Raw genomic sequence first — 57,671 nt, 5'->3', positions numbered from 1 at the left:
CGGTCGAGCAGAGCTCGAAGAGAACGAATTCATTGTCATCGACACCGGCGGTATTGATGGTTCCGAGGAAGGTGTCGAGACCAAAATGGCGGAGCAATCGCTAACCGCCATCGAAGAAGCAGATGTTGTACTGTTTCTGGTTGATGGCCGTGCTGGCCTTACCGCATCGGATGAAGCCATTGCCAAGCACCTTCGCAGCCGTCAGAAACCGACATTCTTAGTTGTGAATAAAATTGACGGTATTGATGCCGACAGCGCCTGTGCGGATTTCTGGCAGCTGGGCGTGGATGATATGTATCAGATCGCCGCAGCCCAGAACCGTGGTGTGACCGCGCTGATGGAGCGTGCACTGGCACCTTTCGTTGAAGAATGGAAAGCACGCCAGGCCGAGGAAGATGACGGCTTTGTCGATATCGAAAGCCTGGATTCCGCCAATGCCATCGAAAAGGCTAACCTGACAGAAGAAGATGCAGAAGCTGCCTATAAGCGACTGCAGGAACAACCTATCAAACTGGCGATTATCGGTCGCCCGAATGTGGGTAAATCGACCCTGACTAACCGGATTCTCGGTGAAGAGCGTGTTGTTGTTTACGACATGCCCGGCACCACGCGTGACTCCATTTACATTCCGATGGAGCGGGACGGTCAGGAGTACGTGCTGATTGATACCGCAGGTGTGCGTCGCCGCAAGAATATGAATGAAGCGGTAGAGAAATTCTCGGTTATCCAGACACTGAAAGCGGTTGAAGATGCCAACGTAGTGCTGCTGATCATCGATGCCCGTGAAAATATTTCGGATCAGGATTTGAGCCTGCTTGGTTTTGCGCTCAATTCCGGCCGTTCGCTGGTTATCGCAGTGAACAAGTGGGATGGATTGGATAACGAAGTCAAAGAGCGGGTGAAATCAGAGCTTGATCGCCGGCTTGGCTTTGTCGATTTTGCTCGCATCCACTTTATCTCTGCCCTGCACGGCACGGGTGTGGGCCATTTGTACGAATCTGTGAAGGAAGCGTACCAGTCGGCGACTAAGCGTATCAGTACCTCCCTGCTGACCCGTATTATGCAAATGGCACAGGATGACCACCAGCCGCCTATGATCCGCGGCCGCCGGGTGAAACTGAAATATGCCCACGCAGGGGGTTATAATCCGCCCATCGTTGTGGTGCATGGGAACCAGGTGAACGACCTGCCGGGTTCTTATAAGCGTTATCTGATGAACTACTTCCGTAAGACACTGGACATGATGGGAACACCGATCCGGATTCACTTCCATAACAGTGATAACCCATTTGGTAATGAGAAACGTCAGAAGCTGACTGTGTCTCAGGAGCGGCAGCGTAAACGCCTGACCAATGCCCTGAAGAACAGGGACCGCAACCAGTAAACACCCAGACCCGGCTGATTGAGCCGGGTTTTTTTTGATCAGAGCAAACCGCCAGAGGATCATGTTACCGGGGGAAAGGGATCGATGAGCGAAGATTATCCTGTTAGCAGACTTGTTTTTGATCGTATCACTATGACGCTAAGCCCCTGTAAATACAGCACTGACAGGCGAGCAAGCGAACTGATTTCGAATTTCCATATATGCTGGATCTTATCGAAATAGAATACCTGGCTAGACTTTTATGCTGTTTAAAATTCATATACAGAACATGTAACTTATGCTTTCGGGAACTGTATTGATAAATGTTCTTTTTGGAGGTGATCGCTGATCAGCCGGGACTTTGTCGTTGATCAAGCCACTGTTGCCGATCTCTGCTATTGATACACTTAAGCTGATAACACTGATCTGCATACTCAGGAGCGTGCGATATGTCTCAGCCACTTTGTCCGGAATGCCGGCTCAATCTTGTCTGGCAGCATCAAGGCTATTTTTGTCTTCACTGCGAACGCAGGGCGATAAAACATGCCACTTGTCACGATTGCGGACACCCGTTAGAAAGCCTCAATGCTTGTGGTGCCACCAGTTATTTCTGTGCGCACTGCAATGAACTCAAGTCAAAGTCACAAGCCTTGATCACTTATACTCTGGCAGATAAAACCACGGAGTGACCTGTTACTACCAGTGCGAAAGCCGATCTGTGACGGGTTTTCTCACTTTTTACCGCATGAACCATACTCATTGATAGCCAATTCCACTCCTTTGATTTATTCTCATTTGCTAATAATTATCATTTATTAAGATCAGGAAAAGGATTCCGGTATGGATAAGCAGTGTCCGCTGCTGACGGTAGACAAGCTGTCAGTATCATTCACCATGGAGACAGGCATCGTTGATGCGGTAAAGCAAATCAGCTTTAGTGTGGACAAAGGCCAGACCCTGGCACTGGTGGGGGAGTCGGGTTCAGGTAAATCCGTCACCTCTGGCGCTGTCATGGGGCTGCTGCCGAAAAATGCCTGGGTCGATCCCGACAGCCAGATTCATTTTCAGGGAACCGATTTATTATCGCTGCCGGAAAACGTGTTGCGGGGCTACCGAGGTGGCAAGATAGCAATGATCTTTCAGGAGCCTATGACTTCGCTCAATCCCTATATGCCAATTGGGGAGCAAGTGGCTGAAGCGATTCGCTGCCACCGCGATGTCACGCGAAAAGAGGCGATGGAAGAAACGCTGGTGCTCTTTGAGCGGGTACAGCTTCCTGAGCCGCGCAAGCGACTTCGTCACTATCCTCATGAGTTCTCCGGCGGGCAGCTACAGCGGATCATGATTGCCATGGCGTTGGCGAATAAGCCTGACCTGCTGATTGCGGATGAGCCGACCACAGCGCTGGATGTCACAGTGCAGGCAGAAGTGCTGTCGTTACTTAAAGAGATCCAGGCTGAGATGGGGATGGCAATTCTGTTTATTACCCATGACCTTGGTGTGGTGCGCCATTTTGCCGATGATGTGGTGGTGATGTGTAAAGGCGAAGTGGTTGAGGCCGGTCATGTTGACAAGGTCTTTCATGCGCCAGAGCACCCGTACACCAAAATGCTGCTTGACGCTGAGCCTAAGCCGGGCGAGGTGAGCGATAAGCATCACGCCCCCGTTATCCTGGACGCCCAGGATATCAAAGTCAGCTATGTGCTGAAGTCAAACTGGCTGGGCCAGCCGATCGAACACCTGGATGCGGTGAAGGGCATCAGTCTGACATTACGGCAGGGAGAAACGCTGGGAATTGTTGGTGAATCCGGTTCGGGAAAATCCACTCTCGGCCGCGCTCTGATGCAATTGCTGCCGTTTAGTGGTGCTGTCAGCTTTGATGGCAGGAAACTGGGCGAGATGACGGCCAGAGAGCGTTTTGAACTCAAACGTCACATGCAGATGGTCTTTCAGGACCCCTATGGTTCACTGTCACCCCGGATGACCATCGGTGAGATCATCACTGAACCTCTGACTGTTTTTACCCAAATGACAAAAAGTGAGCGCATCCAGAAGGCGCGAAAAGCACTGGACGAGGTGCGCATGGATCCCGCCAGTATCAACCGCTATCCGCATGAGTTTTCCGGCGGTCAGCGTCAGCGGATTGCGATTGCCCGCGCCTTGGTCTCTGAGCCTAAGTTTATTCTGCTGGATGAACCGACATCGGCGTTAGACCGCTCGGTACAGCTCACTGTGCTGGAGCTGCTCAAAGACATTCAGCGTCGCCATAACATCGGCTATGTGTTTATCAGCCATGATCTGGCTGTCGTACGTGCCATTTCAGATCATGTGATGGTGATGCAGCGTGGTGAGGTGGTCGAGCAGGGTACGCCTGAGCAGATTTTTGACCATCCGCAGCAGGCGTATACCCAACGTCTGATCAGCGCCTGTATGTTGGTCGAAGACGCTGCCTGACAGGATGAGCGATGACGCTAGTCGCTGACTATAGAGCGTATATTGCCATCGGCCAGCGTGGTTTGCAGTGTATCACCGGTGTTAACCTGGCTGGCACTGCGGATCACCTGGCCGTTCTCGTCGCGGGTAATCGAATAACCCCGGGCCAGTGTTGCCAGCGGGCTGACGGCATCGAGTTTTTCAGTCGCCAGAGCCAGCTGGTGGCTGGCTTTAACGAGCCGGCGGTCCATGGCATCGAGTAAACGACGCTGGTTGGTAGCAAGCTGAGTACCTAACCGTTCCAGCTGATGGGCCGGTGAATGCAGCGCCAGTTTATAGTCACTGCGATGCAGGTGTTGCTGACGGTCTGACACCTGCTTGCGCATCGCCCGTTCCAGACGGCTTCTCAGCTCATCCAGGCGCTGGCTTTGCTGGTTAAGTTGTACTTGCGGATGCTGGCGATCCAGCCTGTGTTGCCAGCGAACGAGCTGGCTTTGCCTGACGGACAGATAGTGCCGCATTGCATGCCGCAGTTGTTGCTGGTGCTGATGGATTTTCTGCATCTGTGCGCTGAGATCGCGGCTGACCAGTTCGGCGGCGGCGGAAGGTGTGGGTGCCCGCATGTCGGCGACAAAGTCTGCGATCGTCACATCCACTTCATGACCGACCGCACTGATAATGGGGATCTGGCTGGCAGCTATAGTGCGGGCCACAATTTCCTCGTTAAAGGCCCATAAATCTTCCAGTGAGCCGCCGCCACGTCCCACAATCAGCACATCACATTCCTGACGAGTGTTGGCTCGGCCTATGGCCTGCGCAATCGAGATAGCGGCGCCTTCACCCTGCACCATAGTGGGGTAGATAACGACAGGTAAACTGGGATCCCGGCGCTTGAGCACCTGGAGAATATCGTGCAGGGCAGCCCCGGTTTTTGAGGTGATAATGCCCACCCGTTTAGGTTGCTCAGGCAGCGTTTTTTTCAGTGTCTGGGCAAACAATCCTTCTGCTGCCAGCTGCATTTTCAGTTTTTCGAACTGCTGCTGCAGACGGCCATCCCCTTCGGGCTGCATGCTGTCGATAATCAGCTGATAATCGCCCCGTGGCTCGTAGAGCGACAGCCGCGCTTTCACTAACACCTGGTTGCCGTTCGCCGGGCGAAAGGTGACACGCTGGTTGTTGCCCCGGAACATGGCGCATTTAACCTGTGCCCGGGCGTCTTTCAGGGTGAAATACCAGTGACCGGACACCGGCGCTGAAAAGTTAGACAATTCACCGACCAGCCAGACAACCCCCATTTCATTCTCAAGCAAAAGGCGAACCTGAGCATTCAGACTGGACACTGTATAGATACGCGAATTCTGGGATGAGGCAGTACTGTAAAGACTCACGACAAGGAAACCTGTGGTTGCAGGACATTAGTTCTGAAGAGGATGGTGCACGATTTTGATAGCAGTATCAAATGAATGTAGCCGCAAGGAAGGCTGAAAAGCGTACAGGCGCAGAGAGGCCCTGAACTACGGCCCGCAGCTTGGTCACTTAAACCGGAATATATTACGTATCAACGGAAAAGTGTCAATAAAAAAGATTTAATTTTTTCTAGCCAAACGTTTGCTTCGTACGTATAATTTGTTCGCAATATTTTATCCCTTCTTTAAAACCTTACATGGTGTGAGATATTGCGATGTTACGTATCAAACAAGAAGCTTTGACCTTTGATGATGTCCTGCTAGTTCCGGCACATTCGACTGTTCTTCCTAACACTGCCGATCTGCGCACCCGTCTGACCAAGACCATTACTCTGAATATCCCTATGGTATCTGCCTCTATGGATACAGTAACGGAAGGCCGACTGGCAATTGCGTTGGCCCAGGAAGGGGGAATTGGCTTTATTCACAAGAATATGTCAATTGAGCAACAGGCACGTGAAGTGCGCATGGTGAAGAAATTTGAAGCCGGTGTCGTGCAAGAGCCGGTGACGGTGAAGCCTTACCAAACCATTTCTGATGTGAAACGTCTGACGGAAGAAAACGGCTTTGCCGGTTTCCCTGTTGTAGATGACAACCACGCGCTGGTGGGTATCATTACCGGCCGTGATATCCGTTTCGTGACCGACCTGACACAGAAAGTAGAAAGCGTGATGACCTCGAAAGAGCGTCTCGCTTCTGTGACGGAAGGTGCTTCCCGTGAAGAAGTAGAAGCCGTGATGCAAGCGCATCGCGTCGAGAAAGTACTGGTGGTGAATGACCAGTTCCAGCTTAAAGGCATGATCACTGCCAAAGACTTCCAGAAAGCCGAGCGTAAGCCGAATGCCTGCAAAGATGAGCAGGGTCGTCTGCGTGTGGGTGCTGCCGTTGGCGCAGGTGCCGGTAACGAAGAGCGCGTGAAAGCGCTGGTAGAAGCTGGTGTCGATGTGCTGCTGATTGACTCGTCTCACGGTCACTCTGAAGGCGTACTGCAGCGTATCCGCGAAACCCGTGCGGCTTTCCCTGAGCTGCCGATTGTCGGCGGTAACGTGGCGACGGCAGAAGGTGCGCGTGCCTTGATCGAAGCCGGTGTCAGTGCAGTGAAAGTGGGTATTGGCCCGGGTTCAATCTGTACAACCCGTATCGTGACCGGCGTGGGTGTACCTCAAATTACGGCGATTGCTGATGCAGCGGCTGTCGCTAATGAATATGATATCCCTGTGATTGCCGACGGCGGTATCCGTTTCTCCGGTGACATGTGTAAAGCCATTGCGGCGGGCGCATCCTGCGTTATGGTCGGCTCTATGTTTGCCGGTACCGATGAAGCGCCGGGTGAAGTCGAGTTGTATCAGGGTCGTGCCTATAAGTCATACCGTGGTATGGGCTCTCTGGGTGCGATGTCTAAAGGGTCTTCTGACCGTTACTTCCAGACGGACAATGCGGCTGACAAACTGGTACCTGAAGGTATTGAAGGGCGTGTCGCTTATAAAGGCCACCTGAAAGAAATCGTACACCAGCAAATGGGCGGCCTGCGCTCAAGCATGGGCCTGACCGGCTCACCAACGATTGAAGACCTGCGCACCAAAGCGGAATTTGTCCGCATCTCCGGTGCGGGTATGCAAGAGTCGCACGTTCACGATGTGACTATCACCAAAGAAGCGCCTAACTACCGTATGGGCTCATAACACACGGACTGGACCGGTTGCTGAGGCAGCCGGTCTGCGTTAATCCGACGATTTTTCCTGGGGTGGTGAGCCGCCCCTTTTGATTGCAATTGATATTTGAGACTGCCCGAATGACCACAAATATTCATGATCAACGTATTCTTATCCTGGACTTTGGTTCCCAATACACACAGCTGATCGCACGTCGTATCCGTGAAATCGGCGTGTACTGCGAACTGTGGAGCTGGGATGTGGAAGAGGCGGATATCCGCGATTTCAATCCTAACGGTATTATCCTGTCTGGTGGTCCGGAGAGTGTCGCGGCAGAGAATTCACCTCGCGCCCCTCAGTATGTTTTTGAAGCTGGTGTGCCTGTTCTGGGTGTGTGTTACGGCATGCAGACCATGGCTGAGCAACTGGGCGGAAAAGTGGCCGGTTCCCACGTGCGTGAGTTTGGTTATGCGCAGGTTGAGGTGATTGAGCCAACGGCGCTGCTGAAAAATATTGAAGACGCTGTGGCAGAAGACGGTAACGCCCTGCTGGACGTCTGGATGAGCCACGGTGACAAAGTAGTCGAAATCCCTGCTGATTTCGTGAAAGTCGCCGCCACTGAGACCTGCCCGTACGCTGCGATGGCGAACGAAGAGAAACACTTCTACGGTGTGCAGTTCCATCCGGAAGTGACTCATACCCGTCAGGGGCTGCGTCTGCTGGAAAACTTTGTTCTCAACATCTGTGGCTGTGAGAAGCTGTGGACGCCATCTACCATCATTGAGGATGCCATTGCTCGCATCAAAGATCAGGTAGGTGACGATGAAGTGATTCTGGGCCTGTCCGGCGGTGTTGATTCATCGGTTGTGGCTATGTTGATCCACCGTGCTATCGGCGACAAGCTGACCTGTGTGTTTGTTGATAACGGTTTGCTGCGCCTGAACGAAGGTGAGCAGGTGATGGAAATGTTCGGCGATCATTTTGGTCTGAACATTGTGCATGTCAAAGCAGAACAGCGTTTCCTGTCGGCTCTGGCCGGTGAAGCGGATCCGGAAGCCAAGCGTAAGATCATCGGTCACGTGTTCGTTGATGTGTTCGATGAAGAATCGAAGAAACTGCAAAACGCCAAGTGGCTGGCTCAGGGCACTATCTACCCTGATGTGATCGAATCTGCGGCGTCGAAAACCGGCAAAGCACATGTCATCAAGTCGCACCACAACGTAGGTGGCCTGCCGGAAGATATGGCTATGGGTCTGGTTGAGCCGCTCAAAGAGCTGTTCAAAGACGAAGTGCGTAAGATTGGTCTGGAACTGGGTCTGCCGTACAACATGCTGTATCGCCACCCGTTCCCTGGACCAGGTCTGGGTGTGCGTGTGCTGGGCGAAGTGAAGAAAGAGTATTGTGATCTGCTGCGCCGTGCGGATGCTATCTTCATTGAAGAGCTGCACAAAGCGGATCTGTACAACAAAGTCTCTCAGGCCTTTACTGTTTTCCTGCCGGTACGTTCTGTCGGTGTAATGGGCGATGGCCGTAAGTACGACTGGGTGGTATCGCTGCGCGCAGTAGAAACCATCGACTTCATGACAGCCCACTGGGCACACCTGCCATACGATTTCCTGGGTAAGGTATCCAACCGCATCATCAACGAAGTGGACGGTATCTCCCGCGTGGTTTATGACATCTCAGGTAAACCACCAGCGACGATTGAGTGGGAATAATTTCCTTATTCAAATACAGTCATAATTATTGAAGAAAGGCGCCTGCAAGGCGCCTTTTTCTTTTTCATGTCACCAGGAATACCTTAAGACTTATTGCGGTTTAACAAACTTTAAATAAATCACCGTTTGGTTATTTATTCTAATTATTTGATTTTTTGTCTTATTTTTATGCTTCTATATTAATCATTAATGGTTTTACTGACTTGCATTGATGGGGTAGTCTTTAGCGATTTTTATACTCATTCGATTTAATAAGGAAGTACGACTATGAGTGAAGCCTTGAGTCCTGGCCAAAAATCGCGGGGCATTATCGCGTTCATTGAACGCGCCGGGCAGAAAATCCCCGATCCTGTGGTGATTTTCATGTTCTTGTTCGCCGTTGTGCTGGTGCTGACCAGCCTGATTGGCGGTATGCAGTTTGACGTGATGGGGGCTGACGGCGGTGCTGTCACACACAGTATTAAGAATATGCTGGATACTGAGCATGTCCGTTGGCTGTTCGATAATGCATTGCTGCAGAACTGGCTGGCGTTTGGGCGCGGTGTGCTGGGCGTGATTCTGATTGTGATGCTGGCGGTGGGCATTGCAGAACATTCCGGATTACTGGCCGCGCTGATCAAGAAAGTCGGCCTGCACATCAGTGATCGCTGGTTGCCTTATATGGTCGTGTTCCTGGGCATCATGTCATCCGTTGCCAGCGATGCCGGTTATCTGGTGCTGATCCCGCTGGCTGGCCTTTTGTATGCCGGGTTGGGCAAGAACCCTTTGATTGGCATGGCTGCAGCATTTGCCGGTGTGTCGGCGGGTTTTAGTGCGAACTTGATCCCCGCAACACCTTCTGATGTCATCCTGGGTGTCAATGCCCGTATTTTTGCCGAATCGCAGGGTGTGCCATTTACCACGGCCAGCGGTGAGCCACTTAACCCTGCCACCATGCATTATTACTTTATCGTTGTCTCGACGATTATACTGACCCTGGTTGGCGCCTGGGTGACCAAACGTTTTGTGGCCCCGCGCTTGTCTGCCATGAGCTATGAGCTGCCGGATGATCTCAAACTGGATGATTTCAAACTGACGGCGCAAGAGCAAAAAGGGTTGCGGATGGCGGGATTGGGGCTGCTTGCGGCTCTGCTGGGTATTTATCAGCTGGCGACAGGCCCGCTGGCTCCCTATACCAATGCTGCTGGCCAGCAAGTTACGCCATACCTGGACAATGTCATTCTGCTGATTTCGTTTGTGTTTGTTGTGGTGGGCCTTTGTTATGGGGTGACTACCCGCAAGTTCACATCGCTGCAGGATGTGGTCAAAGCCATGGTCAAGCAGATGAATACCATGGGCTATATTCTGGTGCTGACTTTCTTCTGCTATAACTTTTTGGCTATGCTCAGTTACTCCGGCCTTGGCACTTACGTGACCTATCTGGGCGCGACCTTCTTAGGCTCGCTGGGACTGCAGTCATTCCCGATTGCGCTGATTATCGGTTTTATCCTGACCACGGCTTTCATCAACCTGTTTGTGGGCGGCATGACGTCGAAATGGATGCTGTTGGGGCCGATCTTTGTGCCCATGCTGTATCAGGTGAACCCGAATATGACCCCTGATTTGGTGACCGCCGCTTACCGTGTTGCCGATTCTTCAACCAATATTATTACCCCTATGATGACCTATGCCGGTGTTGTGCTGGCCTTTATGCGCAAATATAAACCTGAACTGAAATTTGGGGATGTGATTAGCATGATGGTGCCTTACTCGGCGGCTTTCCTGCTGATGTGGACAGTTGTGCTGGTGATCTTCTTTGCCTTCGGTCTGCCCCTGGGTTTCTGATCAGGCACAAGTGCCCGTCAGATACTACAGCGCCCGGTACCTGCCGGGCGCTGTGCGATAAAACATTTGTTGTCACTGACATTGTCCAGCTTCATGCGATGGTCCCGGTTCAGTAGTGAATCACAGAACGTATACTCTTACCCTGATGCATCAGTTCAAAGGCCTGGTTGATATCATCCAGCGGCATGGTATGTGTGATGAAATCGTGCAGCTGAAATTCACCCTGAAGGTAACGCTCCACGATATCGGGCAATTGGGTACGGCCTTTAACGCCGCCAAAAGCGGTGCCGCGCCAGACCCGTCCGGTGACCAGCTGAAATGGCCGGGTGGAGATTTCCTGACCCGCACCGGCAACGCCTATGATAACCGACTCTCCCCAGCCCTTGTGGCAGCACTCCAGTGCTGAGCGCATGACGTTGACATTGCCGATACACTCAAAAGAAAAATCGACGCCGCCATCTGTCATGTCAATGATGACCTCCTGGATAGGCTTGTCGTGATCCTTGGGATTCACACAGTCGGTGGCGCCCAGCTTTTTAGCCAGAGCGAACTTATGGTCATTGATATCAATACCAATAATGCGGGATGCCCCGGCCATGGTGGCGCCTATGATGGCGGACAGGCCAATGCCACCTAAGCCGAAAATGGCGACTGTATTGCCTTTATGCACTTTCGCTGTATTGAGCACGGCCCCCATTCCGGTTGTGACCCCGCAGCCGAGCAGGCAGATTTCTTCCAGCGGGGCGGCCGGATTCACTTTCGCCACTGAAATTTCAGGCAGCACAGTGTATTCAGAGAAGGTTGAGCAGCCCATGTAGTGATAAATCGGCTCGCCATTGAGGGAGAAACGTGTGGTGCCGTCTGGCATCAGCCCTCTGCCCTGAGTGTCGCGAATTTTCTGACACAGATTGGTTTTGCCCGACAGACAGAATTTACATTCTCCGCATTCCGGGGTGTAGAGAGGAATAACATGGTCGCCCACTTGTACTGTGGTGACCCCGGCACCGATTTTCTCAACAATGCCGCCCCCTTCGTGGCCGAGAATGGCGGGGAAGATCCCTTCCGGATCCTCTCCCGACAGGGTAAATGCATCGGTATGGCAGACGCCTGAGGCGACGATACGCACCAGTACCTCACCGGCTTTGGGGAGCTGGACATCGACGTCTTCTATGGTCAGGGGCTGATTCGGTCCCCAGGCAATGGCGGCCCGGGATTTAATAGTGTCCATGATGGTGGTCTCTCAGCAGCGGTAACTATTCATATAAAGTAGGAGAGATTTAGCCATTGTGCCCACTGCGGGGCGGGTCGCTGTCATCATGACGCTTAGGCACTGGAGAGGAGGCGGCGCTTGGCTTATAATCCTCCGCCCAAACCTTGTGAGATCAGAGACCCCGTGGTGAGTGACATCAACCGTCAGGATGAATTTTTTATGCGGCGTGCCATTGAACTGGCAAGCCTGGCTGAAGCCGAAGGTGAAGTTCCTGTCGGCGCCGTTGCTGTACTCAATGGCCGGGTGATCGGTGAAGGCTGGAACCGTTCCATCGGTCAGCATGATGCCACGGCACACGCAGAAATCATGGCGTTGCGTCAGGCCGGAAAAGTATGCAGCAATTACCGCCTGCTGGATGTGGTGCTGTATGTCACCCTGGAACCTTGCCCTATGTGCGCAGCGGCCATGGTGCACAGCCGCATCGGCCGGGTCGTTTTCGGCGCGTCGGATCCGAAAACCGGGGCCGCGGGCAGTGTGATGAACCTGCTCAGTTATTCAGGGGTGAATCACCATGTGGCGTTTCAGGGCGGGGTGCTGGATGCTGAGTGTCGCCAGCAGCTGCAGGCCTTTTTTAAACGCCGCCGTGCCGAGAAAAAAGCCCTGAGGCAGCAGGCCGATCAGGCCCCTGCAACTCAGGACAGCCACAAAAAAGACCAATAAAAAACGGGTGACAATGGCTGCCACCCGTTTACTTCGTTCTGTCACTCCCTGTTACGGCAGTGACGCGCCTTTCCCCGAAACGATCAGCCGCTGAAAGGATCAGCGGCTCACGCTTTTGTTAGCTTTGGTTTTATCCAGCACCTCATCCAGCGTCTGTTCGGCGGTGTCGCTAACTGTATTATTTGCGTTGCCTTCCTGCTCGGCCGGGGTAATTGTCTGCCAGTCATCAACCAGACGGATCCCCTCGCTGTTCACCGGCTGACTGTGCGCCTGTTCGTAGCCTATGATGCTCTGATAGTAGCGACGGATGTTTTCCACATACAGCAGCGCTTCATCGCCACGGGCATATCCATAGCGGGTTTGCCGGTAGTATTTACGTTGCCGTAGCAGCGGCAGCCGCTGTTTGACATCACTCCAGGCATCCGGGTTGCCGCCTTGCTTTTTGGTCAGGCGGCGGGCATCCATCATATGGCCGAAGCCGACATTATAAGAGGCCAGGGCAAACCACACCTTTTCATGCTCTTCAATGCTGTCGGGCACGCGGGCGACCATCTTTCTCAGGTAATCCGTACCGCCGCGGATACTCTGCTCCGGATCCAACCGGTTCTGGACCCCGACGGATTTGGCCGTTGGCAGTGTCAGCATCATCATGCCGCGCACCCCTGTGGGCGAAACGGCTCTGGGGTTCCAGTGCGATTCCTGATAAGACAGGGCTGCCAGCAATCGCCAGTCAAATTCGCTGGCGTACTTCTTAAATGTGCCTTCCCAGCGAGGGAGCTTGGTTTCCAGCGCCCTTAAAAAGGCGCGCGTATCGACATAATCGAACTGATCAACATGGCCGAAATACTTTTCTTCCAGCTTGGCGAGTTCACCGCTTTGTTTCAGTTCACCGAAAAACTCAATCAGCAGCGCATAAAGGCTATCGTCATTGCTCTGTTCCATGAACCAGCCGATGGGCTCGTCATCTGTCAGCTCAAGGGCCACAGCAATATCGGGGTGGATACGCTGGCTGAGGGCGACATCAACCGAGTCTGCGACGGTATAGTCCAGCTCACCGGCGGCGACCTGGCGCAGCAGCTCCTCGCTGTCAATTTCATCAATGGTCTGCCACACCAGGGTCGGGTGGTCTTTCTTGACAACATCCAGCGTTTTCTCATGACTGGAGTCGCGGACTATGGTCAGAGACCCCTTGTTCTGAGACAGATCGGCAAGATCACGCGGCCGCCATTGACCCTTCTTGTACACCAGGATCTGGCTGGCATAGTAATAGGCCGGCGCAGCCCGGAACATGCGTACACGCTCCGGCGTCATGGTCAGGCCGGCAGCAAGCAGATCGACATCACCCCGTTTCAATGCCGGAAACAGGCCGGATAAGGAGAACAAAGGCTGCATTTCCAGCTTTACCCCCAGTTTGTCTGCGAAGCGCTGCGCAAGGTCATAATCCAGCCCGGTAGGGCCGTCCGGACCTATATAGTAGGAAATCTGGTTATTCAGCGTGCCAATGCGCAAAACGCCACTGTCGCGTATCCGTTCCAGCTCAGTGCGGGTGTCGCTTTCCCACTGACAGCCAGATAATGTCAATGCTGTCAGTAGTATGGCGACAAAGGCGCGGAGATTAGTGGAAAAAACTACTCGTCTCAATAATGCATGCTCATTTATTTATTCAGTCGTTCTTTATACCAAAGGTCGCATTCAGGACAAAGCCGACCCCCTTTGATCTTATCCGGCGGTCTGGATTTAGGTGAAAAAATGTCCGATTTTGGGCTGGTAGTCAAAGATCGCTGTGGATATCAGCCGGATTGAAAAAAAATAGCGCAAACGGTTGCGTCAGGTGTTACGTCACACTGTGTTTTCCCTTATACTATCGCCCATCGTAATTTTTCCTCCCGGACAAGTGAGAAAAAAGGGCGCTGAACAAGGTGACATTGACGTGATTCCCGGCTGGGGAGCAGGCCAATATCACCTTCATTCAACTGCTAATCGAGAGTCGTACGCACATGGAAATTTTGCGTGGTTCACCCGCACTGTCTGAGTTTCGTGTCAACAAGCTGCTAGCGCGTTGCCAAGAGTCCGGTCTGCCTGTCACCGGCATCTACGCCGAATACATGCACTTTGCTGAGCTGGCATCGCCGCTTAACAGCGAAGCGCTGGGTACGCTGACCAGCCTGCTCACCTATGGCCCTACGATTGCCGAACATGAACCTACGGGTAGCTTGTTCCTGGTCACTCCGCGTCCCGGCACCATTTCTCCCTGGTCTTCCAAAGCAACAGATATCGCCCATAACTGCGGTCTGGAGCAAATCAAACGCCTTGAGCGCGGTACGGCATATTATGTCGAAACTGACTCAGCGCTGAGCCAAGACCAGCTGTCTGTGCTTAAAGGGCTGCTGCATGATCGTATGATGGAAGTCGTCTTTGACGATGTTGCTCAGGCTGAAGCCCTGTTCCGTCATGCCGAACCGGCACCGCTGCAGAGCGTGGATATCCTGGCCGGCGGTCGCCGCGCGCTGGAAGACGCCAATATCGCACTGGGCCTGGCACTGGCCGAGGACGAAATTGATTATCTGGTTGAGAACTTTACCAAGCTGGGTCGAAACCCGAACGACATTGAGCTGATGATGTTTGCCCAGGCAAACTCTGAGCACTGCCGTCATAAAATCTTCAATGCTGACTGGACTATCGACGGTGTCGATCAGGAAAAGTCACTGTTCAAGATGATCAAAAATACCTATGAGCAGAACAGCGAGTATGTGCTGTCGGCCTATAAAGATAACGCCGCTGTGATGACCGGCTCTGAGGTAGGGCGTTTCTTCCCGGATGCGGAAAACCGCCAGTACAACTACCATCAGGAAGCGGCGCACATCCTGATGAAAGTAGAAACCCACAACCACCCGACGGCGATTTCACCCTGGCCGGGTGCATCGACCGGTTCTGGCGGTGAAATTCGTGATGAAGGCGCAACAGGGATCGGCGGCAAACCCAAAGCCGGTCTGGTGGGCTTTACTGTCTCTAACCTGCGTGTGCCGGGTTTTGAGCAGCCGTGGGAAACGGATTTTGGTAAGCCTGGCCGTATCGTGACTGCGCTGGATATCATGCTGGAAGGCCCGCTCGGTGGCGCGGCATTCAACAATGAGTTCGGCCGTCCTAACCTGCTGGGTTACTTCCGGACTTATGAAGAAAAAGTCACTTCCCACAATGGCGAAGAAATTCGCGGTTACCACAAGCCGATTATGATTGCTGGTGGTATGGGTAACATCCGTGAAGATCATGTTCAGAAGAAAGAAATTCCGGTTGGTGCCAAGCTGATCGTGCTGGGTGGCCCGGCAATGAATATCGGTCTGGGCGGCGGCGCGGCATCTTCCATGGCATCCGGCCAGTCGGCGGAAAACCTGGATTTTGCCTCGGTACAGCGTGAAAACCCGGAAATGGAACGCCGTTGTCAGGAAGTGATCGACCGTTGCTGGCAGTTGGGTGATGACAACCCGATTGCCTTTATCCACGATGTCGGCGCGGGCGGTATCTCCAATGCCCTGCCTGAGCTGGTGAACGATGGCGAGCGCGGCGGTAAGTTCCAGCTGCGTGATGTTCCTAACGACGAACCAGGCATGAACCCGCTGGAAATCTGGTGTAATGAATCCCAGGAGCGTTACGTTCTGGCGGTTGCCCCTGAGCATATGGCTGTCTTTGATGCTATCTGTCAGCGTGAGCGTGCACCGTACGCTGTGGTGGGCGAAGCAACGGAAGAGCGTCATCTGACTCTGGATGACAGTCATTTTGATAACACGCCAATCGATATGCCGCTGGACATTCTGCTGGGCAAGCCACCTAAAATGCACCGTGATGTGACCACACAGAAGGTGCAGGGCAGTGCGATTAACCGTGACGGGATCGAACTGGCAGAAGCGAGCCATCGCGTATTGCGTCTGCCAGCCGTTGCCGAGAAAACCTTCCTGATCACCATTGGCGATCGCACGGTGACGGGTCTGGTTGCCCGTGATCAGATGGTCGGTCCCTGGCAGGTGCCGGTTGCCAACTGTGCGGTCACCGCAGCCAGTTATGACACCTACCATGGCGAAGCCATGTCTATGGGTGAGCGTACCCCTGTGGCTCTGCTGGACTTTGCCGCTTCTTCCCGCCTGGCTGTCGGTGAAGCGCTCACTAACATTGCCAGTGCCGATATCGGCGATCTGAAGCGGATTAAACTGTCGGCCAACTGGATGTCACCAGCCGGTCACCCGGGTGAAGATGCCGGTCTGTACGAAGCCGTTAAAGCGGTGGGCGAGGAGTTGTGTCCGGCGCTGGGCCTGACCATTCCGGTGGGTAAAGACTCCATGTCGATGAAGACCAAGTGGCAGGAGAACGGCGAAGAGAAAGAAGTTACTTCTCCGCTGTCTCTGGTGATCACGGCCTTTGGTCGCGTGGAAGATGTGCGTAAAACCGTAACCCCACAGCTGCGTACTGACCAAGGCGACTCCAGCCTGATCCTGATCGATCTCGGCTGCGGTAAGAACCGTCTGGGTGCGACAGCACTGGCACAGGTTTACAAACAACTGGGTGATAAGCCTGCGGACGTTGACAGCCCTGAACTGTTGAAAGGTTTCTTCCACGCAGTACAAAAGCTGGTGCGGGACGAAAAACTGCTGGCGTACCATGACCGTGGCGACGGCGGCCTGTATGTGACGCTGGCTGAAATGGCTTTTGCCGGTCATACCGGTGTTGAAGTGGATATCAACACCACAGACGGCGACAGTTGTGACGATGTACTGGCTATGCTGTTCAACGAGGAGCTGGGTGCAGTCCTGCAAGTGCGGACTGACGATCTGGCACTGGTTGAAAACGAGCTGGCGAAGTACGGTCTGGCATCGTGCAGCCATGTGATAGGGACAGTGGTTGACGAAGACGCAGTCCGTATCTGGAACGGGAACGATCTGGTGCTGGATCAAAACCGCACTGAGCTGCGCGCTATCTGGGCGGAAACCACCTATCAGATGCAGGCGATGCGTGATAATCCTGCTGGCGCTGTGCAGGAATTTGAGGCTAAGAAAGACAGCCAGGATCCGGGTCTGAGTGCTTCGCTGAGCTTTGATATCAACGAAGATGTGGCCGCGCCATTTATCGCTACCGGTGCCCGTCCTAAGATGGCCATTCTGCGTGAGCAGGGTGTGAACTCCCACGTTGAGATGGCAGCAGCCTTCGATCGTGCTGGTTTCGATGCCCGCGATGTTCACATGAGTGACATTCTGTCCGGGCGTGTGGAACTGGATGGCTTTAATGGTCTGGTGGCCTGTGGCGGTTTCTCGTACGGTGACGTACTGGGTGCCGGTGAAGGCTGGGCCAAGTCTGTGCTGTTTAATAACATGGCCCGTGATCAGTTTGAGCGTTTCTTCCACCGTGACAGCACCTTCGCATTGGGCGTGTGTAACGGTTGTCAGATGATGTCTAATCTGCGCGACCTGATCCCGGGAGCTGAGCTGTGGCCGCGTTTCGTGCGCAATGAGTCGGAGCGTTTTGAAGCCCGTTTCAGCCTGGTAGAAGTGCAGCAGAGCGATTCACTGTTCCTGAACGGCATGGCCGGTTCGCGTATGCCAATTGCAGTGTCGCACGGTGAAGGTCGCGTGGAAGTGCGTAATGCTGAGCATCTGTCTGCGATAGAGCAGTCAGGAACGGTTGCGCTGCGTTTCCTTGATAACTACGGCAACGTCACGCAGAACTATCCGGCCAACCCGAATGGTTCCCCTAACGGCATTACCGGCCTGACAACCCAGGATGGCCGGGTGACTATCATGATGCCTCACCCGGAGCGTGTGTTCCGTACTGTGGCTAACTCCTGGCATCCTGATGACTGGAACGAAAACAGCCCTTGGATGCGTATGTTCCGTAATGCGCGCGTCAATCTGGGCTAATCTTTCACAGCCTGATGTCTGACTGGCTGATGATAGGAAAACCGCTGCATTTCGCAGCGGTTTTTTTCTGCGCTGACAGCAGGCGCCGGCGAATCAGAAAATGGTGTAAGTTTATAGGGAGCCGTTGAGTTTTCTATGAAAAATCGGTGATAATGGGGCCTTTCCGGCGTCGAAAACGGTCCCTGTTTAATCGACCCCCGCTGAGCAAAGGATATTGTGATATGAAAAAAATCGAAGCCATTATAAAGCCATTCAAGTTGGATGATGTGCGTGAGGCCCTGGCAGAGGTGGGGATCACGGGTATGACAGTATCCGAAGTGAAAGGTTTCGGTCGTCAGAAAGGCCATACTGAACTGTACCGCGGTGCGGAATACATGGTGGATTTTCTGCCTAAAGTGAAACTGGAAATCGTGGTGACCGATGATGTGGCCGAGCAATGTGTCGACACCATCATCGAAACGGCCCAAACCGGTAAGATCGGCGACGGTAAAATTTTCATGTTTGATATTGAACGTGTTGTCCGTATCCGTACAGGTGAAGAAGACGAAGACGCGATCTGATTGCTCTGTAACGAATTGTTTTCGCAAACATTATGCTACTACTTGCAGCCTCGGCCTTGTGCCGGGGCTGTGCTTTATGGAGCCATCTCTGATTCTCGATCTGATTATTTAATATCCAGTTTTCCCTGCCGCATTGATGCCTTAGCCAATCTGATTTTGCCTGTTTGCTGACGTTGCCTGTATCTGACGTTGAAAACAGTCTGATCATCCTTCTGTTTCAGTGTCTTCAAGGAGAGTCATCATGAAGCACGTGTCTTTGTCCACTTGCGGCGGGCTTGCCATTTCGGTGCTGACGACGGCAGTCGCGGTACTGATCGCATCGCCACTACTGACAAATAACCTGAGTGTTAACCCTAACGGATTTATCGCTGCCACCATCAAAGAGCACCGGGAGATCCTGTCACTCTGGCCCTTGCTGGCGGCGGCCGCTGTGCTGGTTCAGGGCGTGAGCCTCTGGCTACTGACAAGAAGCCCGCTCACCGGAAAATGCCTGAGTTTGCTGACAACCTTCGTCCTGTTTCCCTTTGGCCTGTACTTCCATATTTGTTATCTGGCAGATTGTAAGCGCTGGGAGCTGCGGCTGTTGCAGGAAGTCAAACCCGAGCTGAAACCTGAGTACCCGCAGTTTGGTTTTTGCGATGAAGACCCGTTAGCTTTCGGTCTGTGCGGCATAGGTATCCTGACCATGATAGTCGGTATTCCCTTTGGCGGACTGGCTGTAGTGGCGGGCGTGGTGATTTTTGTCCGCAACCTGGCCGGTAAAAAGAAAACCGCCCTGATGGTGACCCCTCAGGCATTATTTATTACGCCTAACCCCTGGCTGGGCTGCTATCGGGTGCCTTATATCCAGGTGTCTGCCGTGGCGGTTGTTAAAAACCAGCTTAGAATTCAGATCGATATTGAAGCAGGAAAGACAATTACGGTGCCGGTGAACATCAATGTGCTGGACCGGGATTTACGCCGCCAGGCGAGGGGAATATTACTCGATAAACTGGCCCATGCCGGACTGTTGCATGAGCCAGTTGCCGTGTGATCAGTCTGCGGTTTTAGCCATGGCCTTGCCGTCGTTGTAGCGGCCAGGTTTGTGGTTCATGGCCAGTACCAGATTGAGCATCACGGCACCGAGCAGTGACAGCATCAGAATGGTGGGTGTCATCAGGACATAGGAACAGAGCAGAATACTGATATCGATACCCATCTGAAGCTTACCGGCTGACACCCCGAATTTCTCCTGCAGATACAGCACCAGTACGTTAAATCCGCCCAGGCTGGTGTTATGCCTGAACAGGATCAGCATACCCAGTCCCATCAGCATCCCTCCCATCACGGCGCAGTACACAGGATCAAACTGACTGATCTCAACAAAGTGATGCAGGTTATCTGTAATCACAGACACTAACGCGCCGCAGCAAATACTGGACAGTGCGAAACGGCGGTTCATCCGGCACCAGGCCATGATGTAAAACGGAATGTTCATAACGAAATACAGCTGGCCGAAACTGAAATCAACAAAATGGGTAAGCAAAAGTGCTAAGCCAGTTGTACCACCTGTCAGTAAGTGGGCTTGCTGTAAGAAAAAAACGCCTTGCGCGACGATGAATGTACCAGTAAGAATAGCGATTAGGTTTTCTTTGCGAGAGTGACCGCGGTGTTTCAATCTGTACCTCCAAAATGGTTCCTTTACAGCCTGCCAGTCGGGGTGGCCTTGATGCTGAAAGGTAATGCGCGCGATATGATATAGAGTGAAAATAAAAAAAGAATAGTGTGATCTAACTTAAAGAAAAACCACTCGTAATGAATTCTTTACTGTTTTGTAAATCATTATTTTCGCTTCATGGTTGCAATCACGGTTTCTCTGTCATGTTTTTAATGGAAACCGGTAACAACGTGAAATAAATTCATCTTCCAGATGAAAAAAACGAACAAAAAAACCGGTTAAAAAACCAGAAAAGGGCTACCTGTAGAGAAGCAAATTCGCTAAAATGCGGCTTAATCTTCCGGTGTGACGAAAACGTTTGCGTCGCCGTGGTTACTGGGGTTGTGTTTTTTGTCTGAATGAGGAAAAATGCCAATTATCCCGCGTTGACCTAAGTGTCTGGCCTTGTCTGATACTTAGGTCAACGAATTTGAGAACTATCTGAGTCAGGAGAGACTGATGCTAAAGCGTGACATGAATATTGCTGATTATGACGCAGAACTATTTGCGGCCATCCAGGAAGAGACTGCCCGTCAGGAAGAGCACATTGAGCTGATTGCTTCTGAAAACTACACCAGCCCGCGTGTAATGGAAGCACAGGGTTCACAGCTGACCAACAAGTATGCAGAAGGCTACCCGGGCAAGCGCTATTACGGCGGCTGCGAGTATGTTGATAAAGCCGAGCAACTGGCTATTGACCGTGCCTGCCAGCTGTTTGGTGCCGAATATGCCAACGTTCAGCCGCATTCAGGCTCTCAGGCCAACAGCGCTGTATACATGGCACTGCTCAATGCCGGCGATACCGTTCTGGGCATGAGCCTGGCACACGGCGGTCACCTGACGCACGGTTCACCGGTTAACTTTTCCGGTAAGCTGTACAACGTGATTCCTTACGGCATTGATGAAGCCGGCCAGATCGACTACGCAGAAGTTGAAGCGCTGGCACTGGAACACAAGCCGAAAATGATCATCGGTGGTTTCTCCGCTTACTCGCAAATCGTTGACTGGAAGCGGATGCGTGAAATCGCAGACAAAGCCGGCGCTTATTTCTTCGTGGATATGGCGCACGTAGCCGGTCTGATTGCAGCAGGTGTTTACCCTAACCCTGTGCCGCATGCGCACGTGGTCACCACCACAACGCACAAAACACTGGCCGGTCCTCGCGGCGGTTTGATCCTGTCAAACGCGGGTGAAGATCTGTATAAGAAACTGAACTCTGCGGTATTCCCTGGTGGTCAGGGCGGCCCTCTGATGCACGTGATTGCAGCCAAAGCCGTGGCGTTCAAAGAGGCGATGGAGCCAGAGTTCCAGGCGTATCAGCAACGTGTGGTGGATAACGCGAAAGCCATGGTCAGCCAGTTCCTGGAGCGCGGTTACAAAATCGTTTCCGGTGGCACCGAAAACCACCTGTTCCTGGTTGATCTGATTGACAAGAACATCACAGGTAAAGACGCCGATGCAGCACTGGGTGCGGCCAACATCACGGTCAACAAGAACAGTGTTCCGAACGACCCGCGTAGCCCGTTTGTGACTTCCGGTATCCGTATCGGTACACCAGCAATTACCCGCCGTGGCTTCAACACTGAAGATGCGAAAGAACTGGCGAACTGGATTTGCGATGTGCTGGACAATATCGATAACCCAGCGGTTATCGAAGCGACCAAAGCCAAAGTGCTGGAAATCTGCCAGCGCCTGCCGGTTTACGCATAAGCCGGCACAATGGGTGTCACTAAACACCATTAAAGACCGATCCGCTCTTGGGTCTATCTTGTTCAACGGCATCCCTGGGATGCCGTTTTTGTTGATAAAAATAATGGGCTAAGTCCTCGCATAGCGGTTGATTTGGGGTACACTGAGGCGACGAAATTGAGGAGGCAAGATGCATTGTCCGTTTTGTGGTGCCAATGACACCAAAGTAATCGATTCCCGTCTGGTCGCTGATGGACATCAGGTTCGCCGACGTCGTCAGTGTCTGGCGTGCAGTGAACGTTATACAACGTTCGAAACCGCGGAACTGGTGATGCCGCATGTCATCAAAACCAATGGCAGCCGCGAGCCGTTTAACGAAGAGAAACTGCGCGGCGGTATAGAACGTGCGCTTGAAAAGCGGCCTGTCAGCGCTGATGACATTGAACGCGCCATCAACACTATCAAATCTCGTCTGCGTGCAACGGGTGAGCGGGAAGTAAAATCAGATATGATTGGTAATCTGGTCATGGATGCCCTGATTGAGCTTGATAAAGTGGCTTACATCCGGTTTGCCTCTGTCTACCGTTCATTTGACGATCTCCGCGAGTTTGGCGAAGCCATAGCTAAACTGGAAAAATAAACCAAGATGTTTACGCCTACTGATCACGCCATGATGCGCCGAGCCGTTAGCCTTGCCCGGCGTGGCCGTTTCACGACCGCCCCGAATCCGAATGTGGGCTGCGTCATCGCCAAAGATAACGACATTATTGGCGAAGGTTATCATTACCGCGCGGGCCAGCCGCACGCCGAAGTGTTTGCATTACGTGCCGCTGGCGAGCAGGCCAAAGGGGCGACGGCCTATGTCACCCTAGAGCCTTGTTCCCATTACGGCCGTACACCGCCCTGTGCCGAAGCCCTGATAGCAGCGGGTGTTTCCCGGGTTGTCTGCGCTATGGTTGACCCTAATCCGAAAGTGGCGGGACGCGGTGTTGAGATGCTCAAACAGGCTGGCATTGCCGTTGAGACGGGTCTGCTTGAAGCCGATGCACTGTCATTGAATCCCGGTTTTATCAAACGAATGAAAACCGGCCTGCCTTATGTTCAGCTAAAACTGGCGGCCAGCCTGGATGGTAAAACCGCGCTGGCAAACGGTGTCAGCCAGTGGATAACCGGCCCTCAGGCCCGTGCCGATGTGCAGCGTTTTCGCGCCCAGGCGGGTGCGATTCTGTCAACCAGCGCAACGGTGCTCGCCGATGACCCGTCCTTGAATGTGCGCTGGCAGGAATTAGGGGCAGCCGTCCAGTCTGACTATCCGGAATCTGAGGTACGCCAGCCGGTACGGGTGATCATTGACAGCCAGAACCGCTTGTTGCCGTCACAGCGTTTATTCGCGTTACCGGGAAAAGTGCTGCTGGCCAGAACACAAACTGATGAAGCACTATGGCCGGAACAGGTGCGGCAATTACTGGTGCCTGCTCAGCCGGACGGTCAGCTAGACTTAACAGCACTGATGAAAGCGCTGGCAGCGGAAGATATTAACCATATTTGGGTAGAGGCAGGTGCGAGTCTGGCCGGGGCCCTGCTCAATGCCGGGCTGGTGGACGAATTCATTCTTTATCAGGCACCCAAACTCATGGGCAGCCATGGCCGCAGCCTGATAGATCTGACACAATTCACGGCTATGTCTCAGGTACCGGATGTGACGCTGAGCGATGTGCGCATGGTTGGTGCCGATATTCGGATCCGTGGCACTATAGCTCACCCTGCGTAACAGAATACGTCTGTGTATGGCATCGACAGGTGCCGGGTAAGGAAAAATTAGAATGTTTACAGGTATTATTGAGGCCGTAGGTACGATTACGGCCATCACGCCAACCGGACAAGATGTGTCCGTGACTGTCGACAGCGGCAAGCTGGATTTAGCGGATGTCAAACTGGGCGACAGCATAGCGACCAATGGTGTGTGTCTGACCGTGGTGACACTGACCGGCAAAGGCTATGTCGCCGATCTGTCGCTGGAAACCCTGAACCGCACGGCCTTTACCGATTACAGCCCGGGTCAGCGGGTCAACCTGGAAAAAGCCATGTTGCCGACCACCCGTTTTGGCGGCCATATGGTTTCCGGCCACGTTGATAATGTCGGGGAGATCATTTCCCGCACTCAGACCGGGCGGGCGATTGAGTTTTGGATCAAAGCACCGGATACCCTGGCCCGCTACATTGCCGAGAAAGGATCGGTGGCGATTGACGGGATCAGCCTGACAGTGAATGCCGTCCGCGGGGCGGAATTCAAATTGACGATTGTGCCTCACACGGCATCGGAAACCACAATGGAACACTTTAAGCCAGGCCGTAAAGTGAATCTTGAAGTGGACGTGATTGCCCGTTACCTGGAGCGTTTGATGCTGGGAGAGAAAGCGGCTGAGTCTGAGCCATCGTCTGAACTCAGTATGGCGCTGCTGGCCCGTAGCGGGTTTCTGGGCTGATGATGCAGCCTGAGCAAGATTAAGTACTACGACAATCATTTGGGTAGAGGGAATACAACATGGCGTTGAGTAGCGCGAAGGACATCATTGAAGATATACGTCAGGGTAAGCTGGTTATCCTGATGGATGACGAAGACAGGGAAAATGAAGGCGATCTGATCATTGCCGCGGAAAAAATTACCCCTGAAGCGATCAACTTTATGGCGACTCACGGTCGCGGCCTGATCTGTCTGACACTGACGCAGGCCCGCTGTCAGCAGCTGAAACTGCCACTGATGGTGCAGGATAACGCGGAACAGTTCAGTACCAATTTCACCGTATCGATAGAAGCTGCCAGCGGCGTGACCACAGGGATCTCCGCAGCGGATCGTGCCCGTACTGTGCAGGCTGCGGTGGCCCAGAATGCGTCTCCTGCCGATATTGTCATGCCTGGTCATATTTTCCCTCTGATGGCGCAGGAAGGCGGGGTGCTTGCCCGCGCAGGCCATACTGAAGCGGGTTGTGACATCGCCCGTCTGGCAGGTCTTGAGCCATCCAGTGTGATTGTTGAGATCCTCAACCCGGATGGCACCATGGCACGACGCCCGGATCTGGAAGTGTTTGCCGCCGAGCACGGCCTAAAGCTGGGGACGATCGCCGATTTAATCGAATACCGTAACAATAACGAAACCACGATTGAGCGTGTGGCCGAATGCAGTCTGCCAACGGAATTTGGCGATTTCGATCTGATCACCTATCGCGATACTATCGACAACCAAATTCACCATGCCTTGCGTAAAGGGGACGTAAACCCATCGAATCCGACGCTGGTTCGCGTTCACCTGCAGGACACCTTCAAAGATATCCTGCATTCCGGGGCGTCGCAGTGGACTTTGCCGATGGCCATGCAGCGTATCGCTGAGGAAGGCGGTGTGATGGTGATTCTCAATCGCCATGAAACCCAGGAAGGCATTATCACCAAAGTGAAGAATCTGGCAGCCCAGGCCGATGGTCAGCCTGGTGTGAAACTGAATCCGAAGAACCCGTCACGTCAGGTGGGTGTCGGCTCGCAGATCCTGGCGGATTTAGGTGTTGGCAAAATGCGTCTGCTGTCGTCCAGCAATCAGCGCTATCACTCACTGTCCGGTTTCGGACTGGAAGTGGTGGAATATATTTGCGATTAAGGTCTGTTGACCCTAACGCACTGTTTTTATTAATCCCTAATCCGGAATAGAGATCGCATAACGCTGCCGGGAGAGCCTTGACAGTGAAGTCAATTGGTATCATGTATAAATTGTGATAGACTCCCGCGGTTTCTCAATCCGGAAAGAAAAGACATAGTCACAGGAAGGCCCATGAAGGTAATCGAAGGCGCCATTGCGGCACCCAACGCAAAAATTGCTATTGTTATCAGTCGCTTCAACAGTTTCATCAATGACAGCCTGCTGGCGGGTGCGCTGGACGCACTCAAACGTCAGGGACAGGTAAGCGACGACAACATTACCGTTGTTCGTTGTCCTGGTGCTTATGAGCTGCCTCTGGTCGCCCAGCAAGTTGCTAAAAGCGATCGCTACGATGCTATCGTGGCACTGGGTTCTGTGATCCGTGGCGGTACTCCGCATTTCGAGTATGTTGCCGGTGAATGTAATAAAGGTCTGGCTCAGGTGGCTCTGGAGTACAACACTCCGGTTTCATTTGGTGTTCTGACTGTAGACACAATTGAACAAGCCATCGAGCGTGCCGGTACCAAGGCTGGTAATAAAGGGGCAGAGGCTGCACTCAGCGCGCTTGAGATGGTAAATGTCCTGTCCCAAATTGAATCCTAATGGGGGTTAGAGTGAAACCAGCCGCACGTCGTAACGCACGACACTTTGCCGTCCAGGCCATTTATTCCTGGCAAATCACCAAAGAAAATGCTGCCGATATCGAGCTGCATTTTCTGTCTGGCGAACAGTTTGAAGAAGAAGCTCATCGGGCTGATGCTCCTGTACTGGCAGCACCGCACACTGATGTTGAGTACTTCCGTGACTTGTTCACCGGAGTGGTGCTGAACCATCAGGAACTGGACAGCAAGATGCGTCCCTATCTGTCACGTCCTTTGCAGGATCTGGACCAGATGGAACTGGCGCTACTGCGTCTGGCCTTGTACGAAATCATGAAGCGTGAAGACGTACCGTACAAAGTTGTGATTAATGAAGCGATTGAGCTGGCGAAAATCTTCGGTGCCGAAGACAGCCATAAATTCGTAAACGGTGTGCTGGATAAGCTGGCCCCGGTTTTACGTAAAAAAGCATAATCGCTTCGATGCGAACTGAGGCCAGCTCTGCTGGCCTTTTTTCTGAGTTTCAGCAACCGACTTGACCTCTTATGGCTAGTAATGAATTTGATTTGATAGCCCGTTATTTTGCCCGCCAGCCGGTCCAGCGCCGGGATGTGGTGCTGGCCATCGGTGACGACTGCGCCTTGCTTGAGGCACCTGCAGGTAGCCACCTTGCGGTCAGCACGGACTCACTGGTTTGCGGTAACCATTTCCTGCCCGGTATGGATCCCGCGCTGCTGGCTAAAAAAGCCCTGGCTGCGAACTTAAGTGATTTAGCGGCCATGGGTGCCACGCCTGCCTGGGTATCTCTGGCGCTGACTCTGCCGGAAGCCGACGAAGCCTGGTTAGCCCGGTTCTGTGATGGCTTTTTTGAGATGGCCGATTACTATCAGGTACAGCTGATTGGCGGGGATACCACCAAAGGCCCGCTGAGCCTGACACTGACCATTCAGGGATTTGTGCCTCACGGGCAAGCGCTGACGCGGCACGGGGCGGGTTCCGGGGACTGGATTTATGTCACTGGCTGTCTTGGCGACAGTGCGGCAGGGCTGGCGGTGTTGCTGGAGCAGGCAAAGCATATTGATGCTGCATTAGCTGAACATCTTCTTAATCGCCACTATCAACCTCAGCCGCGGGTGCTGGCCGGTCAGGCATTACGGGGCATTGCCTCTTCGGCACTGGATATATCCGATGGTCTGATTGCTGATCTGGGCCATATCCTGAACCGCTCTCAGGTGGGGGCGGTAATTGATGCCGACAGCCTGCCATTGTCACCCGAGCTGGTGGCATTTTGTGGCGGAGACAGGGATGCGGCCATCAAGATGGCGCTGACAAGCGGCGAGGAGTACGAGCTGTGCTTCACCGTGCCAGCCCATAACCGTGGTACCTTGGATGTTGCTCTGTCTCATGCCGGGGTGAAAGCAACCTGTATTGGCCAGATCCGGCCCGGCAGCAATGTTGTACTTGAGCGAAACGGGCTGCAATTGGACTGGCAGCTGCGTGGATACGATCATTTTTCGGGGTAAGTAGTGCGAGATCCCAAACTTTATATCAAATTAAGTAATCCCTGGCATTTTCTGGCCACGGGATTTGGCAGCGGTTTGTCTCCGGTGATTCCGGGAACTGTCGGTACACTGGCATCTGTCCCGCTCTATTACTTGCTGGCTCAGTTACCTTATGCGGCTTATATCGGCATTACGCTGGCAGCGGCAGTGATTGGGGTGCTGATTTGTCGCAATACCGCCCAGGATATGGGCGTGCATGACCATGGCAGCATAGTGTGGGATGAGTTTGTCGGCTTCTGGATCACCATGGCTGTTGCCCCGCCTATGAGTCTGCCCTGGGTCGTCAGCGGTTTTATCTTATTTCGCTTTTTCGACATGGTAAAACCCTGGCCGATCAGCTGGCTGGATAAAAATGTCCACGGCGGGCTGGGTATCATGATAGATGACATCCTCGCTGGTTTTATGGCTATGATCACCCTGTGGGGCGTGGGCCACTGGATGGGCTGGTAGCCGCGAATCACAGCAGGTAAAACCCTCAAACCGTGCAAGCTGCACGGTTTTTTTTGTCCAATTTTTAACCCAACTTCACAGCACGATTCACACTATCCTTAAGCTGAACCGGGGAGAGGATCCTGGGAGAATAAGATGCAGAGAGTGAATCTGATCCTTGTCGTTCTACTGTTGCTGACCGGTGTTGCCCGGGCGCAGGTGTATCCGTCGACAGGCAGTGCCTGGCTGACACCGGGAGGGTGGGAAGAGCCGCTGTCTACCTCACGGTTTGATTCTGTCGAAGCGGTGACGCGCTGGGAGTTCCGCCATGCCGATCTGGTGCTGGGCAACTGGCAATCGGCCGCGCTGAATGAAGCTGGTACAGTACTGCTACCTTTTCACGCTCAAAACCTGTCTTGTGAACCCGATGAGCAGCAGCGCTGGCTGGCGCAGCAGGCCGGCGCAAATAGCCGGGATCCGGAAAGTGCATTCCTGCATTTTGCGCAAGATACCCGGCTGTCACTCAGCGCTACAAACCTGCAATTAGACCGCCTGCTGGAAGCCAAACCCTGGCTGAGCAGGACCGCGGATACCCTGACCATTCCGGGCTGGGATCCGGTAAACGACAAAGACAGTAACGGGCAACTGAGCGACGCGGAATATCAGCAGCGGCTGAACCCCTTGGCCAGCGCTCGGTTTGCATATCAGGCCCGGGTATTGCTGACCGGCCGGCTGCAAGGCGGCATCTGCACTTTTCGGACTAACCTCTCTGATTCTGCCGTTCGAGCGCAACTGATCAACTGGTATCGCTACCACTGGCGGCAGGTGGCAGCAGACGGCGGTTATACCTCTCGTCTGAGACCTTTGCTCGGGCCTGATATTCTGCCGGTAGTGAGTGGTGGTCAGATCCTGGAGTTATCATTACAGGCCGGTACCCCGGAAGCAGAAGAGCGTTATCTGGCGCAACTGGTTGATTTTCTGGGTCAGCTAAAACAACAGCTCGATCCTGCTCTTCTTGGCGTTTCAACTTCCGGACTGGCGTTATGGCCCGATGAGACGGTTTCCGCGCCATTGCGCTCGCAGGTTGATTTTTGGGTTCGCCCTCGCTTTCTAACACCGGCAATGGGGCTGGCCCGTATTCAGCAAAGCTGGCAACATTTTGCGCTGAGTACCGAAGGAGCCAACAGTGTGCTGATGGTGTCGATGCGTGATGGCCACAGCTATCTCCATCCGGGAGATGAAAGAGCCTGGCATCAGGATGTCGAAACCGGGCTTGCACTCTATTATCTGTTTAATTTGCCGGGCCAGACTTACTATCACAACTGGAGCGGCAGCCTGAGCGTTGACAGTACCAATACCAGTATGCGGGACTGGTACCGGCCAGGGCTGCCTAAAAACTGGGTCTATCAGCCGACTGCCATGCTCAGGGTGGATCTCGGCGATCCGGTATCCGCACCTAAAGGTTATAAGCCTGTCTGGTGGCAGGCTGAGCCGCTCAGTGGTGACAGTCGCGATTCTGTGCTGGGCAGCTACAAGGTCGCGCCTGTTCACTGGTTCTGGCTGTACCGCACTGGCTGGTTTGGCAAACAGCCCTCAGAGGGGGTGATTGCTCGCCGCTATGAGCACGGGCTGGTACTTTACCGGGCGGTTCAGCAAGCGGGTCAGAGTCGCTTTCTGGAAGCGAAACCGATGCGCATCTCCCTGCCGGGTACCTATATCCGGATCTTTTACGACGGTACCACCAGCGAGCCGATGAATTACATTGAGCTCGGAGGCTATGAAGGGGCGGTATTACAAAAAGCAGGGCCAGAGCAATAAACAAGAGCAATAAAAAAGGCGGGATGAGCCGCCTTTTGAAGGTCTTATCGAAAACTGGGTATCGGGATCAGCCCAGCAGCAGGCTGTCGTCGGCCAGCTCTTCGCCACGCACTTTACTGAACATGTCGAGCAAGTGCTTCACGTCCATATCAGCGCGCTCCTGTCCTGCCACATCCAGCACTATATTGCCCTGGTGCAGCATTACGGTACGATCGCCGTATGCCAGCGCATCTTTCATTGAGTGGGTGACCATCAGGACGGTCAGGTCGAATTCTTCGACTACCCGTTTGGTCAGCTCCAGCACGAAAGCGGCCATACGCGGATCGAGCGCGGCGGTATGCTCGTCCAGCAGCAAGAGTTTACTGTCTGCCAGTGTGGCCATGACCAGACTGACAGCCTGACGCTGGCCGCCGGACAGCAGGCCAATGCTGTCGCTCAGCCTATCTTCCAGTCCCAGCCCCAGAATGCTGATGCGTTCCTGAAACAGCTTACGGCGCTGGGAAGATAATGCCAGCTTCCAGGTACGGCGGCTGCCACGCTGGACAGCTAGCGCCATGTTCTCTTCAATCGTGAGTGAAGCACAGGTGCCAGCCAGTGGATCCTGAAACACCCGGGCAGCATATTGCGCCCGCTCGTGCACGGCTTTGCTGGTCACGTCGACACCATTAATGACTACCTTGCCGTCTGACATAGGTGTTTCACCGCTGACAGCACCGAGCAGGGTCGATTTACCGGCACCGTTTGAGCCGATAACAGTGACAAACTGGCGTTCCGGCACTGTCAGGTTAACCCCGCGCAGGGCCTGATTTTCCAAAATGGTGCCTTCATTGAAGGTAACGCGGATATTACTGAGTTCAATCATAGTGTTACTACCTTCTTTTCCGGCTTACGCGAGCTTCTTTGCTGCGACGGTTTGCTTCTTTTTTCGCTGAAAATTGCGTTTCATCTTAGGCGCAATCAGAGCAAGGGCGACCAGTACTGCAGTGATCAGATTCAGATCCGAAGCCTGCAGGCCAAACATGCCACTGCTCAGGGCAAACGCAACGGCCAGCCGGTAGAGCACTGAGCCTAGAATCACAGCGATAACGGCCACCCAGATCTTGCGGCCCGGAATCAGTGTCTGACCCAGAATAACCGCTGCCAGACCCACCACAATCGTACCCACACCCGAGGTGACATCGGCAAAGTTATTGGTTTGCGCGAACAGAGCGCCGGAGAAGCCGACAAAGGCATTCGACAGCGCCAGGCCAAAATAGGTATACAGCGCCGTACTGCCGCCTTGTGCGCTCACCATACGGCTGTTTACGCCGGTAGCGCGCAGTCCGAGGCCGAAGTCACTGGCCAGCAACCGGGTAACGAACCAGCCGCTGAATATGACCAGAGCCAGCACGACAGCCAGGCGTACCAGTCCCGCATCCAGGCCGCTTTCGAAGGCAAAGTTTTCGAATGGGGTCAGGATAGTATCGTCACCCAGCAGGGCCAGGTTTGGTCGACCCATAATGCGGATATTGATAGAGAAAGCAGCAATCATGGTCAGAATACTGGCCAGTAAGTGCAAGATACCGCAACGTACTGCCAGAAAGGCTGTTACCAGGCCACACATACCGCCGGCCAGAATTGCCAGCATTGTTGCCATCCACGGATTCACACCAGCCACTATGGCTGTTGCCGCAACGGCTGCGCCCATTGGAAAACTGCCGTCGACAGACAGATCAGGAAAGTCCAGTACCCGAAATGTCAGGTAAACCCCCAGAGCAACCAAGCCGTAAACCAAGCCGATTTCTAAGGTACCGATCAAAGCAAAGAAAGACATCTACAACTCCTTATTCCTTGCTGGCACCGGCTGGAACGCCGGTGCCCGATAGAGAGGTAAGGTTACTTGGCGATAGAGGTCGCGCGGTCAACCAGAGCCTGAGGGAAGGTAATGTTCAGTTTGGTGGCAGCTTTCTGGTTCAGAGCCAGATCTGAACCTACAGCAACTTTTACCGGTAGTTCAGAAACTTTCTTGCCTTTGAGCAGCGCATCCACATAGTCTGCGGTCTGAACACCCACCTGATAATAATCGAAGCCCAGTGCCGCCAGTGCACCACTTTCAATGTAGGTAGTAGAGGCGCCGATAACTGGAATGCCTGCCTGATTGCCGGCATTCACTAAGCCTTCAACGGCACTGGCCACAGTGTTATCTGTTGGTGCGTAGAGCGCGTCAGCTTTTGAGGCAACGATTTGCGCTGCTGACTGTACATCAGCACTTTTCAGGGCTGTTCCTTCTACCACTTCCATGCCTTGTTCTTTGGCGGCTTTGCGCAGTAAATCAACCAGTGCGACGGCATTGGCTTCGCCCGGGTTGTAAACGACACCAATGCGTTTGGCATCTGGCAGAATTTCTTTCACCAGTGCGACGTGTTGTGCGACAGGGGATAAATCAGACAGACCGGTGACGTTGCGCTCGGGTTGATCAATATTACGCACCAGTTTAGCGCCAACAGGATCGGTGACTGCAGTAAAAACGACAGGAATAGAACGGGTGGCTGCAGCCAGTGCCTGTGCTGTTGGTGTTGCAATACCCACCAGGACATCCGGTTGCTCCCCGACAAACTGTTTGGCAATTTGCACCGCAATCGCAGGGTTACCCTGCGCGGTCTGATAGGAGAATTCCAGATTCTTGCCTTCTTCGTAGCCTTTCGCTTTCAGGCCATCAAGCAGGCCCAGACGAGTGGCGTCCAGCGCCGGGTGTTCAACGATCTGAGACACAGCCACTTTGGCCATTTCGGCTAAGGTTGGTGTCGCCGTTAGGGCTAACGCCGCAGCGATGCAGGCTGCCGAAAGCAATTTGTTTCCCTTCATAGTATGCAATCCTTGTACTGGTGTGATGACAAAGATGGGCCGGCGAGCTGTGCCATCAGAAACACCCATCATTGGCATAATGTTTTAGCGCAATGAGAAAAGAAAGAACATCCAAAAATTAACAACACTGTAACATTGAGCGGGGCTAAGTAACTGCTAAATACTCTATACATGGTCTATTATATTGTGTTTTAGATGATTTTCAGGTTGAAAAATATACAATGTCAGTGAAAATCAGAGTCATGTTTTTTATTGGTATTTTTGTGAGCATGATGAGCTATGACTCAGCAGGAGCGAATTCGGCTGCACGGCTGGATGAATTATGAACAATTCTCTGGTGTGGTGAGACTCTGAGCAAAGCAAGGGGAAGTTCGAGGAAGGCAGTCTGTACAGACTGCCATGACAGGAAAAAGGTGTTATTCAGCAATACATTGAAGTGTATTGTTGCGCTTGCCGATATGGGCAAAAGCCGCTTTCATATTGGCTTCCTGAATATAACGGGGCGGCAGAGGCATGACTTCAACCTGAAAATCCGGTGCATCTGCAGCGATAGGGTTGTCGGCGGTTACCGGGGTGACCATCACCACTTTCAATGCCGGATTGCGCGACAAAATACGGGAAGCTGTCCCTAATCCTTCTGCGGTGTGAAAGCGCCCGGCGACGTGCATTATCTGGTGGTCTGGGTGGGCTTGCAGGTAGTTGACCATGCTTTCAGCCATGGTGTCGTCCCAACTGGTCTGAGCAGCAAATTGTCGTTCAGACTGGGCAGGATCACCATGATGCATAGACTCAGTGAATTTTTCTTTGTATTTGTCATTTCTCAGTGTAAGTGACTGGGCCACCCACTTACGCTCAGTAACTGGAAGTCGATTCAGGTATTCAGCCCCGTAACGGCCGACACAGCGGACGATGGATTTCGGCGCATTGGCGGCGATCACATCAAGCTGATGCTGGCGAGCAAAGTCGACAAGGGGACGGTAATCGGATTCATAATTCGGCCAGGCATTGCCCTGCTTGATCAGTACCTGCTCACCGATTTCGCCGTGAAGGAACTGGTCAACGACCTGCTGTTTGTCGCGGGTAAACTGCTCCATGGACAAAGCCAGTCTGGGGCTATTGGCATACAGTGCCGCCAGCAGCCGGGCTTGCAGCAGGTGAGTGCCCGGATGGCTGTGCCATTCACCCACCAGTACGATATCCGCATCGGACAGCGCATTCGCCAGGGCTTGTTCTGTCAGTTCGGCCCCGGAAGGAGATCGAATGGTGTAATCGTACAGAGTTGGAGGAGTCGCAGCCGTTGTTGTGCTGGATGTTGGCTGTGTGGCACAGCCACTCAGCAGGGCGGCTAATAGCATCGCGTAGCCAGTCTTCATGTATACCATCCTTTGTCTGAAGCATACTTACCGAGCTTATATTAAGAATCAGTATGATAGCCTCAGGGGGTTATGTCATGGGCCGTATGATATTGAAGACTGACGACAGACTCAATAGAAATGAGAATTAGTTGCAATTATCCTGTTCGGAATCATCCACTGTTGCGGATTTTTGGTAAACGCGCAGGGTGAAATCTGCCTCGCAGCTGAATGCGTGTTGCTGCGCCAGGTGCTGCCAGACAGCGTCACTGGTTTTCCACGCAAACGGTGTCATCTGCATCAGTGCCGTTGCTTCACTGCCATTTAAGCTCATGGTGTAATGCAGCTGTTCTTCCTGCACCAAGGACATACCCGGCAGAACTTCAGGCTGAGTATCATGCAGCCTGACGTCGTCATAAATGAGTGCTTTCAATTGATACAAGTGCCGCGGAGCGGGTGTCACTGTTAATAAAACCGCACCGGGTTTCAGCGTGCGGACAATTTCTTCCGCCTTGCATGGCGCATAAATGCGCACCATGGCATCCAGACTCTGATCGGCGAACGGCAGTCTGTGACTGGATGCCACGCAGAAGTGGCAATCCGGATAGCGTTTGGCGGCATAACGAACGGCCACTTTGGAAATGTCCAGGCCGTGCACTTCCAGGCTCGGGTGGCTGGCGCTCAGAGCTGTAAAGGAGGAGGTGTAATAGCCTTCACCACACCCGATATCCAGCATTTTCTTGCTGTTCTCCGGCAGATGCACAGTCAGAAGTTTAACAATGTTTTCTCTCATTAACCGGTAGTGATTTGCCTCAAGAAACTGTCTTCTTGCCTGCATCATCTCTTTGTTATCACCGGGATTTTTTGAGCTTTTATGATGAACAGGCATTAAGTTGACATATCCTTCCTTAGCCTGATCAAACTGATGATTATTTTGGCAACGCCATTGATGTTGCTGATGATGAAGAGGCTGATGGCATAAGGGACATTGATAGGACATAAGAAAGCACCAACGCTGAAAACAAAGGATTGTAACCTGTTTGGGTATGGCATAGAAGCGCAGGGAAAGATCCGGTGGCCTGAGTAATAAGCCCAATAGCCTGAGATAAAAGGTGATCTTTCTCGCAGAAAAATATCCTAATTAATCAATAACCCATATACCCAGTTTTATTAAGGGCTTATTCAGGGAGAAAAGATAATCTGGTCGCGCATAAAGTGAACCTCTGCTCTATGCTTGGATTGGGTTATGCATTTTTATGATGCCGGCAACAGGCTTTGGTTGCCTTTTCCCTGTGTCTGGCTCAGCAACCTAACCTGTTTTTTGCGCTTAGAGTGCCATCAGCGTTGTGGTCACTCAGAACACATACTCAAGGAAACCAAAATGAAAAAAACACTAGCAGCGGCAATTATCTCCAGCGTGTTTGCCAGTGGCGCAAGCTACGCGGCGAATATCTATCAAGGCGAAGATGGTAGTGAAGTGAATCTTTACGGCCGTCTTGGCTACAACATTACAGACAAAGCCACCGATGATGGCGACACCAACGGTGAGTTTGATGCGCGTCTTGGCCTGGGTGGTTCTCAGCCAATCAATGATCAGTTTTCTGTGATTGGCTGGGCTGAATACCAGGTTAATGCGGCTGAAGCCGAAAACTCTGGTGGTGACAGCCTGTCCCCTCGTTATGTCTGGGCCGGTATCGACGGTAAAGAAATGGGTAAAGTGACGGGTGGCCGTGTGGCTTCTGGTCTTATCATGTTTACCGACATCGTTGATGTGTTTGCTTTGTCTGATATCGCCGCAGCTCGTCAGGCAGAGCTGGTCGATGGTACCGCTGTCCAGGTTTTCCGTCAGGATGCGACGCTGCAATACCAGAACAGTATCAATGGCTTAGATTTCTCTCTTGGCTATATTTTTGGTAACAATGATAAAAACGCGTTCGGTAATTCACTGGATAACGGTATGAACGCCGCGCTGCGCTATACGCTGGATCTGGGGCAGGGCGGACGCCTGGCGCCTGTGCTGGCGTATCAGTACAGCGAAGACAAAGACGGTAATGAGTATAACTTCTGGGGTGTGGGTGCCACCTACAGCATCAATGCATTCACTTTAGGTGCAGAGTACTCTGAAGACGAAGTTGATGCCGGCGGCCCAAGCAAGAGTAAAGATGAAGTGTGGGAAGTGGTTGCCATCTATGATCTGAACACCGACTGGACATTGCGTGCTGGTTACCGCAACCTGGAAAACACCGACGGTGACGAGTTGGAGCTGAAAGACACTACGCTGGAAGCTCAGTATCACCTGACCAGCCGTTCTTCTCTGTTCACCAGCTATGTATTCCGTGACGGTACAAATGGTGTTTCAGGCGGTTTCGGCGGTGATGCCGACGAAGACTTCTACCAACTGGGTATTCGTTACGAGTTCTAAGCCGCTCGCAACAAAGACAATAAAAAGGCCGGATCTGCTCCGGCCTTTGTTGTCTCTGCGCTGAGGTGATTTATCCTGCCTTGTAATCGGCTTTATCCAGATTGTGCTTTTTCATTCTCAGATAGAGCTTTTTACGTGGGATCTGCAGGTAAGTTGAAACCTCATTAATTCTGCCGCCGAAAAGGTACAGGGCATCTTCAATCACCTGTTTTTCATAGTCATCAATCAGATCATCCAGCGGGCTGCTCATTTGATCCAGCGACTTGGTCCGTTCTTGTCCGGTGAGTTTGACGATACCGATAGCGTAGAGCTCTGCCACGTTACGTAATTCCAGAACGTTACCTTCCCAGGTGTGCCGGTTCAGCGTATTGATATAGGCTTTGTCCACCACAGGGACGGGTTTGTTCAGTTTCTGGCAGCTGGCCTCCAGAAAGTATCGGAACAGCAGTGTAATATCGCTTGCCCTTTGCCTTAGTGGCGGTATGACAAACCGCGCCTGGCTGAGAAAGTAAAACAGCTCAGGTACTAAGGTTTCTTTTTCGACCGCTTGTTCCGCCGTCCCTTCAACAAGCGCCAATACACGTACTTCTCTTTTCGCCAGGCGCTCTTGTTCAAGGAGAAAGCGGCATAACCAGTGCTGTGCGTCGGTCGGCATAGCCGGCAGGTTACTGATGCAAAGACTGCCCTCGCGGGCATTGAGCATTGCCCGTTGCAAATCGGAGGTGCGCTGCACCTTATTGCCGCACAATTTAATAAACGGGCCTTTACCCATTTTTGTGTGGGCATGAAGCAAGCGGGCCAGAGTGTGGCGTCCCGTTCCGGCTTCTCCTTCAATCAGGGCATCTTTGTCATTGTTTTCCGCAGCTGCAATCTGATGGCGGAGCTTGACTATCAGCGGGCTGTCACCCAGCAGCACGTCGCTGGCTGTTTGCCTGAGCCTTTTACGGTGTTCAATCAGCTGCTTTCGCTTCGGCAGATGCTTGTCCAGTAGTGTGATCAGCTCAGCGGGCTGTAATGGCTTTTGCAGAAAGTCGGCCGCCCCGTTTTGCAAGGCGTCTACTGCCATAGGAATGTCGCCATGGCCGGTGATTAGTATCACAGGCAGGGTGCTATCCAGTGATTTAATGCGATGCAGCACCTCTTTCCCGTTCATACCTGGCATATACATATCGGTAATCACTACGCCGGGCCATTCTTTATGAAGCAAGGTCAGAGCCTGCAACGGATCTGTGGCTGTCCGGGTCTGATAACCAGCTACTTCCAGCAGGTGCTGGTAAGCATCGGCAACATCCTGATCGTCATCAATGATCAGTACTTCAATGTTATCGCTAATCGTCATATTTATTTAACTCCAAAACAACCATTGCGCCTCCTTGTAAGGTGGAAGCAAGGAAAATATCGCCGTTCAAGCGGTTCATGATGGAACGGCAAATGTTCAGTCCCAGTCCCAGGCCCACATCTTTAGTGGTGGTAAAGGGGGTGAACAGTTTTTCAATAATGTCTCTCGCAAAACCCGGGCCTGTATCACAAATGGCTAAATTGAATGTCTGGCGTTCAGCAGAGTGATTAAGCAGTTCTACGTAAATGTCTCTGGTATCGCAGCCAGCCACCGCATCACAGCTATTGATGAACAGGTTAACCAGCACCTGTTCCAGCTGAACGGGATCGGCGATGACCTGAAACGGGCTGTTTATTCCGCTGATCAGACTGGTCTGCTGAACTTTCAGCCTGCTTTCTATCAGTTGCTGGGCGTGATTGATCGACTCTTGAATATCAACAGCCTGAAGCATTCTGTTGGCTGATTGTTTTTTCGCGAAGTTGCGCAGGCTGGCAATGATACGGGCCATGCGTTCAGTCAGACTGTCCATCTTGTCCAGGCTGGCTGCAAGCTGAGTGAGGTTGTTCTTATCGACGGCCATTCGCGTGGCAAAGATATGGGTTGTCATGGCCGACAGCGGCTGGTTCAGCTCGTGCGCCAGCGAGGTCATGGTCTGCCCGACCACGGCCATTTTTGCTGCTTGGATCAGTTCATCCTGTGTGGCCCGTAAATCTTCCTCAATACGCTTTCTGTCTTCGATTTCGGCTTTCAGCTGTCGGTTTCGCTTGGTCAGTGACTCGGTTTTTTCCTGCACCATGTTTTCCAGCCAGCGGGCTGCGCTTTCCTGTTCGGTAATGTCTGTCACAGTGATGATGACTTTGGCTTCCCGCCCCTGTTTGAACAGGCGAAAGTCCAGACGAAGATAGCGCGGTTCGCTGGAATGTGTCTGTTTGATGGTGAGGTTGCAGGCGCCATTGGACTGCAAAGGGCTGCTGGGCAGAAACAACCGTTTCAGACGGGGTTCCATGACGCGGTTAAACAGCGCCCAGATGGTCTGATTGGCGGGGATAGCTTCGGCATCAAACAGCGATAACGCACTGGGGTTGACCGATTCTACGATGCCGGATAAATCACAGGTGATGATACTGGCCTGAGTGTTATTGATCAGGTTCAGTGCATTGGCTCGCTGCATTTCCAGCATTTGCTGGCGGAATTGACGCAGACTGTCACCCAGCAGGCCAATTTCATCATCACCATCAACCTGAATTTTTGCATTGAGATCGCCGTGCGCCACGGCATACAGATCCTGGCTGAGTTGATTCAAACGCGCGACAATCCCGCGGCTGACCAGATAGACAGACAGAAAGACGGACAGCGTAATGGCCAGCAGTACCACGCCAAGCAGAATGTAGCTGCTGATGATGACAGACCGACGGGTGTGATCGTTGAGAGTGAGCAGAGAGGAATCTGCCTGGTCAACCATAGTCTGGATCAGATCCTCCTGATAAATCAGACGGTTGTTGATGCGCTTTTTATAACTTCGGATTGTTTTTTCCAGTGCAGACAACACGCTCAGTTGCATTGCCACCGGGCCATTGGGCTCAACCTGGCTGATCATCTCGTTGAGCTGTTGCCGGAACGCCAGCGTCGATGGGTAGTGGCTGAGGGAATCACTCATGGTTTTCAGTTGCTGGGTTTTAAAGCCAATGTAGTGAAAAGCGTTGGCGATGTCCCGGTTATCGTCCCGATGAAACATTTCCTGCACAAGCTGGTACAGCTCACTCTCTTTTACTGTGATGGACTGAATGAGAGAAAATTCATTGACCGTTTCCCGTATGGTGTCACTGTCCAGGTGATGGGGTGTGGTACGCGTTAATTGCCATTCCACTTCCTGGCGAATGGGAGCAAGCTCATCCACCACTTTTTGGTGCAACCAGCTGATCCGGCTTTCCGATTGCGCCAACGCCAGCAGCAAGGTCGACCGCTTGCTCAGCAAATTGCTGTATGTCTCTATGTCTTTGAGCAAGCTGACGTGTTCAATTTTGAGCGCAGGATAGGAAGACAGGCTGGCTGTGTTCGCAATGGAATGGGTGATCCTTTCAGCTTCGAGCTGAATTTGTTGTTTCAGCTCAGCATGTCGGGCCGGGTCCTGATTGCCCCCGATATTATGCAGTCTGTCTTTCAGCGCCGCTGTGCTGCGTTCCAGGTGATAGCTGGATCTGAGCGTTGGCAGGTTTTTACTGACAATGGCATCTATCTGATCATCGAGGTTTTCCCAGGTAATCAGCGCGATGAGGCTGACGCCTATACTCAGGAATGCCATCAGACTGATGGCGCTAATCAGGCGATTTCCGATCGTTTTGCGCTTTAGCATCACAGCTCCTGCTTGTACGACATGAGTATGTCTTGGGATAAACGGATGGATTGCTGTAATTGCTGGCTCATTTGTTCTTGCCAGAGCCCGACGGTACGGGCAGATGCCGGGTGACGCACAGGGTCTTGCAGCGACAAAAAATCCTCAGTCGCGGCTTGCTCGGCGCTGATCACCGTGGTTGAAGCCAGTGCAACGGATCGTTCCAGTTGCTCGGTTTGCTGAGGAGTCAGGCCCGGCAGCAACTGGATTTTATGGATCAGCTGCCAGGCATAGTTCAGCAGGGGCTGCTGTTGGCTGATACTGATATCAAAGAGTTGCTGTACAGCTACCGCCCGCTCTTCCATTAACCCGGTATCGACAGTGAAAGTCGCTGTGTCTATGGTTGGTATCTTCGTTCGGCGATGCTTGTAATTGGGGGACTGCTCGATGCGCGCCTGCGAAGAGGCAGACAGCATAAATCGCACGAACTCAATACCCAGCTGATCGGATTGTTTTCTGTTCAGTGCGGCGATATAGCTCGGCAGGACAATACTGTTGGGTTGATATTGAAAATGAATAAACGGGAAATGATCTTGCTGCTCTTTGGCATAACTGTCGATAACCAAACCGATGCCAGATTGCCCGCTGGCGACGAGATCGGTGGCGCGCTGGCTGTTGGCTGAAATGGCATTCAGGTTGCCTCCCAGCTGTAAAAGCAAGCGCCAGCCTTGATCCCAGCTATAACGCTGCAGCAGGCTTTCCACCATCAGGTGCGTGGTCGCAGAACGGGAGGGACTGCTCATGACCAGGTGGCTGTGGTAGACAGGGGCAATAAGGGACTCCCAGCGCGACGGAACTGGCAGTGCATTCCTGTCGATATAACGCTGGTTCCATATGATGCCGCAGCCTGAGTACCCCAGAACGGCAATGTAGTCTGAATCGAGCTGGCTGTGCTCATCGGTCAGTTCGGCAACAGGCACCAGAGAATGGCTGTCGGCCAGTGGCTGAAACAGACGACGGGAAGAGGAAAGCACCACATTCACGCCATGATCCGGCAGCGCCAGCAACGCCAGTCCTTCACTTTCCCGGCGTTGCAGAATAGTGACATCCAAACCAGCATGCTGTTGTTCAAAAATCTCAATGCTGCTGCTCAGCAGGGCAGGGTTGAAGGTGGTCAGAATCACCAGCTGCTTTTTTTCACTGGCATGCAGGGGGGAGATCGCCAGTAATGCTAAGATCAGAAGCCGGTATAACATGACAAAGAATCCTTCCTTACGTAGCCTGATTCATTCCTTATTTCCCACCTTTACTCGTCGTTTGCAGATGGCAGACAGAAGAGATATTCGTTACGCGCTTATATACAAGTAAGGGGCCGTGGGGAACAGTAAAAAGTCGATTATCATGGCTGAAGTTATGGTCGGCTAGCTCTTTAGTGCTTTCCATTCCATAAAATGTGCCAATCGTGACCCAATCATCACTCACTTTGCGATAGCCCGCGCAAATCTATCAGAACAGCAGATTTCGCCAATGGGGAAATTGTAAAAAAGATATGCCAGTAATACGGCGTCTTGCTGTTGTCTCAGAAGGATACAGGGATAGTTCAGGCGTGGAAGGCGGCCCGAATCAAATCAAGGCCGCGATGCGGGAGACATTGTTCGTCATCCGGGCTAATTTGTCAGGCACTCAGTATCTGCTGTATTTCGGTGGCGGAGAGATGATACTGGCGAGGGCACTGTTGCCACACGCCCAGCATGCGGCGATATTTACTCTGCATTGGCACATGGCTGTTAAAGCTGTGCTCTGAAGGCAGGAAATGCGGATAAAGATTTTCTACCATTGTCAGGAAACGAACATAATGCATTTGCTGGGGCTCACTGGCGGCATCAAAGCCCAGGAATGTCAGACGGCGAGTATCAATCTGGGTCTGCTCGGCTGCGTTTAACTGTTTGCAGGATTCTTGCATGGCATGGTGCATTTCCATCACTTGTAGGATTTCTTTACATTCATCTTCTGAGATCGCCCCGAAGTTTTTATCCAGCTCTCTGAGCTGCAGTCCGTATCCGCGCTCTACTATGGTTTGCAGACGCTGAAACTTGCTGGCATGTTCGGGATCGAGCTGCGCCATCAGTCGATATTGATTAGCCAAAATGAGACGTTGTGCATGTGTCATTTCCATAGGGGTATCCTGCAATGATTTTACTGGTTTCAGCATAGCAGCAAGTCGTCGAGCGGCTTTGATCTGAGCCGGGTTTGCGGCCGACTTTACAGAAAAACCGACTGCATTTGCGTTACACTGGCCAGAATGAAGTGTGATTCAACTGGGTGAATACAATGCAAGGATGCTGGCAATGACAATGCTTCCCTGGGCTGGCTGGGCCGTATGGCTGGCCGTGCTGTTCTTCTCTTATCCGCGAGAATTCTATCCTAAGTTCAAACACCAGAAAGACTATCAGCACCTGGTCTCAGGGACTGTGGTGATACTCTTTTTGTTGTGGAGCCTGAGGGCCGGACTGGTCGACGGGCTGAAAGTCCATTTTCTGGCCTTGACTGTACTAACCCTGACCCATGGCTGGCGAATCGCCATATGGATAGCCGCGGTGCCTGGTTTGCTGTTGGTGGCATTCGGTATTCAGGACTGGCAAGAGCTGGGGCTGGTGAATCTGACCAGCGTGGTGGTACCCGTACTGATCAGTTATTGGGTTTTCTTGCTGAGTTACCGTTACCTGAGCCGGCATCTTTTTATTTATATTTTTGTCGCAGCATTTTTTAACGGTGCCCTGTCGCAAGTGGTTCATATGCTGCTGACTGGAAGCTGGATCTGGCTTGAAGGAGAATACAGCTGGCAATATATCGTCGATAACTATTTATTGCTCATTCCCTTGCTGTTGTTTCCTGAAGCGCTGCTCAACGGTATGTCGACCACCTTGCTGGTGGTGTACAAACCTGAGTGGGTGAGAACCTTTTATGAACGGGATTATATTTACCAGCGGGATAAGTAATGCTGTTAATAAAACATAACAGTATGATTTCTATGTGATAATTTGTCATTTCCGCGCAGGCGGGAATCTATATCTCAGCCACGGCAAAATGGCCGGTACGGCCTGTTACCGGGAACTCAGCGCAATCAATACATCACATTGGGATGATATTGCGACAGGATGGCTTTTACCCTGTCCATCACAGCTTTTGACGGCGGTTTGACCCCTTCCAGCGGATAGTCATACCCCATGGCTTCCCATTTGTGCGCGCCTAGCTGATGGTAGGGGAGCAGTTCGATTTTTTCGATATTGTCCATATCCTTAATGAATTCTCCCAACTGGTGGGCAGAGGTGTCATTGTCGGTAAAACCGGGTACTACGACATGACGGATCCAGGTTTTCTGGCCTATCTGGTGCAGATAACGGGCGAAGTCGAGAATGCGCTTATTGGGCACGCCCACCAAATCATGGTGAATCGCATCGTCGATTTGTTTGAGATCCAGCATCACAAGATCCGTCGCATCCAGCAGCTCATCAATCACAGGGGTATGTTTACGGACATAACCGTTGGTATCCAGACAGGTATGGATGTTCTCGGCTTTGGCCGCCCGGAAAAAGTCGCGAATGAATTCTGGCTGTAATATCGCCTCACCACCGGATGCGGTAACACCGCCACCTGAGGCTGTCATGAAATGGCGATAAGAGAGGGCTTCTTTCATCAGCTCATCCACTGTGATTTCACGACCGCCTTCCAGATCCCAGGTATCGCGGTTGTGGCAGTACTGGCATCGCAGCAGGCAACCTTGCATAAACACGATGAAGCGTATGCCCGGGCCATCCACAGTACCGCAGGACTCAAAGGAGTGAATACAGCCTTTTACTGTCATAACGTGGCGCTCCCAGATAAAAAATTGCATGGCGGTTTAAGTATAATCCCCGCGCCTCTTGCAAGCCGCGGGGAAAGTGCAGTGCCGGACCGTTGCTGCCCGGCAAGGGTTACAGCGACTCAGTAAAGGTACGTGCAATCACGTCCTGTTGCTGCTCTGTCGTCAGTGAGTTGAAGCGTACCGCATAACCGGATACCCGTATGGTGAGCTGCGGGTATTTCTCCGGATGCTTCACGGCATCTTCCAGCGTTTCCCGGTTCAGCACATTGACGTTCAGGTGCTGGCCGCCTTCAATACCGGCATCGTGGTGAAAATAACCGTCCATCAGACCGGCCAGATTGGCGCGGCGGGTATCGTCAGATTTACCCAGTGCATTGGGCACGATAGAGAAGGTATAAGAGATACCGTCTTTGGCGTGTGCGAACGGCAATTTACCCACTGATGTCAGCGAGGCCACCGCCCCTTTCTCATCACGACCGTGCATAGGGTTGGCACCCGGTGCGAAGGGCTGGCCGGCACGACGACCGTCCGGGGTATTACCGGTTTTCTTACCGTACACCACGTTGGAGGTGATGGTCAGGATAGACTGAGTCGGAATGGCATCGCGATAGGTTTTCAGCTTACGGATCTTATTCATAAAGCGTTCGACCAGATCGCAGGCGATGTCATCGACACGGGCATCGTTATTACCGAATTTCGGATAGTCACCGTCGATTTCAAAGTCAGTGGCAATGCCGTCTTCGTCACGCACCGGTTTCACTGTGGCGTACTTGATGGCAGACAGAGAATCTGCTGCCACCGACAGGCCGGCAATACCACAGGCCATGGTGCGACGCACGTCTCTGTCGTGCAGTGCCATCAACGCCGCTTCGTAGCTGTATTTGTCATGCATGAAGTGAATGGCGTTCAGTGCGGTGACGTACTGTGTCGCCAGCCAGTCCATTAAAGAATCCAGACTGGCCATCACTTTGTCATAGTCCAGCACCTCATCCGTCATCGGAGCCGCTTTCGGGCCGACCTGCAATTTCAGTTTTTCATCCACACCGCCGTTGATGGAGTACAACAGGGTTTTTGCCAGGTTGGCCCGGGCGCCGAAGAACTGCATATGCTTACCGACCACCATAGGTGAGACACAGCAGGCAATGGCGTAATCGTCTGAATTGAAATCCGGACGCATCAGATCATCGTTCTCATACTGAATAGACGAGGTATCGATAGACACTTTGGCGCAGAATTTCTTAAAGCCTTCCGGCAGGCGATCAGACCAGAGCACTGTGATGTTCGGCTCCGGGCTTGGCCCCATGGTGTAGAGGGTATTGAGGAAGCGGAAGCTGGTTTTTGATACCAGTGTCCGGCCGTCAACCCCCATACCACCAATGGACTCTGTCGCCCAGATGGGATCGCCGGAGAACAGTTCATCGTAGTCAGGTGTACGCAGGAAGCGAACCATACGCAGTTTCATCACGAAGTGGTCAATCATTTCCTGCGCTTGCTCTTCGCTGATCTTACCGGCCGCCAGATCCCGCTCCATGTAGATGTCAAGGAAGGTCGAGGTACGACCCAGTGACATCGCTGCTCCGTTTTGCGATTTCACCGCCGCCAGATAGCCGAAGTAAGTCCACTGAATCGCCTCTTGCGCAGTGTCGGCAGGACGCGAAATGTCGTAGCCGTATTTGGCGGCCATTTCTTTCATCTGTGCCAGCGCATGGTGTTGATCGGCAATTTCCTCGCGCAGCTGCATGGTCATCTGCAGATCTTCGCCTTGCTCGAAACGCGCTTGCAGCGAGGTAAACTGAGCCAGTTTGTCCTGCATCAGATAGTCAATACCGTACAGAGCCACACGGCGATAGTCGCCTATGATACGGCCACGGCCGTAGGCATCGGGCAGACCGGTCAGCACGCCTGATTTACGGCATTTCATGATGTCAGGGGTATAAATATCGAACACACCCTGATTATGGGTTTTGCGGTATTCAGTGAAGATTTTCTTCACCTGAGGATCCAGCTCGCGATCGTAAGCTTTACAGGAACTCTCGACCATACGGATGCCGCCGTTAGGAATGATAGCCCGTTTCAGCGGGGCATCCGTTTGCAGACCGACTATGGTTTCCAGTGTTTTGTCGATATAGCCCGCATCGTGTGCGGTGATGGTAGAAATGATTGACGTATCGAAATCAACAGGAGAGTGCGTGGCGTTTTCCTGTTTGATGCCTTCCATCACTTTAGCCCAGAGCTTCCGGGTTGCCGCTGTGCCTTCGCTGATCAGAAAGTCTTCATTGCCCTCGTAAGGGGTGTAGTTTTTCTGGATGAAGTCACGGACGTTGACTTCGCTTTGCCATTCACCGGCCTTGAAGCCTTCCCAAGCCGTAGCAAATTGATCTGCCATATTATACCTACCTGTTTTCGTCAGTAGAAAATGTCTGCAAGTGCTGCCATGAGTCTGCAGCCTGTGCAATTTGTATCATTTCTGCCAGTGCGGCTTTTTGATTTACCGCACTGATAGGTCGGAACGTTTTGTTTTCCTGCTTTATCCCAGAAGGGCGGGGATACCAGGAATCATGCCGACCGCCAGCATGGCTCCCAGGCACACAAGCAGTGTCAGACCCGGGATGATGATGCGGTCAGCCAGTGTCAGGTGATTCGGCCGCTCTTTATCGCCAATAAGACCGTTGTTATCCAGCAGCATAGTGACAGCCCAGCCGAACACAGGGTTCACCGCCATGGATGCGAAGATACAGATCCCCGCCGACTGGCTGGACCTGGCATCTTTTACCATCTGCATACCAGCTTCCAGCAGCGGCAGGAACACACCGGCCAGCAGGGCAATCGTCATCACCGGCGGCCAGATCGCAATATCCATAGGGTAGCCGATAATAGCCACAACGATGCATATGCTGCCCAGCAAAATAGCACCAGCAGGAATCGGCCGTTTGGCGATGGCGGCTGGGATCATATAAGTCCCCCAGGATGAGGTGACATTACCGCCGCCAAATGCTGCGCCGACTATCTGGCGAACCGAGCAGCCTGTCATGGTGTCATCGACATCCATCAGGGCTTTCTCAGCTTTTTCAGGGTAGTTCATTTCCTGAAAAATGCGGTGACCAAGAAAGTCGGGTGACCACATGGCAACGGCCAGCAGGGCAAACGGCAGCGACGCAATGAAGTGCTCCACAGTCGGCATGCCCAGTTTCCAGCCTGTTTCAGTCGATCCCCACCAATAGGCCGGGTTCAGATTAGGCAGGCCAGGTGTGGTATGGAACTCGAACGGGGCGCCCATGATGGCGGCGATGATACCGGCAGTGACTGCGCAGACAGGAATCGCCAGCCAGCGTTTGCCGATTCGGGCCAGAAAGGCATAAAGCACAATAGAGACAAAGAGGATGAAAGTGGCGACATAGCCCATATTGATGTCGCTGCCCCAGCTCAGCAGGCTTTTTATCTGCCCGCTGGAGCCGACAAAACCAAGGAAAATCAGCAGCCCGCCAGCCACACCGTCACTGGTGAGTTTGACCAGTCGGGAGCCGCCTTTACACAGGCTGAGCGCCAGGCCGAAACCGCCCAGCAAAATAGCCAGTGCCAACGGGTGACCACCGGCGGCTGCAATCATGCCTATCATGGGGATCATCGGGCCATGGTTGCCCGCCAGATTGGCGCGCGGGTTCATAAAACCGGATATCAGAATACAAAACAGCGATGCCGATATCAGCATCTCTACCCTGACGTTCTCAACCACGAAATCCGGGCCAAGCCCGTAGGCCGCGGCATAAGAGGACATCACTGCTGAATACATCGCAATAATGCCGATAGTACCGGCTATTGCGGGCACCAGATCTTCCCACTCAAAACGGAAATCTCGACCGGGCAGGTTCAGTGCCCACCGGCGAGGATTCAGGATCTGAAGTTCATGATCAAGATACCGGGAGCGGCTGGGAAAGCAGCTGGCGGGTTTGTGATGGGACGAATAACGCTCGGAGTCCACATCGATTTGGACGTCACCGAAATGAAGGTTTGATGACATAAGGGCCTCGTTCTACAAGTCTATAATTCTTGTGTTCTGCACCGGGGGTATGGCCTGAATCCAGTGCGGATTTATGTTCTGGTATCAATTACTGATAATGAAGACAGTTTACTCCCCGGGTTCCCAGGAAAAGTTGATCCTGATCATCCATGTCTCTTGTATGAAGAAATACTACGTAAAAACCCGTTTTCGGTGAGATTTGAGTAGGTGTTTTGGTTTTATTTGTAATTTTATTACGTAAATTTATATCTTTGTGACGTAAAGGGAAGGGGGGAGCGGACAGGATACGGCGCAGAAAAACGCAATGCTCGTATCCTCTGCGGCCATTTTCGCGGGATGAACAAATTCAATTTCTGCAAGCCTCGTCATGTTATGACGAATTTTATATTTAGCATAAAGCACATTATCAGTTACTCATTCTGCATGTTTGCCCACTTTCATTTTGCTGATGCAAACAGAAGGAATGATTGGGTACGGCGGGATTATTATTCTCTTAATGGCGCGATATCGATTACATCCTGACGTAATCCAAACCGTTGCCTTTATCACCCGCAAATTCAGAAGACTCCCTGTCGTGCTTTTATTTAGCTGAGTCTGATGTTTATTCTTTTTATCGCACGCAGCGGATAATTCGCCCGGATGTATGAAACTGATTTTTTATACTAAAATAGTGAGAATCTATTGCGCTTATTAAATAATCGTTTGTAGTGTTTTATTGATTAAATATGCGATTTTTCCATCTTATAATGCTAAAATCCGAAAGTTAACAAAATGTTGTCAAGCAAAGTTCGTGGTGATACCTTCGTCAAAGGGCTGCGAAAACAGACTTTCTCACTGTCGGATTACCGAGAGGAGCAGGATGAATGGTAGCGTCACTAACTGGCTTGATAAAAAGATAAAGTTATCCGTGGCGTGTATTAGTGATGAGTTACCAGGAATAACAATGGGTAACAAATATCGTTCTGCTAATGTTGATCTAGTGTTAATAGTGATGTTTTACGAACTTTCACTATCATGCATAAAGACTTTAGCCGACAGTATTCAGCGCACTCAGCCACATTTGCATCATTTGTTTCAGGTGCAGTATTTGGGTTTGACAAGCAACAGGAGACAAAGCGCATGACAGAAGCAGTAGCGCTTGAAGTAAAGGATTTACATAAATCTTTTGGCCAGAATGAAGTATTGAAAGGGATTTCGCTCACTGCGCATTGCGGGGATGTCATCTCTATCATTGGCTCTTCTGGTTCAGGTAAAAGTACATTTCTTCGCTGTATTAACCTGTTGGAAACGCCAACTCAGGGTGAAATTTGGGTCAATGGCGAACTGATAAAAATGAAGAACAATCGCCGGGGTGAATTCCTGCCTGTTGATGATCGTCAGGTGCAGCGTATTCGTTCCCGGCTGGCAATGGTTTTCCAGGGCTTTAATCTCTGGTCGCACATGACTGTGCTGGGAAATGTCATCGAAGCACCTGTTCATGTCCTCGGTGTGCCTAAAGCAGAAGCTATCGAAAAAGCCGAAGCCTTACTAAAGAAAGTGGGTTTGTACGAAAGACGCCATTATTACCCGGGTCACCTCTCTGGTGGTCAGCAGCAACGGGCTGCCATTGCGCGCGCACTGGCGGTAGACCCCGAAGTGATGCTGTTTGACGAACCTACCTCCGCCCTTGACCCTGAGCTGGTCGGTGAAGTATTGGGCGTCATGCAGGATCTGGCCCAGGAAGGACGCACTATGCTGGTGGTGACACACGAAATGGCGTTTGCCCGCGATGTGTCGAATCAGGTGATGTTCTTACACCAGGGGCTGGTTGAAGAGCAGGGACATCCTGAAAAGCTGTTCCAGAACCCGGATTCAGAAAGATTAAAACAATTTATTTCCTCCATTTACTAAAATAGGGATGTGAGTTTTACTCAATCCCGATAATTAACAACTTCGCTGTTTCAGCGGTTTACAACCATCTCTGACTCACAAAGGGGTGGATGCAAATACAACAGGAGTAAGACAATGAAAAAATGGATTTTGGCTGCCGCCGTCGTTTCTGCTCTGGGGGCCACCTCAGTTCAAGCGAAAGAGTGGAAAGAAATTCGTTTCGGTATCGAAGGCGCCTATCCTCCATTCAGCTGGACCGAACCAAGCGGTGAACTGAAAGGTTTTGACGTCGACATGGCCAATGCGCTGTGTGAAGAACTGCAAGCAAAATGTAAGATCGTCGCCCAGGACTGGGACGGTATTATCCCGTCTCTGCTGGCACGTAAATACGATGCAATCATTGCCGCTATGTCAATCACGGAAGAGCGTAAAAAGAAAGTGGACTTCACTGGCAAATACGCTCTGATCCCCAATAAATATGTGGCCAAGAAAGGCACACAGATTGACTTCAGCAAAGAAGGTCTGAAAGGCGTCAAAATTGGTGTTCAGCGTGCAACGACGCACGATAAATACCTGACCGACAACTATGGTGATGCTGTTGAGATCGTACGTTACGGTTCTTTTGATGATGCTTATCTGGATCTGAAAGCTGGCCGTATCGCCACCGTGCTGGGTGATGCTTCGGCGCTGGAAGAAGGTCTGCTGAACAAAGACGGCGGCGAAGGGTATGAGTTCATCGGCCCTTCTCTGACCGATCCTAAGTGGTTCGGTGAAGGCTTCGGGATTGCAACCCGTAAGCAGGATAAAGATCTGACCGAGAAACTGGATAAAGCCATCTTGTCGCTTCGCGAAAAAGGCGTCTATCAGCAACTGGCATCTAAGTACTTCTCTTACGACGTATACGGTGACTAATCGCTGACAGTGGACTCAGAGACATCAATATGTCTCCCGGTGTACGAGCGATGTGATGAGACGAATAAGAGTGCCGGGTCGAGGGTGGCTCGGCACTTTTACTATCTGTCGCTGACTCTTTGCAGTTTAAAGGAGTGACCCCTTGTTAGATTTAAAAGGATACGAATGGTCGTTGATCGAAGGCGCATGGATAACCTTGCAGGTTGCTTTGCTGTCTTTGGTGCTGGCGATGGTATTGGGCATGATAGGTGCGCTGGCAAAATTGTCACGTTATCGCCTGGCCCGCTTAACGGCGACCACTTACACCACTGTCATCCGCGGTATTCCTGATCTGGTACTCATGATGCTGATCTTCTTTGGCGGTCAGGTACTGCTGAACAACAGTTTGTATGGCATCAATGAGTGGCTGAACAATTATTTTGCGTCATCAGATCCCAGCCATGAATGGACAGCTTATCTGCCTGACTATATCGAAGTCAGCCCATTTGTCGCGGGTATACTGACCATTGGCTTTATCTTCGGTGCCTACATGGCAGAAACCTTCCGCGGTGCCATTATGGCGGTGGACAAAGGTGAGCTGGAAGCGGCGAAAGCCTATGGCATGAGCAGTGCGATGTCGTTCCGCCGTGTCCTGTTGCCGCAAATGATCCGCCATGCCTTACCGGGCTTTGGTAATAACTGGCTGGTGCTGCTGAAAACCACAGCTCTGGTTTCTATCATTGGTCTGGATGACATGGTGCGTAAGGGGGCACTGGCCGCCGGTACGACTCAGATGCCATTTACCTTCTACATGGCAATTGCTGTGTTGTTTCTTGTGTTTACCTCGCTTTCCACTTCGGTACTGAAGTGGGCAGAGCGTCGGTTCAGTATCCATACGAGGTAAGAGATGGACTTTAGTATTCTGACTGATAGCTGGCCGCTGTATCTGCAAGGTTTTTACACCACACTGTGGATGGTAGCGCTGGCACTTGCCATTGGTCTGGTGATTTCCATTCCTATCGGTGTGGCACGAAACAGCAAGAATCCGCTGATTTCAGGGCCCGCCTGGGCGTACATTTACTTCTTCCGTGGTACGCCGCTGCTGGTACAGCTGTATCTGATTTATTACGGCATGAGCCAGTTGTTAAATGTACAAGGCACGCTCTGGGAAGAAGCTTGGTTCTGTGCTCTGGTATCCTTTGTGCTCAATACCGCCGCTTATACGGCAGAAATCGTTCGGGGTTCCATCAACAGTATGCCGAAAGGGGAAGTGGAAGCGGCGAAAGCTTATGGTATGAGCCACTGGCAGGCATTCAGCCGGATTATTTTGCCAAGCTCGCTGCGTCGCGCCTTACCGGCATACAGTAATGAAGTGATCTTCATGATTCACGGCTCGGCGGTCGCCGGTATCGTGACCATTGTGGATTTGACCGGTGCGGCACGGATAGTGAACTCCCGCTATTACGCACCTTTTGAATCCTACCTGTTTGCAGGATTGTGTTACATGGTACTGACGTTCACTGTGATCTGGGCTTTCCGCAAGCTTGAAGGGCGATTCCTGCGTCACATGAAAGCGCTGAGCTGATAAGATCTCCTCGCGCTTCAAACACTAAGCCAAGGCTGATGCCTTGGCTTAGTTGTTTATGGCAGCTTATCGCATGGCGAACTCAGTAATTACACTGCCACCTACACCGCCACTGCATCGTACAGGCTGATGCCAGTCAGCACGGCCACTTGATCAAGGTACTGGCGCACCCGGGAAGGGAAAGTCAGCCCTTTGACCACAGTCAGGTTTCTCAGGGTCGGGAACAGATTGACGTCGTCATAGCTGAGCACATTATCGCGCTCGGAAGGCAGGGTCAGCCAGTCGAGCTGAGCCAGCACCGCTTCCATACCACTGAGATACTGAGCGGTCTGCGCAAAGGCGTCATCAAAGGTTTGTTCGATCATGGCTGATTTATTGTTTTCAAACCAGTCTTTGGCTTCCTGGCACTGAAATTCAGGCAGGTCAATCATCAGCCAGCGCGGATACACTAAACGGCTGCTGAAAGGCCGGGCAGCGTCGTACCATTCGGCAATGCGTGCCTCATGCTGGGCCTTCGCCAGCAGAGGTTGACCGTCCTGCTCGTCAAGATAGCGGGCAATATCCAGGCTTTCTGCCATATAGCTGCCGTCAGGTTTTTGCAGAATAGGCACCATGTTGGCACCCACTTTATCGATACGCGCCTGCACATCATGGTTTTGCAAGAAAACCAGCTCAACATTGGCTTTGTTCAGCCCGGCCACCATCATGGCTTTAATGCAATACGGGCAGTGATCGAAAACAAAGAGTTTCATTTATTCAAACCTCGTCAAACCCAGCCCCGATGAAAGGGGCTGGCAGGGGATTTATGGCGGTAATTATTTGAAAACAGACCAGATAGGTGCGTGATCAGACGGCTTTTCGATACCGCGCAGTTCGTAATCAATACCGGCTTCCTGGCAACGGGCCGCCAGCGACGGGGTCGCCAGAACCACATCAATGCGCAGGCCGCGGTTGTCATCAAAGCCTTTAGAGCGATAGTCAAACCACGAGAATTTGTCATCCGCGGTGGGGTGAAGCTGACGGAAGGTATCGACAAATCCCCAGTCCATCAGGGTTTTCAGCCATTCGCGCTCAATTGGCTGGAAGGAACATTTACCGGTTTGCAGCCAGCGCTTGGCATTTTGCGGGCCAATGCCGATGTCCAGATCAATGGGGCTGATATTGATATCGCCCATGACCACCAGTTCTTCATCATTGCTGTGATGGGTATTGAGGTAGGTCATCAGATCAGCATAAAACTTTTCCTTGGCCGGAAACTTGGTTTCGTGATTGATGTTTTCACCCTGAGGGAAGTAGCCGTTCAGCACAGTCACAGTTTTACCGTCTTCTTGCTCAAAAGTGGCCATAATCATCCGGCGCTGGGCTTCATCATCATCGGTCGGAAACCCTTTGCGTACATGAAGAGGTTCCTGCTTGCACAACAGTGCAACACCGTAATGGGCTTTCTGGCCGTGGTGGTAGACCTTATAGCCCATGGCTTCTACGTCTTCCAGCGGAAAGGCTTCGTCATGCACTTTGATTTCCTGCAAGCCGATCACATCCGGCTGGTGTTTATCGATGACTGCTTGCAGTTGATGGAGTCTTGCTCTTAATCCATTGATATTAAAAGAAATAACTTTCATTTGATGATTCTGTATTGTCAGGGTTTAGAATGAAGCAATCCTAGCACAGTTGCTTGTCATAGCGTAAGGCCAGCGCTGAGCTGTTCGAATATCTTGATGATCTTTACCGGATTTTCTGCGCCGACTGGTGACTCTGCCTTACCTATAATCAAGGCAAGTGAAAATCAACGGTGAGGCAAATATGGGCAAACTGATCAAGGGTGTGTGGCACGATGTGTGGTACGACACAGATAAAAGCGACGGTGAATTCGTGCGTGAAGATGCGGGCTTTCGTCACTGGTTAACGGCGGACGGCCGTCAGGGACCACAGGGCCAGCAAGGCTTTAAGGCGGAATCCGGCCGCTATCACCTTTATGTCTCACTGGCCTGCCCTTGGGCGCACCGGACCTTGATATTCCGTACTCTGAAAGGGCTGGAGCCGCATATCGGGGTCACAGTGGTCAGCCCGGACATGCTGGAACACGGCTGGGAGTTTGCGCAGCCTGAGCCACTGTATGGCTTTGACTTTATGCACCAGCTGTATGCCAAAGCCAAACCCGATTATACCGGCCGGGTAACAGTGCCTGTGCTGTGGGACAAAGAAACCCAAACCATAGTCAGCAATGAATCTTCAGAAATTATCCGCATGCTGAACAGTGCTTTCAACGAGATCACCGGTAACCAGGATGACTACTATCCCCAATCGGCTCAGGCCGAAATCGAGCTGTGGAATGCGTTTATTTATCCGTCGATCAATAACGGTGTGTACAGGTGCGGCTTCGCCACCACTCAGGAGGCTTACAGCACGGCCTTTTCTGAGTTGTTTGCGGCGTTGGATAAAGTCGATGCGCATCTCGCCAATCACAGGTATTTAACCGGCAGCAGGCTGACGGAGGCCGACTGGCGGCTGTTTACCACGCTGATCCGTTTTGATGCCGTGTACGTGGGCCATTTTAAATGTAATAAGCAGCGCATTGCTGATTATCCGAATTTACAGGGCTACCTGAAAGAACTGTATCAGGTGCCGGGTGTGGCTGAGACGGTCGATTTTTACCACATCAAACGCCATTACTATTTCAGCCATCAGATGATCAATCCAACCGGCGTGGTGCCTCAGGGGCCAGAGCTGGATCTGGACTCACCGCATGACAGGGGCAGATTGAGCCTGAACGCCTAATATCGTCTTAATGCAGCAATGGCGCCCAGACCTCAATGCGGACCGGCGGCAAGTCCCGATTCACCGAGTAAGGCAGTGGCACAGACAGACCGCCTGTCGCCGGATTGGATTGTCTGCCGGCGCGCATTTGGCTCAGTATCTCGCCGCGCCACTGAGCCAGCGCATCAGGCAGAGGCATCATGCTGACGGCAAGCAGGCTGGGACGGATACTGGCTGCCAGACCTGGCCCCTGAAGCCTGAGCAGGCAATCCAGACGTCCCAGATGCGCTTCGCTGCAGAGCGGATAGTCGTGAATGATGGCATCAAAATGAAACAGCGCCTGGGATGGCTGCGAGTGGCGAATGGCCTGAGCGCGTTTGAAGGTGGACTCCAGCCAGCGCAATGCGTCAAAAGCGTGAGTATTTTCCCGCAATGCCTGCAGCCTTAACTGGCTGTGACCGTCATAGCTGTCTCTGTGTTTGAGTACCTGGCAGATATCCGCAATCAAACGGGTTTCGCCGAGTTGTAACAGCAGCGGCAGCGCATCGGCCAGAATCACTGACGGCAGCTTATTGAGGCGTTCAAAATAGCCGGATAAGCCGAGCAGCAGACGGCGTTTGGCTTTCAGCTGTTTGCCTTGCGCCAGCAGCAATCGGGCGCTCAGTAACTGCTTGAAGCAATATAGAAAAGGGCGCTGAGCGGGCAGTAATCTGTGATGCGCGCGCTGGGCTATCTGGCTCAGCGTCTGGTGGAGCTGACGGCGGGTGCGCTGATCATCCAGACTGAAATACAGTTGCTCGAAGCTGGCACTGAATTCGGCCAGGCAGATAATCCAGCCAACATCAATAATCGGTAAATGGGTGGCCAGCGAGAGCCCGGCCTGAGCGAATGCATCTGGTTGTTGGCACTTGGCTGCCAGCTGCGCAACTGTCAGGGCCCTGTGACTGGCAGAGGGGGACAGTTTCAGTGCCCGCTGGGCTGTGGCCAGTGCCTGCAGCGGTTGCCCTTGTTCGGCCTGGTAGTTTGCCAGCAAATCCATCGCCTCAAGGCACAGAGGGTGTTTCCCGATCAGGTGCGTCAGCAGTTGCAGGGCTCTGGCTGAGTCACCGCACTGCTGCTCAACTTTGGCTTCCGCCAGCGTGACTTTGATTGAGGGGTGATAGCTCTGAAATAGCCTGATATAACGACGGGCCAGCGCCCAGTCTTTTTTTTCCATCAGCATATCGAGCAGCAGGCTTTCCAGCTGATAATCCGGACCATGTTGCAGCAGCTGCTGTTTACAGTGTCGGATCCCCTGATCCAGACCATGCTCACTCAATTGCTTATACACAGGCTGGCGGGCCTGACTGTTGCGCCATGCGTGGCTCAGCTTTTGCTCAAGAGTGTTGAGCGGCAGCGGCAAAGTAACAAAGGCATCCGGTTCAACCGCCAGTGCATTGAGCACCACTCGGGCACTGGTGTCTGCCGAAAAAATCACAATCCCGCAATCGGCACTGAGCAGCTGTTTTTTCCGCAGCAGGGTCAGCAATTCGCTGCCGGTCAGGGTGTTATCTAAATGAAAATCGACCAGCAGCAGATGATAGGCCGAACGCTGGCAATGCTTGATGGCTTCACGATAGTTGGCGGCGGTGTCAATGTGACGCAGGCCAATCTGCACCAGTACCCCTTTCATCAGGCTTTGGGCACTGGGCTGATCGTCGACCAGCAAGACTTTCAGTTTATGCCAGGGCGGGGGAGCAAGGCTCATGGTGTGCAATCGGGTAGCCATCCTATGTCCTCAGAGCAACCAGGATGCAACTGCATGCAAATGTGGCGGCAGTCACACTTTAGATAGACTGAGTGTAGTCGGTTTTTGTGGTGAAAAATTGTGCTATGTGGTGATTGGAGGGCAAGAAAGCATAAAGTCGCAAAAGTGAGAATTGTGCAGGGCTTGCGACGAAGAGAAAGAAAAAGAGAGGAATAAAAAAAGCCAGCGCGATGCACTGGCTTGAAAGATGGTGGAGGGAGAAGGATTCGAACCTTCGAAGGCGGAGCCGTCAGATTTACAGTCTGATCCCTTTGGCCACT

At 52.4% G+C, this 57,671-nt stretch carries 46 protein-coding genes (1 of these 46 running past the window's edge); 27 read left to right on the top strand and 19 right to left on the bottom strand.

The genetic code is table 11. The features are described 5' to 3' along the window. The 3 genes from der to Q4491_RS05880 all read left to right on the top strand — a co-directional run. Positions 1-1,384 carry the 3' portion of a ribosome biogenesis GTPase Der gene (gene der, locus Q4491_RS05890; protein ID WP_303455656.1) on the top strand. 125 nt of this gene lie to the left of the window's left edge, so only the last 1,384 of its 1,509 coding nucleotides appear in the window; its start codon lies off the left edge, out of view; the stop codon is at positions 1,382-1,384. A 428-nt stretch (positions 1,385-1,812) separates the two neighbouring features. Beyond that, on the top strand, positions 1,813-2,052 hold the full coding sequence (locus Q4491_RS05885) for a zinc ribbon domain-containing protein (RefSeq protein ID WP_192016996.1): 240 nt from the start codon (positions 1,813-1,815) through the stop codon (positions 2,050-2,052). 151 nt (positions 2,053-2,203) lie between these two features. After that, entirely contained in the window at positions 2,204-3,817 is a 1,614-nt protein-coding gene (locus tag Q4491_RS05880; protein ID WP_303455654.1) for an ABC transporter ATP-binding protein, read from the top strand. Between the two features lie 17 nt (positions 3,818-3,834). On the opposite strand, the gene xseA is transcribed toward Q4491_RS05880, so the two are convergent. Further along, positions 3,835-5,184 (bottom strand): exodeoxyribonuclease VII large subunit, encoded by a 1,350-nt coding sequence (xseA, locus tag Q4491_RS05875; RefSeq protein ID WP_218382776.1) that lies wholly within the window; start codon positions 5,182-5,184, stop codon positions 3,835-3,837. Positions 5,185-5,477: 293 nt separating this feature from the next. On the opposite strand from xseA, the gene guaB reads away from it, so the two are divergent. From guaB to Q4491_RS05860, 3 genes are all read left to right on the top strand, one after another. Next, positions 5,478-6,944 (top strand): IMP dehydrogenase, encoded by a 1,467-nt coding sequence (gene guaB, locus Q4491_RS05870; protein ID WP_192016999.1) that lies wholly within the window; start codon positions 5,478-5,480, stop codon positions 6,942-6,944. A 110-nt stretch (positions 6,945-7,054) separates the two neighbouring features. Continuing rightward, on the top strand, positions 7,055-8,632 hold the full coding sequence (gene guaA / locus Q4491_RS05865; protein ID WP_192017000.1) for a glutamine-hydrolyzing GMP synthase: 1,578 nt from the start codon (positions 7,055-7,057) through the stop codon (positions 8,630-8,632). Positions 8,633-8,899: 267 nt separating this feature from the next. Continuing rightward, positions 8,900-10,456, top strand: coding sequence for an AbgT family transporter (locus Q4491_RS05860; RefSeq protein WP_303455650.1), 1,557 nt, complete (start codon positions 8,900-8,902; stop codon positions 10,454-10,456). 109 nt (positions 10,457-10,565) lie between these two features. Here the strand turns inward: Q4491_RS05860 and Q4491_RS05855 are convergent, their stop codons facing one another. Continuing rightward, positions 10,566-11,684 carry an S-(hydroxymethyl)glutathione dehydrogenase/class III alcohol dehydrogenase gene (locus tag Q4491_RS05855; RefSeq protein WP_269093318.1) on the bottom strand — a complete coding sequence of 373 codons (1,119 nt, stop codon included), beginning with the start codon at positions 11,682-11,684 and terminating at the stop codon, positions 10,566-10,568. Between the two features lie 168 nt (positions 11,685-11,852). Between Q4491_RS05855 and tadA the strand changes: the two genes are divergently transcribed. Continuing rightward, positions 11,853-12,386: a tRNA adenosine(34) deaminase TadA gene (gene tadA / locus Q4491_RS05850; RefSeq protein WP_303455818.1), complete on the top strand. Its 534-nt coding sequence runs from the start codon at positions 11,853-11,855 to the stop codon at positions 12,384-12,386. Positions 12,387-12,485: 99 nt separating this feature from the next. Here the strand turns inward: tadA and mltF are convergent, their stop codons facing one another. After that, a complete protein-coding gene (gene mltF, locus Q4491_RS05845) occupies positions 12,486-14,027 on the bottom strand; it encodes a membrane-bound lytic murein transglycosylase MltF (RefSeq protein WP_303455647.1) in 1,542 nt (513 codons plus the stop codon). Positions 14,028-14,383: 356 nt separating this feature from the next. On the opposite strand from mltF, the gene purL reads away from it, so the two are divergent. The 3 genes from purL to Q4491_RS05830 all read left to right on the top strand — a co-directional run bounded on the left by purL (position 14,384) and on the right by Q4491_RS05830 (position 19,882). Beyond that, entirely contained in the window at positions 14,384-18,289 is a 3,906-nt protein-coding gene (gene purL / locus Q4491_RS05840; RefSeq protein WP_303455645.1) for a phosphoribosylformylglycinamidine synthase, read from the top strand. 221 nt (positions 18,290-18,510) lie between these two features. Continuing rightward, entirely contained in the window at positions 18,511-18,849 is a 339-nt protein-coding gene (gene glnB / locus Q4491_RS05835; protein WP_027252937.1) for a nitrogen regulatory protein P-II, read from the top strand. A gap of 241 nt (positions 18,850-19,090) precedes the next feature. Next, the gene (locus Q4491_RS05830) at positions 19,091-19,882 is read left to right on the top strand and encodes a hypothetical protein (protein ID WP_303455641.1); all 792 of its coding nucleotides are present in this window, start codon (positions 19,091-19,093) and stop codon (positions 19,880-19,882) included. Here Q4491_RS05830 and Q4491_RS05825 read toward each other — a convergent pair whose 3' ends face one another. Further along, positions 19,883-20,506, bottom strand: a complete 624-nt coding sequence (locus tag Q4491_RS05825) for a YitT family protein (protein WP_192017005.1) — start codon at positions 20,504-20,506, stop codon at positions 19,883-19,885. It lies immediately after the preceding gene. A gap of 498 nt (positions 20,507-21,004) precedes the next feature. Between Q4491_RS05825 and glyA the strand changes: the two genes are divergently transcribed. The 10 genes from glyA (at position 21,005) to Q4491_RS05775 (ending at position 30,330) form a co-directional block, all read left to right on the top strand. Beyond that, positions 21,005-22,255 (top strand): serine hydroxymethyltransferase, encoded by a 1,251-nt coding sequence (glyA, locus tag Q4491_RS05820; protein ID WP_192017006.1) that lies wholly within the window; start codon positions 21,005-21,007, stop codon positions 22,253-22,255. A gap of 169 nt (positions 22,256-22,424) precedes the next feature. Further along, positions 22,425-22,874: a transcriptional regulator NrdR gene (gene nrdR / locus Q4491_RS05815; RefSeq protein WP_027252933.1), complete on the top strand. Its 450-nt coding sequence runs from the start codon at positions 22,425-22,427 to the stop codon at positions 22,872-22,874. Positions 22,875-22,880: 6 nt separating this feature from the next. After that, on the top strand, positions 22,881-24,005 hold the full coding sequence (gene ribD, locus Q4491_RS05810; protein ID WP_303455636.1) for a bifunctional diaminohydroxyphosphoribosylaminopyrimidine deaminase/5-amino-6-(5-phosphoribosylamino)uracil reductase RibD: 1,125 nt from the start codon (positions 22,881-22,883) through the stop codon (positions 24,003-24,005). Positions 24,006-24,057: 52 nt separating this feature from the next. Further along, positions 24,058-24,720, top strand: a complete 663-nt coding sequence (locus tag Q4491_RS05805) for a riboflavin synthase (protein WP_303455634.1) — start codon at positions 24,058-24,060, stop codon at positions 24,718-24,720. 59 nt (positions 24,721-24,779) lie between these two features. Next, positions 24,780-25,883 carry a bifunctional 3,4-dihydroxy-2-butanone-4-phosphate synthase/GTP cyclohydrolase II gene (ribBA, locus tag Q4491_RS05800; protein WP_192017009.1) on the top strand — a complete coding sequence of 368 codons (1,104 nt, stop codon included), beginning with the start codon at positions 24,780-24,782 and terminating at the stop codon, positions 25,881-25,883. Between the two features lie 171 nt (positions 25,884-26,054). Then, positions 26,055-26,525, top strand: a complete 471-nt coding sequence (ribE, locus tag Q4491_RS05795) for a 6,7-dimethyl-8-ribityllumazine synthase (RefSeq protein WP_027252929.1) — start codon at positions 26,055-26,057, stop codon at positions 26,523-26,525. Further along, the gene (gene nusB / locus Q4491_RS05790) at positions 26,525-26,995 is read left to right on the top strand and encodes a transcription antitermination factor NusB (RefSeq protein WP_027252928.1); all 471 of its coding nucleotides are present in this window, start codon (positions 26,525-26,527) and stop codon (positions 26,993-26,995) included. Before ribE ends, nusB begins: the two co-directional genes overlap by 1 nt. Before the next feature lie 71 nt (positions 26,996-27,066). Beyond that, entirely contained in the window at positions 27,067-28,044 is a 978-nt protein-coding gene (thiL, locus tag Q4491_RS05785) for a thiamine-phosphate kinase (protein WP_192017011.1), read from the top strand. Positions 28,045-28,047: 3 nt separating this feature from the next. Beyond that, complete coding sequence (pgpA, locus tag Q4491_RS05780; protein ID WP_192017012.1) at positions 28,048-28,533, top strand: phosphatidylglycerophosphatase A; 486 nt, start codon at positions 28,048-28,050, stop codon at positions 28,531-28,533. Positions 28,534-28,668: 135 nt separating this feature from the next. Next, the gene (locus Q4491_RS05775) at positions 28,669-30,330 is read left to right on the top strand and encodes a hypothetical protein (RefSeq protein ID WP_303455630.1); all 1,662 of its coding nucleotides are present in this window, start codon (positions 28,669-28,671) and stop codon (positions 30,328-30,330) included. Between the two features lie 67 nt (positions 30,331-30,397). Here Q4491_RS05775 and Q4491_RS05770 read toward each other — a convergent pair whose 3' ends face one another. The 5 genes from Q4491_RS05770 to rlmA form a co-directional block, all read right to left on the bottom strand. Then, the gene (locus Q4491_RS05770) at positions 30,398-31,192 is read right to left on the bottom strand and encodes an ABC transporter ATP-binding protein (RefSeq protein ID WP_192017014.1); all 795 of its coding nucleotides are present in this window, start codon (positions 31,190-31,192) and stop codon (positions 30,398-30,400) included. Between the two features lie 24 nt (positions 31,193-31,216). Then, positions 31,217-32,143, bottom strand: a complete 927-nt coding sequence (locus Q4491_RS05765) for an ABC transporter permease (protein ID WP_192017015.1) — start codon at positions 32,141-32,143, stop codon at positions 31,217-31,219. 62 nt (positions 32,144-32,205) lie between these two features. Beyond that, positions 32,206-33,174, bottom strand: a complete 969-nt coding sequence (locus Q4491_RS05760; RefSeq protein ID WP_218382790.1) for an ABC transporter substrate-binding protein — start codon at positions 33,172-33,174, stop codon at positions 32,206-32,208. A 416-nt stretch (positions 33,175-33,590) separates the two neighbouring features. Further along, positions 33,591-34,547, bottom strand: coding sequence for a ChaN family lipoprotein (locus tag Q4491_RS05755; RefSeq protein ID WP_192017017.1), 957 nt, complete (start codon positions 34,545-34,547; stop codon positions 33,591-33,593). Positions 34,548-34,674: 127 nt separating this feature from the next. Beyond that, positions 34,675-35,526: a 23S rRNA (guanine(745)-N(1))-methyltransferase gene (gene rlmA / locus Q4491_RS05750; RefSeq protein WP_303455629.1), complete on the bottom strand. Its 852-nt coding sequence runs from the start codon at positions 35,524-35,526 to the stop codon at positions 34,675-34,677. Between the two features lie 381 nt (positions 35,527-35,907). Here rlmA and Q4491_RS05745 point away from each other — a divergent pair, with 381 nt between their 5' ends. Then, entirely contained in the window at positions 35,908-36,948 is a 1,041-nt protein-coding gene (locus Q4491_RS05745) for a porin (RefSeq protein ID WP_303455628.1), read from the top strand. A 70-nt stretch (positions 36,949-37,018) separates the two neighbouring features. Here the strand turns inward: Q4491_RS05745 and Q4491_RS05740 are convergent, their stop codons facing one another. The 4 genes from Q4491_RS05740 to Q4491_RS05725 form a co-directional block, all read right to left on the bottom strand. Next, positions 37,019-38,287: a sigma-54 dependent transcriptional regulator gene (locus Q4491_RS05740; protein ID WP_192017020.1), complete on the bottom strand. Its 1,269-nt coding sequence runs from the start codon at positions 38,285-38,287 to the stop codon at positions 37,019-37,021. Continuing rightward, a complete protein-coding gene (locus Q4491_RS05735) occupies positions 38,277-40,640 on the bottom strand; it encodes an ATP-binding protein (protein WP_303455627.1) in 2,364 nt (787 codons plus the stop codon). Before Q4491_RS05735 ends, Q4491_RS05740 begins: the two co-directional genes overlap by 11 nt. Beyond that, entirely contained in the window at positions 40,640-41,875 is a 1,236-nt protein-coding gene (locus tag Q4491_RS05730) for an ABC transporter substrate-binding protein (RefSeq protein WP_218382797.1), read from the bottom strand. The genes Q4491_RS05735 and Q4491_RS05730 overlap by 1 nt, the downstream gene beginning before the upstream one ends. A gap of 419 nt (positions 41,876-42,294) precedes the next feature. Next, positions 42,295-42,795 (bottom strand): YfbU family protein, encoded by a 501-nt coding sequence (locus Q4491_RS05725; RefSeq protein ID WP_303455626.1) that lies wholly within the window; start codon positions 42,793-42,795, stop codon positions 42,295-42,297. Positions 42,796-42,967: 172 nt separating this feature from the next. On the opposite strand from Q4491_RS05725, the gene Q4491_RS05720 reads away from it, so the two are divergent. Further along, positions 42,968-43,618 carry an energy-coupling factor ABC transporter permease gene (locus Q4491_RS05720; RefSeq protein WP_311568612.1) on the top strand — a complete coding sequence of 217 codons (651 nt, stop codon included), beginning with the start codon at positions 42,968-42,970 and terminating at the stop codon, positions 43,616-43,618. 125 nt (positions 43,619-43,743) lie between these two features. Here Q4491_RS05720 and pflA read toward each other — a convergent pair whose 3' ends face one another. The 3 genes from pflA to Q4491_RS05705 all read right to left on the bottom strand — a co-directional run bounded on the left by pflA (position 43,744) and on the right by Q4491_RS05705 (position 48,502). Continuing rightward, positions 43,744-44,484: a pyruvate formate lyase 1-activating protein gene (gene pflA / locus Q4491_RS05715; RefSeq protein WP_303455625.1), complete on the bottom strand. Its 741-nt coding sequence runs from the start codon at positions 44,482-44,484 to the stop codon at positions 43,744-43,746. Positions 44,485-44,593: 109 nt separating this feature from the next. Continuing rightward, positions 44,594-46,870 (bottom strand): formate C-acetyltransferase, encoded by a 2,277-nt coding sequence (gene pflB / locus Q4491_RS05710; protein WP_303455624.1) that lies wholly within the window; start codon positions 46,868-46,870, stop codon positions 44,594-44,596. Positions 46,871-47,011: 141 nt separating this feature from the next. Beyond that, complete coding sequence (locus Q4491_RS05705) at positions 47,012-48,502, bottom strand: DUF3360 family protein (RefSeq protein WP_218382799.1); 1,491 nt, start codon at positions 48,500-48,502, stop codon at positions 47,012-47,014. A 1,119-nt stretch (positions 48,503-49,621) separates the two neighbouring features. Between Q4491_RS05705 and Q4491_RS05700 the strand changes: the two genes are divergently transcribed. From Q4491_RS05700 to Q4491_RS05685, 4 genes are all read left to right on the top strand, one after another. Further along, entirely contained in the window at positions 49,622-50,392 is a 771-nt protein-coding gene (locus tag Q4491_RS05700) for an ABC transporter ATP-binding protein (RefSeq protein WP_120511453.1), read from the top strand. A 114-nt stretch (positions 50,393-50,506) separates the two neighbouring features. Then, positions 50,507-51,283 (top strand): ABC transporter substrate-binding protein, encoded by a 777-nt coding sequence (locus Q4491_RS05695; RefSeq protein WP_192017027.1) that lies wholly within the window; start codon positions 50,507-50,509, stop codon positions 51,281-51,283. 142 nt (positions 51,284-51,425) lie between these two features. Continuing rightward, the gene (locus Q4491_RS05690) at positions 51,426-52,166 is read left to right on the top strand and encodes an ABC transporter permease (RefSeq protein WP_192017028.1); all 741 of its coding nucleotides are present in this window, start codon (positions 51,426-51,428) and stop codon (positions 52,164-52,166) included. Between the two features lie 3 nt (positions 52,167-52,169). Continuing rightward, positions 52,170-52,847: an ABC transporter permease gene (locus tag Q4491_RS05685; protein ID WP_120511450.1), complete on the top strand. Its 678-nt coding sequence runs from the start codon at positions 52,170-52,172 to the stop codon at positions 52,845-52,847. A 101-nt stretch (positions 52,848-52,948) separates the two neighbouring features. Here the strand turns inward: Q4491_RS05685 and grxB are convergent, their stop codons facing one another. After that, positions 52,949-53,599 carry a glutaredoxin 2 gene (grxB, locus tag Q4491_RS05680; RefSeq protein WP_192017029.1) on the bottom strand — a complete coding sequence of 217 codons (651 nt, stop codon included), beginning with the start codon at positions 53,597-53,599 and terminating at the stop codon, positions 52,949-52,951. Between the two features lie 63 nt (positions 53,600-53,662). Then, positions 53,663-54,469, bottom strand: coding sequence for an exodeoxyribonuclease III (gene xthA / locus Q4491_RS05675; RefSeq protein WP_303455623.1), 807 nt, complete (start codon positions 54,467-54,469; stop codon positions 53,663-53,665). Positions 54,470-54,650: 181 nt separating this feature from the next. Here xthA and Q4491_RS05670 point away from each other — a divergent pair, with 181 nt between their 5' ends. Then, positions 54,651-55,625 (top strand): glutathione S-transferase family protein, encoded by a 975-nt coding sequence (locus Q4491_RS05670; RefSeq protein ID WP_303455622.1) that lies wholly within the window; start codon positions 54,651-54,653, stop codon positions 55,623-55,625. Between the two features lie 7 nt (positions 55,626-55,632). Here Q4491_RS05670 and Q4491_RS05665 read toward each other — a convergent pair whose 3' ends face one another. Then, positions 55,633-57,372 (bottom strand): response regulator, encoded by a 1,740-nt coding sequence (locus Q4491_RS05665; RefSeq protein WP_303455621.1) that lies wholly within the window; start codon positions 57,370-57,372, stop codon positions 55,633-55,635. Positions 57,373-57,671 lie beyond the last annotated feature (299 nt).

Origin of the sequence: Photobacterium sp. 2_MG-2023 (genome assembly GCF_030547675.1) — a bacterium.
In the GTDB taxonomy this organism is placed as follows: domain Bacteria; phylum Pseudomonadota; class Gammaproteobacteria; order Enterobacterales; family Vibrionaceae; genus Photobacterium; species Photobacterium arenosum.
The sequence above is the reverse complement of the archived record's forward strand: the minus strand, read 5'-3'. Positions and strand labels throughout refer to the sequence as shown.

Coding starts and splice junctions, on each gene's coding strand:
- Q4491_RS05745 (WP_303455628.1), top strand. CDS start 35,908: ATGAAAAAAACACTAGCAGCGGCAATTATCTCCAGCGTGTTTGCCAGT.
- Q4491_RS05720 (WP_311568612.1), top strand. CDS start 42,968: ATGACAATGCTTCCCTGGGCTGGCTGGGCCGTATGGCTGGCCGTGCTG.
- nrdR (WP_027252933.1), top strand. CDS start 22,425: ATGCATTGTCCGTTTTGTGGTGCCAATGACACCAAAGTAATCGATTCC.
- Q4491_RS05695 (WP_192017027.1), top strand. CDS start 50,507: ATGAAAAAATGGATTTTGGCTGCCGCCGTCGTTTCTGCTCTGGGGGCC.
- Q4491_RS05830 (WP_303455641.1), top strand. CDS start 19,091: ATGAAGCACGTGTCTTTGTCCACTTGCGGCGGGCTTGCCATTTCGGTG.
- guaB (WP_192016999.1), top strand. CDS start 5,478: ATGTTACGTATCAAACAAGAAGCTTTGACCTTTGATGATGTCCTGCTA.
- Q4491_RS05665 (WP_303455621.1), bottom strand. CDS start 57,372: ATGGCTACCCGATTGCACACCATGAGCCTTGCTCCCCCGCCCTGGCAT.
- grxB (WP_192017029.1), bottom strand. CDS start 53,599: ATGAAACTCTTTGTTTTCGATCACTGCCCGTATTGCATTAAAGCCATG.
- rlmA (WP_303455629.1), bottom strand. CDS start 35,526: ATGTCCTATCAATGTCCCTTATGCCATCAGCCTCTTCATCATCAGCAA.
- nusB (WP_027252928.1), top strand. CDS start 26,525: ATGGGGGTTAGAGTGAAACCAGCCGCACGTCGTAACGCACGACACTTT.
- Q4491_RS05670 (WP_303455622.1), top strand. CDS start 54,651: ATGGGCAAACTGATCAAGGGTGTGTGGCACGATGTGTGGTACGACACA.
- glyA (WP_192017006.1), top strand. CDS start 21,005: ATGCTAAAGCGTGACATGAATATTGCTGATTATGACGCAGAACTATTT.
- xthA (WP_303455623.1), bottom strand. CDS start 54,469: ATGAAAGTTATTTCTTTTAATATCAATGGATTAAGAGCAAGACTCCAT.
- Q4491_RS05735 (WP_303455627.1), bottom strand. CDS start 40,640: ATGCTAAAGCGCAAAACGATCGGAAATCGCCTGATTAGCGCCATCAGT.
- Q4491_RS05860 (WP_303455650.1), top strand. CDS start 8,900: ATGAGTGAAGCCTTGAGTCCTGGCCAAAAATCGCGGGGCATTATCGCG.
- Q4491_RS05805 (WP_303455634.1), top strand. CDS start 24,058: ATGTTTACAGGTATTATTGAGGCCGTAGGTACGATTACGGCCATCACG.
- Q4491_RS05775 (WP_303455630.1), top strand. CDS start 28,669: ATGCAGAGAGTGAATCTGATCCTTGTCGTTCTACTGTTGCTGACCGGT.
- ribE (WP_027252929.1), top strand. CDS start 26,055: ATGAAGGTAATCGAAGGCGCCATTGCGGCACCCAACGCAAAAATTGCT.
- Q4491_RS05770 (WP_192017014.1), bottom strand. CDS start 31,192: ATGATTGAACTCAGTAATATCCGCGTTACCTTCAATGAAGGCACCATT.
- guaA (WP_192017000.1), top strand. CDS start 7,055: ATGACCACAAATATTCATGATCAACGTATTCTTATCCTGGACTTTGGT.
- thiL (WP_192017011.1), top strand. CDS start 27,067: ATGGCTAGTAATGAATTTGATTTGATAGCCCGTTATTTTGCCCGCCAG.
- Q4491_RS05740 (WP_192017020.1), bottom strand. CDS start 38,287: ATGACGATTAGCGATAACATTGAAGTACTGATCATTGATGACGATCAG.
- Q4491_RS05880 (WP_303455654.1), top strand. CDS start 2,204: ATGGATAAGCAGTGTCCGCTGCTGACGGTAGACAAGCTGTCAGTATCA.
- Q4491_RS05755 (WP_192017017.1), bottom strand. CDS start 34,547: ATGAAGACTGGCTACGCGATGCTATTAGCCGCCCTGCTGAGTGGCTGT.
- Q4491_RS05700 (WP_120511453.1), top strand. CDS start 49,622: ATGACAGAAGCAGTAGCGCTTGAAGTAAAGGATTTACATAAATCTTTT.
- Q4491_RS05855 (WP_269093318.1), bottom strand. CDS start 11,684: ATGGACACTATTAAATCCCGGGCCGCCATTGCCTGGGGACCGAATCAG.
- ribBA (WP_192017009.1), top strand. CDS start 24,780: ATGGCGTTGAGTAGCGCGAAGGACATCATTGAAGATATACGTCAGGGT.
- pflB (WP_303455624.1), bottom strand. CDS start 46,870: ATGGCAGATCAATTTGCTACGGCTTGGGAAGGCTTCAAGGCCGGTGAA.
- glnB (WP_027252937.1), top strand. CDS start 18,511: ATGAAAAAAATCGAAGCCATTATAAAGCCATTCAAGTTGGATGATGTG.
- Q4491_RS05705 (WP_218382799.1), bottom strand. CDS start 48,502: ATGTCATCAAACCTTCATTTCGGTGACGTCCAAATCGATGTGGACTCC.
- Q4491_RS05725 (WP_303455626.1), bottom strand. CDS start 42,795: ATGGAAATGACACATGCACAACGTCTCATTTTGGCTAATCAATATCGA.
- Q4491_RS05730 (WP_218382797.1), bottom strand. CDS start 41,875: ATGTTATACCGGCTTCTGATCTTAGCATTACTGGCGATCTCCCCCCTG.
- Q4491_RS05760 (WP_218382790.1), bottom strand. CDS start 33,174: ATGAAGGGAAACAAATTGCTTTCGGCAGCCTGCATCGCTGCGGCGTTA.
- Q4491_RS05685 (WP_120511450.1), top strand. CDS start 52,170: ATGGACTTTAGTATTCTGACTGATAGCTGGCCGCTGTATCTGCAAGGT.
- purL (WP_303455645.1), top strand. CDS start 14,384: ATGGAAATTTTGCGTGGTTCACCCGCACTGTCTGAGTTTCGTGTCAAC.
- pflA (WP_303455625.1), bottom strand. CDS start 44,484: ATGACAGTAAAAGGCTGTATTCACTCCTTTGAGTCCTGCGGTACTGTG.
- ribD (WP_303455636.1), top strand. CDS start 22,881: ATGTTTACGCCTACTGATCACGCCATGATGCGCCGAGCCGTTAGCCTT.
- Q4491_RS05885 (WP_192016996.1), top strand. CDS start 1,813: ATGTCTCAGCCACTTTGTCCGGAATGCCGGCTCAATCTTGTCTGGCAG.
- Q4491_RS05765 (WP_192017015.1), bottom strand. CDS start 32,143: ATGTCTTTCTTTGCTTTGATCGGTACCTTAGAAATCGGCTTGGTTTAC.